Annotated in this window: 51 protein-coding genes and 1 other annotated feature (2 of these 52 cut by a window edge); of the genes, 35 read left to right on the forward strand and 16 right to left on the reverse strand. The window is 38.9% G+C overall.

What is annotated here, in order from left to right; all coding sequences use genetic code 11:
- The 3 genes in view from ABS917_RS04575 to ABS917_RS04585 are tightly spaced (at most 25 nt apart) and all read right to left on the reverse strand, a layout consistent with a single transcriptional unit that may run on beyond the window.
- Positions 1-983, reverse strand: the 5' portion of a protein-coding gene (locus ABS917_RS04575) for an acetoin utilization protein AcuC (protein ID WP_350477888.1). The gene continues 181 nt to the left of window position 1, outside the view; 983 of the gene's 1,164 nt are visible here — the first part of the coding sequence; its start codon is at positions 981-983; its stop codon lies beyond the left edge, outside the window.
- Positions 980-1,627 carry an acetoin utilization AcuB family protein gene (locus ABS917_RS04580; RefSeq protein WP_350477889.1) on the reverse strand — a complete coding sequence of 216 codons (648 nt, stop codon included), beginning with the start codon at positions 1,625-1,627 and terminating at the stop codon, positions 980-982. The genes ABS917_RS04575 and ABS917_RS04580 overlap by 4 nt, the downstream gene beginning before the upstream one ends.
- 25 nt (positions 1,628-1,652) lie before the next feature.
- On the reverse strand, positions 1,653-2,285 hold the full coding sequence (locus ABS917_RS04585) for a GNAT family N-acetyltransferase (RefSeq protein ID WP_350477890.1): 633 nt from the start codon (positions 2,283-2,285) through the stop codon (positions 1,653-1,655).
- Between the two features lie 164 nt (positions 2,286-2,449).
- On the opposite strand from ABS917_RS04585, the gene acsA reads away from it, so the two are divergent.
- The 5 genes from acsA (at position 2,450) to ABS917_RS04610 (ending at position 8,541) form a co-directional block, all read left to right on the forward strand.
- Positions 2,450-4,177 (forward strand): acetate--CoA ligase, encoded by a 1,728-nt coding sequence (gene acsA, locus ABS917_RS04590; RefSeq protein WP_483316047.1) that lies wholly within the window; start codon positions 2,450-2,452, stop codon positions 4,175-4,177.
- Positions 4,178-4,376: 199 nt separating this feature from the next.
- On the forward strand, positions 4,377-5,411 hold the full coding sequence (argC, locus tag ABS917_RS04595; RefSeq protein WP_350477891.1) for an N-acetyl-gamma-glutamyl-phosphate reductase: 1,035 nt from the start codon (positions 4,377-4,379) through the stop codon (positions 5,409-5,411).
- Positions 5,412-5,430: 19 nt separating this feature from the next.
- The gene (argJ, locus tag ABS917_RS04600; protein ID WP_350477892.1) at positions 5,431-6,654 is read left to right on the forward strand and encodes a bifunctional ornithine acetyltransferase/N-acetylglutamate synthase; all 1,224 of its coding nucleotides are present in this window, start codon (positions 5,431-5,433) and stop codon (positions 6,652-6,654) included.
- The gene (gene argB / locus ABS917_RS04605) at positions 6,617-7,393 is read left to right on the forward strand and encodes an acetylglutamate kinase (RefSeq protein WP_350477893.1); all 777 of its coding nucleotides are present in this window, start codon (positions 6,617-6,619) and stop codon (positions 7,391-7,393) included. Before argJ ends, argB begins: the two co-directional genes overlap by 38 nt.
- Entirely contained in the window at positions 7,390-8,541 is a 1,152-nt protein-coding gene (locus tag ABS917_RS04610; protein WP_350477894.1) for an acetylornithine transaminase, read from the forward strand. Before argB ends, ABS917_RS04610 begins: the two co-directional genes overlap by 4 nt.
- Before the next feature lie 55 nt (positions 8,542-8,596).
- On the opposite strand, the gene ABS917_RS04615 is transcribed toward ABS917_RS04610, so the two are convergent.
- The gene (locus ABS917_RS04615) at positions 8,597-11,476 is read right to left on the reverse strand and encodes a transglycosylase domain-containing protein (RefSeq protein ID WP_350477895.1); all 2,880 of its coding nucleotides are present in this window, start codon (positions 11,474-11,476) and stop codon (positions 8,597-8,599) included.
- 102 nt (positions 11,477-11,578) lie between these two features.
- Positions 11,579-11,786 (forward strand) — a binding site (T-box leader).
- Between the two features lie 73 nt (positions 11,787-11,859).
- Here ABS917_RS04615 and tyrS point away from each other — a divergent pair.
- The 3 genes from tyrS to ABS917_RS04630 all read left to right on the forward strand — a co-directional run bounded on the left by tyrS (position 11,860) and on the right by ABS917_RS04630 (position 15,108).
- The gene (tyrS, locus tag ABS917_RS04620) at positions 11,860-13,131 is read left to right on the forward strand and encodes a tyrosine--tRNA ligase (protein ID WP_350477896.1); all 1,272 of its coding nucleotides are present in this window, start codon (positions 11,860-11,862) and stop codon (positions 13,129-13,131) included.
- Positions 13,132-13,226: 95 nt separating this feature from the next.
- Positions 13,227-14,399: a PstS family phosphate ABC transporter substrate-binding protein gene (locus tag ABS917_RS04625; RefSeq protein ID WP_350477897.1), complete on the forward strand. Its 1,173-nt coding sequence runs from the start codon at positions 13,227-13,229 to the stop codon at positions 14,397-14,399.
- A 97-nt stretch (positions 14,400-14,496) separates the two neighbouring features.
- Complete coding sequence (locus ABS917_RS04630; protein ID WP_350477898.1) at positions 14,497-15,108, forward strand: YIP1 family protein; 612 nt, start codon at positions 14,497-14,499, stop codon at positions 15,106-15,108.
- 249 nt (positions 15,109-15,357) lie between these two features.
- Here the strand turns inward: ABS917_RS04630 and ABS917_RS04635 are convergent, their stop codons facing one another.
- Both ABS917_RS04635 and rpsD read right to left on the reverse strand, forming a co-directional pair.
- Positions 15,358-15,519, reverse strand: coding sequence for a YjcZ family sporulation protein (locus ABS917_RS04635; protein WP_350477899.1), 162 nt, complete (start codon positions 15,517-15,519; stop codon positions 15,358-15,360).
- A gap of 164 nt (positions 15,520-15,683) precedes the next feature.
- Complete coding sequence (gene rpsD / locus ABS917_RS04640) at positions 15,684-16,286, reverse strand: 30S ribosomal protein S4 (RefSeq protein WP_008407801.1); 603 nt, start codon at positions 16,284-16,286, stop codon at positions 15,684-15,686.
- A 484-nt stretch (positions 16,287-16,770) separates the two neighbouring features.
- Here rpsD and ABS917_RS04645 point away from each other — a divergent pair, with 484 nt between their 5' ends.
- The gene (locus tag ABS917_RS04645; protein ID WP_350477900.1) at positions 16,771-18,633 is read left to right on the forward strand and encodes a sensor domain-containing diguanylate cyclase; all 1,863 of its coding nucleotides are present in this window, start codon (positions 16,771-16,773) and stop codon (positions 18,631-18,633) included.
- A gap of 44 nt (positions 18,634-18,677) precedes the next feature.
- Here ABS917_RS04645 and ABS917_RS04650 read toward each other — a convergent pair whose 3' ends face one another.
- Both ABS917_RS04650 and hisJ read right to left on the reverse strand, forming a co-directional pair.
- The gene (locus tag ABS917_RS04650; protein ID WP_350477901.1) at positions 18,678-19,157 is read right to left on the reverse strand and encodes a GAF domain-containing protein; all 480 of its coding nucleotides are present in this window, start codon (positions 19,155-19,157) and stop codon (positions 18,678-18,680) included.
- Between the two features lie 12 nt (positions 19,158-19,169).
- A complete protein-coding gene (gene hisJ / locus ABS917_RS04655) occupies positions 19,170-19,973 on the reverse strand; it encodes a histidinol-phosphatase HisJ (RefSeq protein ID WP_350477902.1) in 804 nt (267 codons plus the stop codon).
- 141 nt (positions 19,974-20,114) lie between these two features.
- Between hisJ and ezrA the strand changes: the two genes are divergently transcribed.
- The 9 genes from ezrA to ABS917_RS04700 all read left to right on the forward strand — a co-directional run bounded on the left by ezrA (position 20,115) and on the right by ABS917_RS04700 (position 29,954).
- Positions 20,115-21,818 carry a septation ring formation regulator EzrA gene (gene ezrA, locus ABS917_RS04660; RefSeq protein WP_350477903.1) on the forward strand — a complete coding sequence of 568 codons (1,704 nt, stop codon included), beginning with the start codon at positions 20,115-20,117 and terminating at the stop codon, positions 21,816-21,818.
- A 187-nt stretch (positions 21,819-22,005) separates the two neighbouring features.
- Complete coding sequence (locus ABS917_RS04665; RefSeq protein ID WP_350477904.1) at positions 22,006-23,154, forward strand: cysteine desulfurase family protein; 1,149 nt, start codon at positions 22,006-22,008, stop codon at positions 23,152-23,154.
- Entirely contained in the window at positions 23,151-24,362 is a 1,212-nt protein-coding gene (gene thiI, locus ABS917_RS04670; RefSeq protein ID WP_079528470.1) for a tRNA uracil 4-sulfurtransferase ThiI, read from the forward strand. Before ABS917_RS04665 ends, thiI begins: the two co-directional genes overlap by 4 nt.
- A 110-nt stretch (positions 24,363-24,472) precedes the next feature.
- Complete coding sequence (locus tag ABS917_RS04675; protein ID WP_008407794.1) at positions 24,473-24,679, forward strand: alpha/beta-type small acid-soluble spore protein; 207 nt, start codon at positions 24,473-24,475, stop codon at positions 24,677-24,679.
- Between the two features lie 169 nt (positions 24,680-24,848).
- A complete protein-coding gene (gene mbcS / locus ABS917_RS04680; RefSeq protein WP_350477905.1) occupies positions 24,849-26,411 on the forward strand; it encodes an acyl-CoA synthetase MbcS in 1,563 nt (520 codons plus the stop codon).
- Between the two features lie 255 nt (positions 26,412-26,666).
- Entirely contained in the window at positions 26,667-27,677 is a 1,011-nt protein-coding gene (gene sppA / locus ABS917_RS04685; RefSeq protein WP_350477906.1) for a signal peptide peptidase SppA, read from the forward strand.
- Positions 27,678-27,691: 14 nt separating this feature from the next.
- Positions 27,692-28,183: an RDD family protein gene (locus tag ABS917_RS04690; RefSeq protein WP_350477907.1), complete on the forward strand. Its 492-nt coding sequence runs from the start codon at positions 27,692-27,694 to the stop codon at positions 28,181-28,183.
- A 189-nt stretch (positions 28,184-28,372) separates the two neighbouring features.
- Positions 28,373-28,879: a thiol peroxidase gene (tpx, locus tag ABS917_RS04695; RefSeq protein ID WP_350477908.1), complete on the forward strand. Its 507-nt coding sequence runs from the start codon at positions 28,373-28,375 to the stop codon at positions 28,877-28,879.
- Positions 28,880-29,021: 142 nt separating this feature from the next.
- Positions 29,022-29,954 (forward strand): class I SAM-dependent methyltransferase, encoded by a 933-nt coding sequence (locus ABS917_RS04700; protein ID WP_350477909.1) that lies wholly within the window; start codon positions 29,022-29,024, stop codon positions 29,952-29,954.
- A 144-nt stretch (positions 29,955-30,098) separates the two neighbouring features.
- On the opposite strand, the gene ABS917_RS04705 is transcribed toward ABS917_RS04700, so the two are convergent.
- Positions 30,099-30,545, reverse strand: coding sequence for a universal stress protein (locus tag ABS917_RS04705; RefSeq protein ID WP_350477910.1), 447 nt, complete (start codon positions 30,543-30,545; stop codon positions 30,099-30,101).
- 333 nt (positions 30,546-30,878) lie between these two features.
- Here ABS917_RS04705 and ald point away from each other — a divergent pair, with 333 nt between their 5' ends.
- Positions 30,879-32,012 (forward strand): alanine dehydrogenase, encoded by a 1,134-nt coding sequence (gene ald, locus ABS917_RS04710; RefSeq protein ID WP_350477911.1) that lies wholly within the window; start codon positions 30,879-30,881, stop codon positions 32,010-32,012.
- Between the two features lie 71 nt (positions 32,013-32,083).
- Here ald and ABS917_RS04715 read toward each other — a convergent pair whose 3' ends face one another.
- Together ABS917_RS04715 and ABS917_RS04720 are read right to left on the reverse strand one after the other, a co-directional pair.
- Positions 32,084-32,719, reverse strand: coding sequence for a 5,10-methylene tetrahydromethanopterin reductase (locus ABS917_RS04715; protein WP_350477912.1), 636 nt, complete (start codon positions 32,717-32,719; stop codon positions 32,084-32,086).
- Between the two features lie 200 nt (positions 32,720-32,919).
- Positions 32,920-34,008 carry a M24 family metallopeptidase gene (locus ABS917_RS04720; RefSeq protein ID WP_350477913.1) on the reverse strand — a complete coding sequence of 363 codons (1,089 nt, stop codon included), beginning with the start codon at positions 34,006-34,008 and terminating at the stop codon, positions 32,920-32,922.
- Between the two features lie 117 nt (positions 34,009-34,125).
- Between ABS917_RS04720 and ABS917_RS04725 the strand changes: the two genes are divergently transcribed.
- Both ABS917_RS04725 and ABS917_RS04730 read left to right on the forward strand, forming a co-directional pair.
- Positions 34,126-34,806, forward strand: coding sequence for a metal-dependent hydrolase (locus ABS917_RS04725; RefSeq protein ID WP_350477914.1), 681 nt, complete (start codon positions 34,126-34,128; stop codon positions 34,804-34,806).
- A gap of 217 nt (positions 34,807-35,023) precedes the next feature.
- A complete protein-coding gene (locus tag ABS917_RS04730) occupies positions 35,024-36,331 on the forward strand; it encodes a DRTGG domain-containing protein (protein WP_350477915.1) in 1,308 nt (435 codons plus the stop codon).
- Between the two features lie 48 nt (positions 36,332-36,379).
- Here ABS917_RS04730 and ABS917_RS04735 read toward each other — a convergent pair whose 3' ends face one another.
- A complete protein-coding gene (locus ABS917_RS04735) occupies positions 36,380-36,691 on the reverse strand; it encodes a YtpI family protein (RefSeq protein WP_350477916.1) in 312 nt (103 codons plus the stop codon).
- 92 nt (positions 36,692-36,783) lie between these two features.
- Here ABS917_RS04735 and ABS917_RS04740 point away from each other — a divergent pair, with 92 nt between their 5' ends.
- The 8 genes from ABS917_RS04740 to ABS917_RS04775 all read left to right on the forward strand — a co-directional run bounded on the left by ABS917_RS04740 (position 36,784) and on the right by ABS917_RS04775 (position 46,982).
- The gene (locus ABS917_RS04740; RefSeq protein ID WP_350477917.1) at positions 36,784-37,728 is read left to right on the forward strand and encodes a DHH family phosphoesterase; all 945 of its coding nucleotides are present in this window, start codon (positions 36,784-36,786) and stop codon (positions 37,726-37,728) included.
- 19 nt (positions 37,729-37,747) lie between these two features.
- Positions 37,748-40,822 carry a DNA polymerase III subunit alpha gene (gene dnaE / locus ABS917_RS04745; protein ID WP_350477918.1) on the forward strand — a complete coding sequence of 1,025 codons (3,075 nt, stop codon included), beginning with the start codon at positions 37,748-37,750 and terminating at the stop codon, positions 40,820-40,822.
- Between the two features lie 239 nt (positions 40,823-41,061).
- Positions 41,062-41,697, forward strand: coding sequence for a FadR/GntR family transcriptional regulator (locus ABS917_RS04750; RefSeq protein ID WP_350477919.1), 636 nt, complete (start codon positions 41,062-41,064; stop codon positions 41,695-41,697).
- 26 nt (positions 41,698-41,723) lie between these two features.
- Positions 41,724-42,596: an acetyl-CoA carboxylase, carboxyltransferase subunit beta gene (gene accD / locus ABS917_RS04755; protein ID WP_350477920.1), complete on the forward strand. Its 873-nt coding sequence runs from the start codon at positions 41,724-41,726 to the stop codon at positions 42,594-42,596.
- Positions 42,589-43,545, forward strand: a complete 957-nt coding sequence (gene accA, locus ABS917_RS04760) for an acetyl-CoA carboxylase carboxyl transferase subunit alpha (protein WP_350477921.1) — start codon at positions 42,589-42,591, stop codon at positions 43,543-43,545. The genes accD and accA overlap by 8 nt, the downstream gene beginning before the upstream one ends.
- Positions 43,546-43,700: 155 nt before the next feature.
- The gene (gene pfkA / locus ABS917_RS04765; RefSeq protein WP_350477922.1) at positions 43,701-44,660 is read left to right on the forward strand and encodes a 6-phosphofructokinase; all 960 of its coding nucleotides are present in this window, start codon (positions 43,701-43,703) and stop codon (positions 44,658-44,660) included.
- A gap of 28 nt (positions 44,661-44,688) precedes the next feature.
- Positions 44,689-46,449, forward strand: coding sequence for a pyruvate kinase (pyk, locus tag ABS917_RS04770; protein ID WP_350477923.1), 1,761 nt, complete (start codon positions 44,689-44,691; stop codon positions 46,447-46,449).
- 143 nt (positions 46,450-46,592) lie between these two features.
- Entirely contained in the window at positions 46,593-46,982 is a 390-nt protein-coding gene (locus ABS917_RS04775) for an FxsA family protein (protein ID WP_350477924.1), read from the forward strand.
- Here ABS917_RS04775 and ABS917_RS04780 read toward each other — a convergent pair.
- A complete protein-coding gene (locus ABS917_RS04780) occupies positions 46,966-47,934 on the reverse strand; it encodes an AI-2E family transporter (RefSeq protein WP_350477925.1) in 969 nt (322 codons plus the stop codon). The two genes, ABS917_RS04775 and ABS917_RS04780, sit on opposite strands and share 17 nt — an antisense overlap.
- Positions 47,935-48,196: 262 nt before the next feature.
- Here ABS917_RS04780 and citZ point away from each other — a divergent pair, with 262 nt between their 5' ends.
- The 3 genes from citZ (at position 48,197) to mdh (ending at position 51,811) form a co-directional block, all read left to right on the forward strand.
- Positions 48,197-49,312: a citrate synthase gene (citZ, locus tag ABS917_RS04785; RefSeq protein WP_079528414.1), complete on the forward strand. Its 1,116-nt coding sequence runs from the start codon at positions 48,197-48,199 to the stop codon at positions 49,310-49,312.
- Positions 49,313-49,391: 79 nt separating this feature from the next.
- Positions 49,392-50,654 (forward strand): NADP-dependent isocitrate dehydrogenase, encoded by a 1,263-nt coding sequence (icd, locus tag ABS917_RS04790; protein WP_340802006.1) that lies wholly within the window; start codon positions 49,392-49,394, stop codon positions 50,652-50,654.
- Between the two features lie 218 nt (positions 50,655-50,872).
- Positions 50,873-51,811, forward strand: coding sequence for a malate dehydrogenase (mdh, locus tag ABS917_RS04795; protein ID WP_350477926.1), 939 nt, complete (start codon positions 50,873-50,875; stop codon positions 51,809-51,811).
- A 42-nt stretch (positions 51,812-51,853) separates the two neighbouring features.
- On the opposite strand, the gene ABS917_RS04800 is transcribed toward mdh, so the two are convergent.
- The 3 genes from ABS917_RS04800 to ABS917_RS04810 are packed head-to-tail and all read right to left on the reverse strand — an operon-like array spanning position 51,854 to position 54,359.
- Positions 51,854-52,621 carry an ABC transporter permease subunit gene (locus ABS917_RS04800; RefSeq protein WP_350477927.1) on the reverse strand — a complete coding sequence of 256 codons (768 nt, stop codon included), beginning with the start codon at positions 52,619-52,621 and terminating at the stop codon, positions 51,854-51,856.
- Between the two features lie 12 nt (positions 52,622-52,633).
- The gene (locus tag ABS917_RS04805; RefSeq protein ID WP_350477928.1) at positions 52,634-53,572 is read right to left on the reverse strand and encodes a sulfonate ABC transporter substrate-binding protein; all 939 of its coding nucleotides are present in this window, start codon (positions 53,570-53,572) and stop codon (positions 52,634-52,636) included.
- Positions 53,573-53,585: 13 nt separating this feature from the next.
- On the reverse strand, positions 53,586-54,359 hold the full coding sequence (locus ABS917_RS04810; protein ID WP_350477929.1) for an ATP-binding cassette domain-containing protein: 774 nt from the start codon (positions 54,357-54,359) through the stop codon (positions 53,586-53,588).
- A 364-nt stretch (positions 54,360-54,723) separates the two neighbouring features.
- Here ABS917_RS04810 and ABS917_RS04815 point away from each other — a divergent pair, with 364 nt between their 5' ends.
- The 3 genes from ABS917_RS04815 to hflK form a co-directional block, all read left to right on the forward strand.
- The gene (locus ABS917_RS04815) at positions 54,724-55,434 is read left to right on the forward strand and encodes a response regulator transcription factor (protein ID WP_350477930.1); all 711 of its coding nucleotides are present in this window, start codon (positions 54,724-54,726) and stop codon (positions 55,432-55,434) included.
- Positions 55,434-56,972, forward strand: a complete 1,539-nt coding sequence (pnpS, locus tag ABS917_RS04820; protein WP_350477931.1) for a two-component system histidine kinase PnpS — start codon at positions 55,434-55,436, stop codon at positions 56,970-56,972. Before ABS917_RS04815 ends, pnpS begins: the two co-directional genes overlap by 1 nt.
- Positions 56,973-57,237: 265 nt before the next feature.
- Positions 57,238-57,671 carry the 5' end (the start) of an FtsH protease activity modulator HflK gene (gene hflK / locus ABS917_RS04825; RefSeq protein ID WP_350477932.1) on the forward strand. Its footprint extends 538 nt past the window's final position, so the window shows 434 of its 972 coding nt (coding positions 1-434); its start codon is at positions 57,238-57,240; its stop codon lies beyond the right edge, outside the window.

Consider the following 57,671-nt stretch of genomic DNA (forward strand, 5'->3'; position numbering starts at 1 on the left):
GGTCCAGTCGGAGCAGGCTGATCGGTCATCTCCGTCCAAATATGTGACCAAGCCCGCGGGACGACCCGCCAAATATCATAACCTCCGCCACCAACTGCAATCCAGCGGCCTTCACAATATTCATGTGCCAATTTATGTGCAAGCTTAGGTATTTCTTTATATATGTTCATCGTCCCGTATAAATGTGTGAGCGGATCAAAATAATGTGCGTCGGCACCATTTTGTGTCAATACAACATCCGGTTTGAAGAATTCAAAAACTTCCCGCATTGACTGTTCATATATTTCCAAGAAGCTCTCATCTTCCGTAAAGGCATCAATCGGGAAGTTAAAAGAAGTCCCGTATCCTTCACCATTCCCGCGTTCTGTTATATTGCCTGTACCCGGAAATAAATAGCGTCCTGTCTCATGAATCGATAATGTACAAACATTCGGATCGTCATAAAAGGACCATTGAACGCCATCGCCATGATGTGCATCAGTATCTACATATAAAACACGCAGCCCGTACTTTTTCTGAATATATTTAATGGCTACACTGCTATCATTATAAATGCAAAAACCAGATGCTCTTCCACGGAAACCGTGATGAAGTCCACCGCCCAAGTTTAATGCGTGCTGAGATTTTCCTTGCAGTACTTGGTCGACCGCCTGTAAAGTCCCGCCGACTAACAGTGCGCTTGCTTCGTGCATATTTTTGAAAATCGGTGTATCCTCTGTTCCGATACCATATGGTTCCCCTTGCTGAGCGGTTAACTCGCCATGACCTGCTTTTTTTACGATCTCAATATACTGCAAGTCGTGGGCCAGGGCAATTTCTTCATCTGTTGCAATACGGGCAGGGACGATATCCTCATCTTGGAGGGCGCCGATACTTTTCAGTAAATCAATCGTTAAGTGTAATCGCTTATGGTTAAACGGGTGGGTGTCCGAAAATTTGTAAGTGAGTTGTTCTGGTGAGTAAATAAATACAGCTTTTTTCATAATGTAACGCCAGGCAAGTTTGGCCACAATACATCGTATCCTTGCTTTCGCAACTCTTCAATAATATGCAGCGGATTGATTACTTGCAGACGGACACTTACAATTCGAGACTTCATATTTTCACCATCGGGATATACGAGAACACTTAATACATTTGCTTTATTATCATGGAATACTTTCGTTATTTCAAACAACATGCCGGGTTTGTCATTTACCCGAATGTCAATTTTAGAACCGGGCTTATGTGCGCCTGTTAATTCGATGTAAGTATATAGTAAATCAGTCGTCGTTACGATGCCGACAAGCTTTCCGGCAGTAACAATAGGTAAACAGCTGATTTTAGCGTCATAAAAAGTCATGGCAACTTCTTCAACGAAGTCTAGCGGATGGCCGACTATCGGATTTTTGACCATGATTTTCTCGATTGGGGCATCATAAATAGTAGAGTCTGGTTCTTCACGCAAACGAGAAGGCAAAGCATTTTTCAAGTCATGGTCTGTAATGATTCCTACAACCAGTTTCTCTTTGTTAACAATTGGCACATGACGGATATTTTTATCTCGCATAAGACGCACAGCATCACGTACTGTATTTTCGGGCAGGAGTGTATGTATCTCTCTTTGCATAATTTCTTCGACAATCATTGTTCATTCCCCTTTGTGATAAGAATTAATACATGAAACGATTTCTAAAGCGAAGTCTGTCAAATCTCTCCAATGTCTCATTTCCAACACGTGCCCCTACACGCGCCATTAGACAGTTGGCAGGATGGGAAGTAATTTCAGGATCATCTGTTGCATAATATTCGAAATTGACAGATGTCATCATTCTCTCCATCATATTCCTATATTCCCAAACAGATAAACCTGTTCCTTTTAAATCCCAATGCCAGTAATATTCAGTTGTAATCACTAAATAATCTTCCATTGCATCATCCATAAATGATACTTCCAATAATTTTTTGCCTGCGCCGGATCCTCTAAAAGCAGGAATGACTTCAATGGCGCCAAGCTCAATCATATTTGGAATCCGATCTTCAGACCAGCGTTCCAACGGATCTGGATAGAGATACGTAACATAGCCGACGATAATATTATCCTGTCGAATGACAATAATGCGTCCTTCTTCCAGCTTAGCAATCCCGACAAGGGCTTCATGCTGCTGATGGGAAGGTCTAAAAGCTTTTAAATCTTCATGTAATGTGTAGGTAGCTAGTTTTTCGGAAGAAACAGGTCCTTCTACTAAAACATTACCATTCTTCGTTTTGAATTCAAGACGATAATAATTTTTCACATGAATCATAATCACACCACCTGCTTTTAATACATCTATTATACTCTATTTTATGCGAAAATACGCTTAAATTCGCGAGATGTAACTAAATTGATTGAAAGTTTTAAATATTTTGCCTATTATAGTATTTTTATTGTAAAATGATTGTAGTTTTTAATGAAAGGGGATTTTTCATGGGGATGAAAACAATGGAAAGGCTTGCAGTTATTCCGGGGGAACATAATTTAAAAAATTATGAGGAAACAGCTGCGAATCATGATTGGCAACATAGTGAAACAGCATTTTCTTGGTTTGAAACGGGGAAGGTCAATATTGCATATGAAGCAATAGACCGGCAAGCAGCATCACACCGCAAAAACAAAGTCGCTCTTTATTATAATGATGGGAACCGAAAAGAAGCATATACTTTTTATGATATGAAACGACATACGAATAAAGCAGCGAATGTGTTGAAGGAAAAGGCAGATTTAAAAAAAGGGGAACGCATTTTTATTTTTATGCCACGCACGCCGGAGCTTTATTTCAGCTTAATTGGTGCATTGAAAATCGGCGCGATTGCTGGTCCATTATTTGAAGCATTTATGGAAGGAGCCGTATATGACCGTTTAATGGACAGTGAGGCGACAGCCATTATTACAACGCCTGCACTGTTGAGCAGAGTACCGCTTGAAAAGCTGCCTCATTTAAAGACGGTTTTTGTAGTCGGGGAAAATATTGAAGAAACTGATAAGATTTTAGATTTTAATAAATACTTTGCAGAGGCATCTCAGGATTTTGACATTGAATGGGTCGATAAGGAAGATGGCTCCCTTTTGCATTATACATCCGGCTCAACAGGTGCTCCAAAAGGGGTATTGCAGGTCCATTATGCAATGGTTCAGCAATATCAGACAGCACAGTGGGTACTGGATTTAAAAGAAGATGATATTTACTGGTGCACAGCCGATCCTGGTTGGGTGACTGGGACAGCTTACGGGATTTTCGGTCCATGGTTAAATGGTGTGACGAATGTAGTTATCGGGGGTCGCTTCAGTCCGCAAGCTTGGTATGGAGCAATTGAGGAATATGGTGTCACAGTATGGTATAGCGCGCCAACTGCATTTCGAATGTTGATGGGTGCAGGTCCGAATATTATCGGAAAATATAATCTTTCTACACTTCGTCACGTTTTATCGGTTGGTGAACCATTAAACCCTGAAGTTGTAAAGTGGGGTATGGAGATTTTAAATCATCGCATTCACGATACATGGTGGATGACAGAAACGGGAGGCCATATGATCTGCAACTACCCATCGATGGATATCAAGCCGGGTTCAATGGGGAAACCTGTGCCGGGAATTTATGCAACGATTGTGGATGACCAAGGCAATGAAGTACCGCCTTATACGATGGGGAATTTGGCTGTCAAAAAAGGGTGGCCGGCGATGATGCGGCAAATTTGGGGGAATCCTGAACGCTATGAATCTTATTTCTTAAAAGGAGAATGGTATGTTTCAGGAGATTCTGCATTTAAGGATGAGGAAGGTTACTTCTGGTTCCAAGGTCGAGTAGACGACGTTATTATGACGGCTGGAGAACGAGTTGGACCATTTGAAGTGGAAAGCAAATTGCTTGAACATCCCGATGTAGTGGAGGCAGGTGTAATTGGTAAACCAGATCCGGTACGCGGTGAAATTATTAAGGCATTTATTTCATTGCGTGAAGGGGTAGAGCCTAGTGATGCGCTTGAAGCGAATATTCGGGACTTTGTAAAAACAGGGTTATCTGCCCATTCAGCACCACGAGAAATTGAGTTCAGAGATAAGTTGCCTAAAACCCGAAGCGGTAAAATTATGCGCCGAGTGTTAAAGGCGTGGGAACTCGATTTACCTGCAGGCGACTTATCTACAATGGAAGATTAACTTTATATGCCAGCATTTTTTAAATCGGGGCGCTTACATATGTAGGCGCCTTTTGCATTATTATTTAACGACAATTTAGAATAATCTACAATTATATAAAAATACAGTTGACTAAATAAATATACATACTTATACTTATTTTTATCATTTAGAATTCGCAAAAAATTTTTCGGCTACATAAAAATGACGAGGTGACAACATGAAAGCAGGTATTATTGGTGCAACAGGGTACGGCGGACTAGAACTATTACGGTTTTTGCATAATCATAAAGAAGTAGAAGAAATTGGATTATTTACATCCTCTGATGAAGGAACTCAATTTTCGGATAAATTCCCGCATTTAACAGATATATATAATCAGCCATTACTTAAATTGGACGATGATGTATTGGCTGAATACGATGTTGTATTTGCAAGTACGCCGTCTGGGGTATCAAGTACGATTTTCCCGTCTTTAGTTGAACGTGGACCAAAATTAATTGATTTATCCGGGGATTTCCGGCTGAAAAATTTAGCCAGCTATGAAACTTGGTATAAAAAAAATCCGGCTCCACAGGAAGTAGTGGACCGAAGTGTATACGGATTAACGGAGTGGAATGAGCCAGCTATTGAAAAAGCCGATCTAATTGCCAATCCAGGTTGTTATCCAACGGCTGTTTTATTATCCATCTTGCCTCTTATAAAACATCGGTTAATTGATCCGAGCTTCTTGGTCATCGATGCGAAGAGCGGAATTTCAGGAGCAGGTAACAAACCATCACAAGCAACGCATTTCAGCGAAGCAAATGAAAGCTTCTCGATTTATAAAATTAATGAACACCAGCACATTCCTGAAATCGAACAAGCGATTTCAATGTTTACCGAGATCGAAACAACAATAACATTTAATACTCATCTAGTCCCGATGACAAGAGGCATTTTAGCAACTTCCTATGCGCAAGTAACGGAAGGTGTATCACAAAAACAATTAGAAGACTGTTTAACAGAAACGTATAAAGATCTTCCATTTGTCCGTGTCATTCAACAGGCTTCCGCAATAGGAACAAACCGCGTGAAAGGTTCAAACTATTGCGACATATATGTGAAGCTCGATGAAAGGACAAATCGGGCAACGATTATCGGTGTGATCGATAATTTAGTTAAAGGGGCGGCGGGCCAGGCAATTCAGAATATGAACGTTCAATTCGGGCTCCCGCAGCAAACAGGATTACAACTCGTTCCGTATTTTATTTAATTTAAGGGAGGGTCATTAGATGACTTCAACAATAGAAATGAAAAAATTATCAAGCAAAAATATCGTATCACCAAAAGGGTTTACTGCAGCAGGTGTTCATTGCGGACTTAAACATAAGAAAAAAGATTTAGCGATTTTGGTTAGTGAAGTACCAGCTAGCGTTGCCGGTGTATTTACGACAAATGCAGTCCAGGCAGCACCGTTAAAAGTAACAAAAGAAGTTGTATATGAAACGAAAAAAATGCAGGCAATCATCGTAAATTCAGGAAATGCAAATGCATGTACAGGCAAACAAGGGCTGTTGGATGCATATGAAATGCAACTGCTTGCAGCACAAAAGCTTGGTATTGCATCTAATTTGATAGGGGTAGCCTCTACGGGTGTCATCGGGGAAATTATGAAGATGGAGCCAGTAAAAAAAGGTGTAGAGCTATTAGATCCGGATTCAAAGCTAGAAAGTGGAATTGATTTCTCGCAAGCTATTTTAACGACAGATACAGTAATGAAAAACACAACTTATGCAACGATCATTGACGGCAAGGAAGTAATTGTTTCAGGAACAGCTAAAGGCTCTGGCATGATTGAACCGAATATGGCGACAATGCTTGGGTTTATTACAACAGATGCCAATATTGAATCAGAAGAGCTGCAAAAAGCGTTATCGAGTGTAACGGATTGCACATTCAACTCGATAACAGTAGATGGGGATACATCAACGAACGATACGGTTGTTGTAATGGCAAACGGCTTAGCAGGTAATGAACTGCTATCTCCTGCACATCCGGACTGGGAAAACTTTTACACAGCTCTACGTCTCGTATCGGAAGATTTAGCAAAGTCAATTGCACGTGACGGGGAAGGTGCGACAAAGCTGATTGAAGTAGAAGTGGATGGAGCCGTATCAGATGAAGAGGCACGTAAAATTGCGAAAACAGTTGTAGGTTCACCACTAGTAAAAACAGCAGTGTTTGGCTGTGATGCAAACTGGGGTCGTATTATTGCAGCGGTTGGCTATTCCGGAGCTGTCATCGATCCTGATAAAATCACAATCAAAATCGGTGGAGCAACAATGGTGGAAAATGGCGAACCGATTAAGTTTTCCGAAGAAGAACTCATCGAAATTTTAAAACAGCATGAAGTAAAAATATATGTGTCACTGGAAGTCGGTAAAGGGCACGGATTTGCATGGGGGTGTGACCTGACATATGACTACGTTCAAATCAACGCATCATACCGCTCGTAAAATGGTCATCAAGCTTGGGGGCAGCACATTAGAAGGTCTTAACGAGGCCTTCTTTCGCAATTTTAAAGCACTGCAGGAACAAGGTATCCAACTCATCATTACACATGGCGGAGGACCTGCGATCAACCGAGAATTAGCCACTGCCGGAATGGAGTCACACACAGTAAACGGACTGCGTGTAACGAGTGAAGAAATGATCGGTATTGTACAGTCAACTTTAATCGGAAAAGTAAATCCTTCACTCGTCCATGAGCTCCATTCTGCAAATATTTCTGCTATTGGACTGAACGGGTTTGATGGCGGGTTGCTAGAGAGTGAATTTTTAGATTATGAAACTTACGAATATGTAGGAGAAGTGAAGCATGTTAATATTAATATGTTAAACTCTTTGACAGAAGCTGGAATTGTACCTGTCATTGCCTGTATCGGTGCAACGAAGGACGGGCAGGCGCTGAACATTAATGGCGATACAGTGGCAAGTGAAATTGCATTGGCTGTCGAGGCAGATTGTCTCATGCTTGTGACGGATGTCGCCGGTATTCGTATACAGAATGAATACCAGACGGAAGTGACACCAAGCTTAATCGAACAATGGATTGACGAAGGGCATATTTATGGCGGGATGATTCCGAAAGTGCAAGGAGCCCTTAATTGTTTAAAGGCAGGCATTCCTTCTGTACAAATTGTTAATGAAACTTTAACCGGTACGACTATTTTAAGTGAGGAGCTAGTGAAATGAGTGCATTATTCCAAAATTACGCAAGAAGACCTTTTGCTATTGTCGAAGGAAAAGGAACAGAAGTATTTGATACGGCAGGGAAAAGATATTTAGATTTTACGAGCGGCATTGCCGTTTGTAGTTTAGGGCATGCACATCCATCAATCGTTGAAGCGATTCAAAAACAAAGTCAAAAGCTGTGGCATATTAGTAACTTATTTGAAAGTCCAGGACAGGAAAAACTTGCTGCGTCATTAGTGAAAGATTTGCATTTATCGTATGCATTTTTCTGTAATAGTGGTGCAGAGGCGAACGAAGCGGCTATTAAATTAGCACGTAAGCATACAGGTAAACATAAAATCATTGTGTTTGAACAGAGTTTTCACGGACGTACATTTGGTGCGATGAGCGCAACTGGACAAGATAAAGTACGTAAAGGCTTCGGTCCTTTAGTAAGTGAGTTTATAACATTGCCGTTTAATGATGTCGAAGCATTAAAAGCTGCAGTTGATGCAGATACTGCTGCGATTATGCTTGAAATGATTCAAGGTGAAGGCGGAGTAAATCCTGCAACGGATGAATTCGCGAAAGCCATTCATGAAATTCAGCGTTCATCGGATATTTTAGTTATTGTTGATGAAGTACAAACAGGTATCGGACGTACAGGAACTCGATTTGCATTTGAACAGACAGCTATCAAACCGGATATTGTTTCAATGGCAAAAGGTCTCGGTGGCGGTTTCCCGATTGGGGGGATCCTCGGAACAGAAAAGCTGTTTAACACATTTAATGCCGGTACACACGGTACGACATTCGGCGGAAATCCATTAGGTGTTGCCGTGGCACAAACAGTTATCGATCAAATATTCAATGATGCCTTTTTGGATAATGTTAAACAAAAATCGGCGTACTTTATAAAAAAACTGGAAGAAGCTTTTCCGGAAGATAATTATTCGGTTCAAGGAAAGGGATTAATGCTTGGTCTAAGCCTTGGTGGCGAAGATGTGGCACCCTATGTTGCAGCATTGGATGAAGCAGGTCTATTAACGGTTGCAGCCGGTCCTAAAGTGATTCGATTATTACCACCTTTAACAGTTAGCGAACAAGAAATTGATGAAGCAGTCAATTTACTAAAAGATGTAGTAAAAGCGGAACAAGTTTCAATTTAATCCCAATAAAAAATCTCACCAACTTTATTATGAGTTGGTGAGATTTTTTTTGCTTTTATTCTCCTGATGGTTCTGATTCGACCGGATCAACGTCAACTTCAATCTCGTCCAGGTCTTCAATTACTTCCCCAGGTACAACATTTTCCTCTTCTTCCGTTTCTGGTGGAGCGGGTGGAGCAGGTGGAGGAGTTTCAACCACTTCTCCGACTTCATTCGAATAGCCTGATTCCAATCCTGTAATATCGACTGCTACAACGATGTAGCGAACGCCTGGTGAAACAGACACCCGGTATCCTTCATAAGATTTTAATGAACGTACAAGCGATCTACCTTGATCGGTAACGCTATATACACGATAGCCAACAACATCATTTGATGGAGAGGCTGTCCATGAAAGTGAACCGTTTGCCAATGTAGCAAAAACAGGTTGCGGCGGTGCACTGTCTGCCGAGAATGGTGCCCCGGTTACAACGCCCTTACCCGAACTGAACGACAGTAATTTTGAAGCGTCTCCACCCAGTTTGCCTAACATGCGGTTAACAAAGGCCTGATTTAATCCGAAACCGCTCATTTGGACAAACTCAGTAGGAGTTTTCGGTAATGCGGCATATGTGTTGCCGTTAATCACAACCGATGTGGAAGATACAAAGCTATCATCCGGCTGTGTCGGTAAAAATACATTTTTATTAAATAAATCGGAAGTGACTAAACCGGCATTGGCACATGAAGTAGATGGTGCCAGGCCTGAAATACCACAAAATGATCTGGTCACAACGCCTTCAGGTTTTTTGAATGTTTCTTTCGTACCGACTAATTTCGGATCGATATCATAAAGCGTATTCAAGTAATTTGCCCATAAACGGTTTACACGCTGACTTGGATGCTGGTAACGGTTATTAAATGCATAAAGTGTACGCAGCTTTTCGTAACCCATCCAGACACCTACCGATATATTCGGGTTATAACCGACAAACCAAACATCGTTATGGTCCTGTGTTGTACCAGTTTTGGCAGCAAAGTCAGACGAGAATTTCAACTGGCTTTTTGCCAATGTACCAGTTCCACCCTGCTTCAAAACATCACGCAGCATATCGGTCATGATATACGCTGTTTCAGGTGCAAAAACTTTCACAGGCTCTACTTTATGTTCATAAATAATATTGCCGTCAAGATCTTCAATGCGATCAATCATGTAGGCATCGATAAATTGACCATTATTGGCAAATGTTGCGTATGCATTGGTGTTTTCTTCAACTGATGCACCAATAGTTAAACTGCCCAGAACTGTCGAGCTATTTTCGTAATCATTCGGCACTAACTTAGAGAAGCCCATCTTTTCCAAATACGTTGCAGGGCGACGGTCTAAAATGGAATCATATAAACGTGCTACTGCCAAGTTCTGCGAAGATGCAACCGCCTGGCGTGCTGGAATAATTCCTAATTCCTGGTTCGGGTTATAGTTCACAGGATCCCAACCAGTAACCGGGTGTACAAATTTCACATCGACAACTGGGCTTCCTGCTCCAATGACACCATAATCGATTGCCGGAGCATAGGCAAGTAACGGCTTCATTGTTGAACCGTTTGAACGGAATGCATTCGTTGCGTGATTTACTTGTGTAATATTATGGTCGCGTCCACCAACGAAACTTAAAATGCGGCCTGTACTATTTTCGATAACAATACTTCCTGTTTGTACAGGAATGTCCACTTCGATTTCTTCGCCTGTTTCAGGATCTTTTTCTTTTTTCTTATATGTTTGTCCGTATAAAGTGAAGTCTTCCGTCACTTTTTTCATTGCATCATACATATCTTTATTGATCGTTGAGTATATACGGTAACCACCGGAACGTATTGTACGGTCGGCCATTATCGTATACTTTTCGTTTAAGTTCTTTTCTTCTTTTAAACGATCCGGGTCAATACCGTCTTTTTCCGCGAGAATTTTCGCGAAAATCTCTTTTGAACGAAGCTCAAGCTCAGCTGTTAACCAAGGATATTTTTCTTCCGGACGGATTTCATACCCTTTGAAGTCTTTCGTAATATCGTATGCAATTGCTTCATTATATTCTTTTTCGGTAATATAACCCGCCTCTTGCATGCGATAAAGAACCGTTTTCATACGGTCGATACCTGGCTGTATTCCTTCCGCACTTTTTTGCTCACCTTTATTTGTAAAAGGTGTGTATGTGAAAGGTGCCTGAGGGATACCGGCAATATAGGCAGCCTGAGGTAAATTTAATTTAGATGCGGACACACCGAAAATTCCTTGTGCAGCCGTCTCGATACCGGCAATATTACGACCTGAAGAATTTCGGCCGTACGGGATAATATTTAAATACGCTTCGAGAATTTCTTCTTTTGTCATAAAATGTTCCAAACGATATGCAAGTAAAATTTCCTTTGCCTTTCGTTCATATGAAACTTCATTGGTTAATATTTGGTTTTTTATTAATTGCTGTGTAAGGGTAGAGCCACCTGTCTGTGTAGACGAGTTGGATACGTCTTGCAGTAATCCCCGTAATACCGCTTTTGGAACAATGCCGGTATGCTCCCGGAAATATTCATCCTCTGTAGCAAGTACAGCATTAATTAAGGATGGGGATATATTAGCTAGCGATGTTTCACGTCGGTCTAAATCAGTTCGGATCTTTCCTATGTAAATATCGTTCGCAAAATATAGTTCACTTGTTTCTTCATAGCTGAAAATTTGTTCGCGCATTTCTTCTTTCGATCGCAAAGGTTCATCCTTTGTTAATGATGCGAAGTAACCTGCGCCTACACCTCCGACAAACAACAGTGTCGCAGCTATAAAAATAATCGCCAGCAATGTTAAATTCCAGAATACACCGCCTCCAATTCGGACGTAGCGCATTCGTTCTGAAGAAGCAAGGATATCGATTTTTTCATTTAATTTTTCGAGCCATTTTCTCACATCATCGACCTCCTAAAATCTTGTTTATTATAGCATATTTGATATATAAACGAATATAAATATTGACATCAACTAATTTCTAGGTAGAATAGAAAATATAAATTTTAGGCAACGAAGAGTTTGCAGTAATAAATGTGTTCCCTGCATAGAGAGCTAGCGGTTGGTGAAAGCTAGACATAGCGCATTTATGAATTACGTACTTGGAGCCTGAACGGATCGTCACGTTATAGACGCTTAAAGTGGAAGAAAGAGATGTAATTTTCTTCAAGCCGGGTGGTACCGCGTTAAATAAAAATTTGACGTCCCTGCATGCATTTGCGTGTAGGGACTTTTTTTATTTCCTTACAAGTAAATGACGCATCATGTAAAAGGAGAGAAAACAAATGACAAACGAATTACTGCAAGATTTGGAATGGCGCGGATTGTTATACCAACAAACTGACGCGGAAGGTATGGAAAAGCTATTAAACGAGGAAAAGGTTTCCCTATACGTAGGTGTTGACCCTACAGCGGACTCGATGCATATCGGACATATCGTGCCATTGCTTACATTACGCCGTTTCCAAAAAGCAGGTCATACACCGATTTTATTAGTTGGTGGAGCGACAGGTACTGTAGGGGATCCATCCGGCCGTTCAGAAGAGCGCCAATTACAGACGATGGATCAAATCGATAAAAATGTGCAAGGTCTTAAAAAGCAAATGGAGCGTTTATTCGACTTTTCATCGGATGCGGCAAACAGTGCTGTTCTTGTAAACAATAATGACTGGGTAGGTCCAATGACATTAATCGATTTCCTTCGTGATTACGGGAAACTGATTAATGTAAACTACATCTTAAATAAAGATACCGTTGCATCACGATTGGATTCAGGTATTTCGTTCACTGAATTTGCATACACATTAATCCAAGGTATCGACTTCAACCACTTGTATGATCATCACAATGTTCGAATTCAAGTAGGTGGTTCGGATCAGTGGGGCAATATTACAACAGGCTTGGAAATGATACGTAAAACACATGATGAAAATGCGAAAGCGTTCGGTATTACAATTCCGCTTGTTACAAAAGCGGACGGTACAAAATTCGGTAAAACAGCGGGTGGCGCTGTATGGCTGGATGCTGCCAAAACATCTCCATACGAGTTCTACCAGTTCTGGATCAATACAGCGGATGCCGATGTAGTGAAATACTTGAAAATCTTCACATTCCTGTCACGTGAAGATATTGAAGGCCTGGCAGTAAGTGTTGAAGAAGAGCCGCATTTACGTAAAGCTCAAAAAGCGTTGGCTGAAGAAATGACACGACTGATCCATGGTGGAGAAGGTCTAGAAGCAGCAGAGCGTATTACAAAAGCATTATTTTCTGGTGATTTAAAAGCATTATCAGTAGAAGAAATGAAAGTTGCCTTCTCTGGTGTACCTTCTGTAGAAGTGGCAAAAGAGGATAAAAATATCGTGGAATTAATTGTAGAAGCAGGGATTTCTTCATCAAAGCGTCAAGCGCGTGAAGATGTTACGAACGGTGCAATTAGTGTGAACGGTGAAAAAATTACGGATCTTGAATATGTAGTAGATTCGAAAGACCGTTTGGAGGATGCTTTTGCAATTATCCGCCGCGGTAAGAAAAAATACCATATGGTGAAATTTGCTTAATTAATTAAAACGTCTTGGGAAGCAGTTTTCCAGGACGTTTTTTTAAAAGGAATATTTCGTTTCATAAAGAACTATAGGAGGAGAGGGGTGGGAGTATGGAAAATAAATCTTATTTAGGGAAAATTGTCATTTCGATTTTTGTCTTACTGACGGTTTGCTTTTTCACTTTCATATTGTTATTTTTTGTAGCATTTAGCGGCAAGATTCATTATATACCGTTAGTAATTTCTGCTGCGGTCATTTTATATATTGGTTTTGTCCTTGTGATTTTTGATGTATTTTATAAAAACAGTAAGCGTATAAAAATCTTTTGGTCAATTGCCGGAATTGTTTTGGTCGTCACCTCGATACAACCAATTTATAAATGGTTCGATGGCACGGTACCGACTGTTGACGCGGAAGTAAATATTTATCAATATGAGCCTTTTACAGATCAGAATAAATTAGTGCAATTGGATAAGAAACCGAGTTTAAAAATAGAGGAACCTTTGCCGAAGATGGATGGTGCAACGGCTTTGTATCCATTGTATGCCGCCATCACAGAGCATATATATCCGGAAAAAGAATACAATCCATACAAGAGCGAAGTGGTGGTCAACCAGACACATGAAGCCTATACAAATCTGATTTTCGGAAATACGGACATGATTTTTGCAGCGGGCCCTTCCGATGCACAAATTAATCAAGCCGAACAACAGGGTATAACACTTCATTTGACGCCAATCGGAAAAGAAGCGTTTGTTTTTTTCGTAAACAGTAAAAATAATGTCAATCGTTTATCACTCGATCAAATTAAGGGGATCTATGCTGGGGAAATTACAAACTGGTCGGAAGTGGGCGGAAAAGATGATACAATCCGGGCGTTCCAAAGACCTCAGGACAGCGGATCGCAAACAGCACTGCAACGGCTAATGGGGGATACCCAGTTAATGGAAGCGCCAACGGAAGATATAGCAACAGGTATGGGCGGAATTATCAATGAAGTGTCCCAATATAAAAATTATAAAAATGCAATCGGTTATACTTTCCGATACTACTCAAATGAGATGGTTAAAAATAAAGAAATCAAACTTTTGGAAATCGATGGAGTTGCACCGACAAGAGAAACGATCCGTAACAATACGTACCCGATTGCTTCCGAATTTTATATTGTGACAGCAGGCGAGCCAACAGGAAATGTTAAGAAACTGGTTGATTGGGTGCTCTCGGAAGAAGGGCAGGCATTAGTGGAAAAGGCTGGCTATGTATCTCTTAAAACTGCCGAATAGTTAAAGATTGGTATGCTACTAAAGGAGCAATAACTTTGTATCACCTTAAAAATATCAGTATAATAGATTGTATACATATTTTTAGGGGGATGTTATTTTGAGTGAGCAATTAACTGGTACAGTCGATGATCGACATGCCATATTAAGCATTGCTGTTAAACCCCGAGATACTATTCGTTATGTGTTAACAACAAAAAAGTTATCTTATTTCATTTTCGTTGGTATTATCGGAGTGTTTGCTAGCAATTTAGTCAGCTTTATCGGTAGTGAATTTACAGGGCAATATACACTGGGGGATATTGTTTATTCAACATTTCTATTAAGTTTAATACTGTATTTTCTTTCAACGGCTGTGTCAGCAGGCGTATTGACACTATCAGCAAAAGCGTTCGGTGGTACAGGGAAGTTTAAAGAAATGTTCCGCATGATCAGTGTGACAATGATTCCTTATATTTGGATATTGCCGGTCCTGCTTTTCTGGATGCAATTCGCGCCACAGTCATTTTTCACAATTTCCTATATGGAGACGTCACTAGGTGATTTGATTCTGCAATTTGTTTGCGGAACACTAATTATTATTAGCAGTATTTGGACATATGCCATCACAGTTATTGGGATATCAGAAGTTCACCACATTTCTAAGTGGAAAGCATTTTTTGCTTCGTTTATAGTAATTGCTGTACTAGGAGCAACTTACTTTGTGTTTTAAAAGACATTATTAAAAATGTGATATATCCAACTTATTCCTTTAAATTAAAAGATGCTGCCGCTATATAAGCGTACAGCATCTTTTTGCATACTGAATTGTCTGATTGTGCAGGAAAAAAACTAAATACATTATCACTGAACTAAAAATTAAAAGGGTCACTGGGGGAAGTGACCCTAATGGCGTGAAAAGCAGTAATAAGTAGTTGGAATTATTCCTGGTAGCTAAAATTATTTTTGTGAATCGATGCTATTAGTAAGCAAAAGTAGCGCCGACAATAATTAAAAGAATGAATAGAACAACGATCAGAACGAAAGTTGAACTATTACCGCCGCTGTTACCACCGCCACCACACCCGTAACCGCCGTAGTTGTTATAGTTTTGATTTTGATAACCTTCATATCCGTAACCCATTAAATTCACCCCCTTTCCTCGTTATCCTATTCACCGAAGAAAGGTTGATCGGGGCGTTTGAACAATTTTAAAAAAGTTTTTTATGGAATTAATCAAAAAAACCACCAAGCACCTGATGAACAGGGCTTGGTGGTTTATTTCGAATATATCTGAAGTTTGAAAGATTAACGAGAGTAGAACTCTACGATGAATTGTTCGTTGATTTCAGAAGATAATTCAGAGCGCTCTGGTAAACGTACGAAAGTACCTACTTTAGAGTCTGCATCGAAAGATAAATATTCTGGTACGAAGCTGTTTACTTCGATTGATTCAGCAACAACTGAAAGGTTAGCTGATTTCTCACGTAAAGAGATCGTTTGACCTGGTTTTACTGAGTAAGATGGGATGTCAACGCGGTTACCATCAACTAAGATGTGACCGTGGTTAACTAATTGACGAGCTGCACGACGAGTGCGAGCTAAACCTAAACGGTAAACTAAGTTGTCAAGGCGAGTTTCAAGTAAGATCATGAAGTTTTCACCGTGTACACCTTGTAATTTACCAGCACGTAGGTAAGTGTTTTTGAATTGACGTTCAGTCATACCATACATATGACGTAATTTTTGCTTTTCAGTTAATTGTAGACCGTACTCTGATTTTTTACCACGAGAGTTCGGGCCGTGTTGACCTGGTGCGTAAGGGCGTTTTGCGATTTCTTTACCTGTGCCGCTTAATGAAATACCAAGACGACGAGATAGTTTCCAAGATGGACCTGTATAACGAGACATAATTGTGTCTCCTCCTTAAAATTGGTTTTTGTTGTAAAAGAAAAAACCAGTTGTACCCGACATTAAACGGTATTCTATTTTCATGTATCTTCGCCCATGCAGCCGAAAGGGTTACACAATACACCATTCTGTCTACACAGAAGGAATAAAATACTACATTTAAGTTATACAACTACTGCATTCATTTTACACAAAGGCTATTGTATCTTTTTTTTATCTATCCGTCAACAAAGGTGTGTTACTTTTTGAATATAATATGTAGGAAAGTGAAATAAAAATAATTATCACTTTTATGGGTATTTAATCATAAAAATGGGTAGTAGATATGAACGGGGAAATACTTGAATCTTCAAAAAACAATACAAATTGGGGTGTTTATTAGAAAAATATAACAAAAATAAATAGTCAATAAGACATAAAATGTGTATACTTGAGGTTAAGTGAAAAGAACCGACATCGCAATAGTAAAAGAAAAGGTGATTTAATGGTGGAAAATCAACAAAAGATTGATCAATTTAAATCGGATATCTTAAGCCTTTGTATGAATACAAAATTACAACTAAGTAAATTTTATGATTACTTTTTCCTATTAAAAGAAAACCTACTTAAACACTTTTATATGGAGCATTGTTTTTTATTTCATGTAAGCGAAAATAAATTGAAACCGATCGACAACTTAGAATTACTGAATGTTGATGTAACATTAGATTTAATACAAACCTATTTTAATGGTAATAAAGTTGTGAAGTTACCCGGGTTTTTTAAAGAACAGCCATATTTTGAAAATCATACGGATGTTATGCCACTTATAATAAATGAAAAAATAGAAGCTATTATTATATTTAAATATAATCCTGAGAACGCACCTATACAAGCAGTGCTGACAGAAGAAATTGTAGGGGCGATATCCGCTTCCTATTCATTTTTAACAAAAAGATATGAAGTTTATTCGAATGAGCAAAAGTACCGTAAATTATACGGGATGACAGACCTTTTCCATTCGACGATGGATATAGATGTAATTTTGGAAAATGTACTTATTACAATTGAAGAAAATTTTCCGGGTCTGGAAGTTGAACTGATTTTGTCAAATGACCAAGATCGTCAAACGAGAGTGAAAATAAAGCCTTTCGACTATTTGTCGGAACGCCCTGCAACAATCGAGTCTTTCGTATCGGGAGAGTTGAAAGAGGATATAGCCTTTGAACAAAACCGTCGGTTATTAAATGTGCCAATAAAAGGGAGACAAGCCATCTACGGAATTTTACAGGTGAAAGCACCCGTCAATTACTCATTTACAAGTCCGGAAAAAGAATTTATCCGGATGCTTGCCCAAGCTTCGGGAAATGCTTTGGAAAACGCCAAGCTCTATCATCAATCGCATCGTCTCATCACGGATTTACAGTTGATCAATGAAACTTCCCATCGTTTAAATATGAAATTGACGATCAGTGAAATGCTTTTATTTTTACAAAAGCAAATGCTGAAATCTTTTCAGCCTATGGAAATTGGCTTCCTGTTTAAAGAAGATGAAAAGTATATCATGACAGAAGCGTGTACAGAGCTTTTCCAGCATATAGCATGTAACGTATATATTCAGCATGTGGAGAAGCATTTTCAGTCTACCCAAGACCCGTTGTTTATTGCTGATTTCAGCCGTCTTATTTCAGGAGACATTGAGTATAAGTCGATAATGGCCATTCCAATGATTGTAGAAGAAGATATTATCGGGTTTAGCATTGTACTGCATAAAGAGCCGTATTTTTTCTCCTTTGACAGCTTCAAATTAATGCAATCTCTTATTCACCATTCGTCATTAGCCATTTCCAATTCGGTGTTACGAGAACAGCTTCAGGAGATGGTGGATCGAGACCATTTAACAAAGCTTTACGCAAGAAGTTACTCCGATTCATACGTGGAAAAAGCTATTCAAAAGGACGATTCAGGAATGTTCCTGTTAATTGATATTGATAACTTCAAAAAGGTTAATGACACATACGGACATCAAGTCGGGGATGATGTCATTGTACAAATTGCTAGGCGACTGCAAAATGAAATAGGGAAAAAAGGCATTTGCTCACGCTGGGGCGGTGAAGAACTTGCCATCTATATTCCGAATATTTCAGACAGAGAAGCAATTGAAGTTTCAGATGCAATTGTACAAATGGTACCAAATGTAACAAATCCTTCAGTTACGGTTTCTGCGGGGATGATTACGTGGCATAAGAGCAGCCGTCCGGATTTTAAAAATATGTTTTTGCAAGCGGATATTGCACTTTACCATGCAAAGCGGAACGGAAAAAACCGTCTATGTGTATATGAAAAACCTATGGAACTACAATATTAAAGGGAGTACCCGGAATAATTTTTCGGGCACTCCCTTTTTAGCTATTAAATATGTTTTGACAGTACATCCACAAATTTTTCCAAACCATCTTTATCTTCAGAAGTAAAACGTGCTTCAATTGGGCTATCGATATCTAAAACACCTAAAACGACACCATTTTTAATTAAAGGAATAACGATTTCCGATTTTGATGCAGCGTCACAAGCGATATGACCAGGGAAAGCGTGAACATCGTCTACAACCATTGTTTGTTCTTTAGCAACCGTTGTGCCGCAAACACCGCGCCCGACAGGAATTCGTACACAAGCGGGCAAGCCTTGGAATGGGCCAAGCACCAATTCGCCTTCATGCATTAAATAAAATCCAACCCAGTTAATTTCTTTTAAAAAAGTATTTAATAAAGCTGAAGCGTTACTTAAGTTAGCGATTAAGTTATTTTCTCCTTCAAGCAATGCATCCAGCTGTTTTGATAACTGATTGTACTGTTCTGTTAATGTCCCGTTATAAGTAATATTTCCAAACATAGAAGCCTCCGATTAAATAGTTATTTTTTTCTGTAATAAATCATAATGCTGATGCAAATCCGCTGCCGTATGGGCATCCGACCCGAAAACAATTGGAATCTGTAAATCAATTGCCTGTTTCACAAACGAATAAGGCGGGTATGACTCCTTACAATACGGTTTACTTAGACCAGCACTATTAAAATCAAGCTCATACTGACCGGTCTGCATCATCTTCAATAATTCATTGATGTCAGCTGTATCATCAATCTGCTCGTTGTGGGCAAGCTGAAATTTATGAATTAATGTTGGATGTCCTATACGCTTAGGTTTGTATAAGCCTAGATCCGCTATAATCGACTTTTTCACAGTTTCGTAGTATAGCTTATACATAGGAAGAATACCGCCTACCTTATTGGCAAATTGTAAATATACTTCTTGTGAAAAGTCAATACATACATACTCATCTTGGAAATTCAAAAAATGTACAGATAATATCGTATCATCCATTAATGGTCCGACTTCATTCAGAAATTGTTTTGTTTCCTTTTCAAAGCCGACAATATAGTCGACTTCTAAGCCGATATTAATTTTAATTTGCGATTGGTACTGTTCTTTTGCGCACTGCAGTTGTTTAAAGTAATCTATCAAATAAACAGGGTTCATTCCGCTATCCTTGTCGGGTGTTGGATCGACAAAGTTTTCAGGTAAAGGCGCATGCTCCGTAAAGGTAATTTCTTTAAATCCGCTTGCTATCGACTTTTCGACATATTCTTCTATCGAATCTGTAGAACCATGGGGACAAAAAGGTGTATGTATATGACCATCTCGTTTCAATTGAATGACCTTCCTTCAAAAATATGGTATTTAAAAGTAAAAAAAGCTGGAAATAGTTAAACAAATATAAAAAAACATGTTATTATAAATAATACGTATATAGCTAAAATATTGATTTTATTTGGGATTAGGGGGCTTACAATGATAAAGTATATCATCATTGTTGTCGTCGTACTATTAGCATTATTAATGGCAGGCTTAGTAGTAAGACGCAAGCATAATGCAGAAATAGGACGATTAGATAAGGAAAAACTACAAATACAACATTACCCGATTTTTGAGGAGCTAGCAAAAGTAAAAGCCCTTAATATGAACGGTCAAACAGAAGAACTGTTTGAAAACTGGCGTAATCGTTGGTTGGATGTTGTCGATAAGCAAATTCCGAAAATTGACGAATTGTTGTTTGATGCGGAAGAATTTGTCGACCGATTTAAATTTAACAAAGCAACACATACAGAACGCGATATCGAACAGGAGCTTGCAAAATGTGAGCAAGTACGTGTGCAGATCATAACAGAGCTGGATGAACTGATTGGCAGTGAAGAGAAAAACCGTATTGAAATCGAACAGCTGAAAGAATATTACCGTTCTGCACGCAAGACGATTTTGGCACACCAGCATTCATTTGGTCCAGCTTTGGAAGCATTGGAAAAGAAGCTGGAGCAATTTACGCCGAAATTTGAAGAGTTCGATGAGTTAACGAAAGACGGCAACTATTTGCAGGCACGTGAAATTGTCCTACAGCTGAACAGTGAAGCACAGGAAATTTTTAGTTTATTAAATGACGTGCCGACATTGCTGACGGAAATTCAAACTAAAATCCCAACTGCAATTCATGAACTTCGTAATGGACAGCGTGAAATGGAAGAACAAAAATATTATTTACGCCATTTAGAACTGACTGAATATTTGAATGGACTTGAGAGTGAACTGGAAATGTTAAAAGCAGCAGTCGCTGAACTTAACTTGCCAGCTGTTTCACCACGAATTCAAACAATAAATGATGAAATCGACCATTTTTATAATTTACTTGAAAAAGAAGTTATGGCAAGAAAGTATGTTGAACGAAACTGTTCAGGCATGTATAGCGTGATCAATGATGTTATGCGTCTTACAAAGGACATTAATGATGAAGTCGCTTATGTGCAGCATAGCTACCGTTTACAGGACAAAGAAGCGGAAATTCCAAAAGTAGGCTTAAAGCATTTGGAAGTATTACAAAGACGCTATGAATTGTTATCAACACGTGTACAAGAAGAAAAATCTGCATACTCAAGCTTACAGGAAGAGCTAAAAGAAATTACTGATGAGATTGAGCAAATTGCTGAGGAACAGGAAAATTTCTCGAACAAACTTAAGAATCTCCGTATTGATGAAAATAAAGCAAGAGCTGAATTGGAAGCTTTGAAGCGTTTATTACAAGATACAGAGCGCCTGCTTGGACGTGCCAATATTCCTGGAATTCCGGAAGAAATGGATGCGAGACTGGAAGAAGCCGCAGAACAGATTTTTGTAGTTGTTCAAAGTTTACAGGAAGTACCGTTAAATATTATCCAAGTGAACCAGCATTTAGTAAATGCAAAGCAATCGATTGAAGAAACACATGAAAAAGCACAGGAAATGATTGAGAATGTATTAATTATTGAGCGTCTTATTCAGTTTGGAAACCGCTACCGTGCAACAAATCGACAAGTACATGAAAATCTACTTGAAGCTGAAGACGCATTCAAGAAATTCCGCTACATAAAAGCACTGGAAGATGCAGCAAAAGCGGTTGAAATTATCGATCCTAATGCAATTAAACGTATTGAGGAGCTCGTTCAGGAGCAGCTGCTTACAAAATAATAAGCATTAACGGTTACATGTTGATCCATTTAGCGTTATAATAAATAAGCACATTTATGAGGTTGTGTTAGTAGTCAGTCTGACTATTAACACAACCTCTCTCTTTGGTAAGTGATGATAAAAAGCAGGACACTGTAATCACAATATGATTACGGGAAATCAGTTTTAAAAAGAAGGTTGAGTATAGATGATATATTTAGATAATAGTGCGACAACAAAACCGCACAAAGATGTCTTGGCTACATTTATGTTAGTGAATGAACAATATTATGCCAACCCTGCATCGATTCACCGTGCAGGTGTCGAGTCAAATACCTTATTAACAAAAGCTCGTGAGCAATTGGCAAATATTCTTCATACAGAAGAAAAAAATATTTTATTTACTTCCGGAGGTACGGAATCGAATAATGCAGCGCTTTTTGGTCTCGCAAAATCTAGCAATTTTAGAGGCAAGCATATTATTACGACAGAAATAGAACATCCTTCGATTTTGGAATCAGTCAAGCGTTTGGAAGAAGAAGGTTATGAAATTGACTACCTAAAAGTAAATAAATATGGGGTCATTTCTTTAGAGGAATTACAGCAAAAACTTCGCAAAGATACAATTATTGTGAGCATTATGCATGTAAACAACGAAATCGGAGCAGTGCAGCCAATTCAGGAAGCGGCTAAAATTATTCATCATACATGCCAGGCGATGTTCCATGTTGATGCGATTCAAAGTTTCGGAAAGTTGCCGGTCATTTTTGACGGAGACAATGGTCCTGATGTCATTTCCATTTCAGGACATAAAATTCAAGGTTTAAAAGGGAGTGGCTTGTTAGCATTCCGTAAAAAACCGCAACTGAAGGCATTTATCGTTGGTGGTGGACAAGAGTTCGGATTAAGAAGTGGTACGGTTGCAGTGCCGCAAGCTGTTTCATTGGCAAAAGCGGCCCGTTTAGCTGTTGAGGGCATGAAGGGAAATGTAGAAAATTTTAAAAAATGGTCTGCAGATCTCCATCATTTCTTTGAGCAATTTGGTCAGGAAGTATATATCCTGTCGCCGAAAGATGGTGCACCTCATATTTTATCGTTCAGTGTTAGAGGACTAAAAGGTGAAATTTTAATAAACGCGTTACAAAAACGAGATATTATCGTTTCAACATCAAGTGCCTGCTCGTCAAAACAGACGAAAACAAGCCATGTTGTGGAAGCATTAAATATCGATAGCCGCTATAAAAACGGTGTACTCCGTTTAAGCTTAGGCGCAATCAACACAGACGAAGATATTGCTTCATTCAAAAAGCAATTCTCAATCGTAATGAAAGAATTAAAAGGAGATATTACGCAATGATTTTTAAAGAAATTTTAGTTCGCTATGGTGAATTATCAACAAAAGGTCGAAACAAAAAAGATTTTATCAGCCGTTTACGCGATAATGTACGTTATTCATTTAACGATATTGCACCACTGAAAATACGTGCAGAGCGTGACCGGATGTTTATTGAAGTTGAAAACAAAGAAAAATTTGATGTTCTAATGGATCGTTTACCCCATGTTTTCGGTATTCAATCAATCAGCCCTGTTGCATCTTGTGAAAAAGATTTAGATGTGATGAAAGCTTTAGCCTTTGAAATTTTAGAAGACTATCGTGACAAAGGGGATTTAACGTTTAAAGTTGAAGTACATCGTACCGATAAAACTTTCCCTTTGAACACGCATGAATTACAGCGTGAAATGGGAGCTACAATTTTACCGAATTTCCCAAACTTTAAAGTACAGGTGAAAAATCCGGATTTCGCACTTCGAATTGAAGTTCGTGAAGATGCGATCTATATGATGGCACAAGTAATCCAAGGTGCTGGAGGAATGCCGATTGGTTCAAACGGACGTTCGCTGCTAATGCTTTCAGGCGGTATTGATAGCCCTGTTGCCGGCTACTTAATGATGAAACGTGGCGTTCGGCTGGATGCAATCCATTTCTTCAGCCCTCCGTATACGAGCGATAATGCATTACAAAAAGTTAAAGAACTTGCAAATGAATTAACAAAATTCGGTGCAAATATCCGCCTGCATGTCATTCCGTTCACAGAACTGCAAGTAGCAGTAAAAGACGCGGTGCCAGACAATATGTCAATGACGTCAACACGTCGTATGATGATGAAAGTTGCCGATAAAGTGCGTGAAGACATTGGTGCATTAGGTATAGTAACAGGTGAAAGCTTAGGGCAAGTCGCTTCACAAACATTGGAAAGCTTAACGGCAATAAATGATGTGACAAATACACCAATATTACGTCCCTTAATATCTGCAGACAAAAATGATATCATCAAAATTGCAAAAGATATTGGCACATACGAAACATCAATTCAGCCATTTGAGGATTGCTGTACAATATTTACACCATCTAGTCCGAAAACAAAACCGAAATTAGAAAAAGTTCAGCGCTTTGAAAGCTTTACGGAATTCGATGATTTAATTGATCGTGCCGTTAAAAACCGCGAAGTATATCAGTTCCCTCAGAAGGAAGTAAAAGAAGATAAATTCGCAGATCTACTATAATTTTTAGGAAATGATAATGATTTCCTAATCGAGCTATAATTTACCTGTGTTTTTTATGTATTAATCTTTCCTCCCGGTGCATTCTAATGTCACAAGGAGGTGAGAGACAGATGGCAAACAACAACAGCTCAAACAAATTACGTGTACCTGGTGCACAACAAGCTTTAGATCAAATGAAATATGAAATCGCACAAGAATTTGGCGTACAATTAGGTCCAGACGCTTCATCTCGTGCAAACGGTTCTGTAGGTGGCGAAATTACGAAACGCCTAGTACAGATGGCTGAGCAGCAATTACGCGGCAACCAAAACCAATAATACGTTTATAAAAAGAGCGCTACTTTAAAAGTAGCGTTTCTTTTTATTTTGTTAATAAATAATTTTTGTTATGCAACAAAAAGTGGCGGAATATTTTGATATTAATTAAAAGGATTATTATACTGAATATGTAAGGCTCATTTTTTTCAAACAAAGGGGAGTATCAAAAATGAATGAAAATCAATTAGTTGCACCGGAAATTTATAATATTGTAAATGAATTTGAAAAGCATGAAAATAAAAGTTCAAAAACAGCATTAGTATTTCAGGAAGAAAACGGACATCAAGAGCGTTATACATACGAAGAGTTACTACAAAGAGCAAACCAGGCTGCAAATGCCTTTTATGCACAAGGGTTAAAAAAAGGTGATGTAATTTTAATTATGCTGCCTCGCTGTTTAGAAGCATATATTTCTTATATTGGAGCATTAAAAGCAGGATTGGTCATTATTCCGAGTTCTGAGCTGCTGCGAGCTAAAGATATTGACTATCGTCTAAACCATTCAGAGGCTAAGGCAATTATCGTGATGGAGCAATTCGTAAATGAATTCGAACATGTAGAAAATTTAGCGAATGTAGAATGCTTTATCGTTGGGAATGAAAAAGAAGGATGGACTTCATTGATGGCGCTTGCAGAGCAGCAGTCAATCGAGTTCAATTCTGTTGAGACAACAGCAAATGATTTGGCGTTTTTGGCCTATACGTCAGGTACGACAGGAAATCCAAAAGCCGTAATGCACTCACATGGCTGGGGATATGCGCATTTACGTACAACGGCAGCTGAGTGGCTTGGAGTACGTGATGGCGATACAGTATGGGCGACTGCAGCTCCAGGATGGCAAAAATGGATATGGAGTCCGTTTCTTGCTGTATTAGGCAGTGGTGCAACAGGTTTTGTGTATAAAGGGAAGTTTGATCCAACACAGTTTTTACATTTAATCGAACAGCAAAAAATCAATGTGCTTTGCTGTACACCGACAGAATATCGTATGATGGCGAAGTTAGATCAGTTAAATTCATTTAATTTATCTTCATTGCGCAGCGCTGTTTCGGCTGGTGAGCCTTTAAACCGGGAAGTGATCGAAACATTTGAACGTGAGCATCAATTAACTGTCCGTGATGGCTATGGTCAAACAGAAAATACATTGTTGATCGGGACATTATTAAATATGGAATTGCGCCCTGGCTCGATGGGGAAACCGACACCGGGAAATATCATTGATTTAATCAATGAAGATGGTGACCTTGTACCGGCCGGTGAAGTCGGTGATATTGCAGTACACAAATCGACTCCTGCATTATTTAAAGGATATTATAAAGATCCTGAGCGTACAGCGATTCAATATCGCGGAGATTGGTATGTAACAGGCGACCGCGCAATGAAGGATGAAGACGGCTATTTCTGGTTTGAAGGCCGTAATGATGACATTATTATTTCATCAGGTTATACAATCGGTCCATTTGAAGTAGAAGATGCGTTAACGAAGCATCCTGCTGTACAGGAATGTGCTGTTGTTGCAAGTCCTGACGAAATTCGAGGTAATGTTGTAAAAGCATTTGTCGTTCTAAAAGATATAACATTAAAAGATAGCCCAACAATTGTAGAAGACCTGCAAAATCATGTGAAACAACTGACTGCACCATACAAATATCCACGAATTATCGAGTTTTTAGACGAATTACCTAAAACGATTTCAGGGAAAATCCGTCGTGTTGAATTGCGTGTAAAGTAAGGAAAATAACATTGCTCGACAATTATTGCCCGGGTAATTAAAAAAGGTGGCGAAATTTGCCGCCTTTTTTCACTTTATTCCGCAAGTATTCATGTTTAAACAAGCTGAATTTATAGAAATTAGGCTCCACTATTCGTAAACAGCAAAAGTATGGTTGATTGTTAAAATGGTAATATGTCAAAATCACTGCAGGAAATGGTTTTTGATGAAACTTTTTGTAAAATAGTTTCGTACATATATTGAGGAGGCGTGAAAATGAATACAAAACGAGTTGTGGCACTCATTATTGCTGCCGTATTATTATTTTTCTCTATTGGGATCAATACAATTATTTCGATTTTTAAGACCGATTTCTTTACTAGTTTCGATAATTTGATGGGTACGGATTCGCTCACATACGAAAACGTCGTGGAAACAGGAGACTTAACGAGTAGAATTGCGCATTTAACGGTAGATGGTGTAATCCAGGATGTAGGGGAACCGAGTATTTGGGAAACGGTCGATTACAACCACCAGCTGTTTATAGAGCAATTGGATGCTGTACTGGAAGACGATACAGTTAAAGGCGTTGTATTATCTGTAAACACTCCGGGTGGCGGTGTCATTGAATCAGAAGAAATTTACCAAAAATTATTGAAAATTAAAGAAGAAAAGCAAATTCCGATTTATGTCTCAATGGGATCAATGGCTGCTTCCGGGGGTTATTATATTTCAGCACCGGCAGATAAGATTTTTGCCCAACGCGAGACAATTACCGGTTCAATCGGTGTTATTATGCAATCGATCAATTATGGGAAATTAGCCGAAAATTTCGGGGTCGAGTTTGAAACAATCAAATCAGGCGAACATAAAGACATGTTTGGCGGTGTACGACCTTCTACAAAAGAGGAGCTTGCGATGCTGCAGGAAATGATTGATGAATCATATGAGCATTTCGTTGATATTATCGAAGCTGGGCGTAATATGTCTGAAGCGCAAGTGAAAAAAGTAGCAGATGGCCGTGTATTAGGCGGTACTCAGGCATTGCGTGCAGGGCTAGTTGATGAAATTGGAAATGAAGAAGCGACGATTAATGCATTACGCGCGGATTTTGGATTGGAAGATGCAGAGTTGTTTGAATATACAATGGATACATCAAGCTGGGGTTCATTATTAGGTGTAAAACTGGGCTCTATGCTTCGACCATCTGCTGAGGCTGAAGTATTGTCCAAAATTATTTCAACGACAAATTCGCCTCGTATGATGTATTTATATGGTGACTACTAATAGGAGGGATTACGATGACTGACATAATCGAAGTAGTGGATGAAGCATCTGTCGTAAAGCCGCCTTCTATTAAACAAAAAACAGCCGGCTTCTGGATGCGTTTCTGGGCATTCCTGTTGGATTCAATTGTCATAAGTGCTATTATCGGCGTCTCGATTAAGCCGGTATTTGCATTGATGAATTGGAGTATTGCCAGCGATGTTTGGTATGCGCCGATGACAATTCTTTCGGGAATTATTTTCTACGCTTATTTTGTGCTCATGACAAAATTTTTCAAGCAAACATTAGGGAAAATGACGTTTGGGATAAAGGTTGAAAAAGATGACGGGGAAGCACTGGATTGGATGACTGTATTATTTCGTGAAGGGGTAGGCCGATTTATCAACGGTACATTATTATACTTACCGTATTTAATTGTCGCCTTTTCACCAAACAATAAAAGCATTGCCGATTATTTTGCCGATACGGTCGTTGTTCATGAAAATATTTATACAAAAGATGTTTAAAAAAGAATAGAAGGGGAAATAATTTACTATCGACACCTTCTAAGCAAGAGAAGAGCTGTTTTGTAAGATACGTCTTATAAAACAGCTCTTTTCTTTTTGTTTTCTTTATTTGGATGAATATAAGCTCAGTTAGTTGCAATTGCTAAATCTTTTTTAGTAATATTAGGGAATATAAAGGAGGCGTTTAATATGGCACAAGTAACATTTAAAAACAGTCCAGTAACACTAATCGGTAATGAGGTAAAAGTTGGTGATCAAGCACCGGATTTTACAGTGGTTGCAAATGATTTATCAGAAGTAACTTTAAAAGATTCTGAAGGTAAAATTCGCTTATTCTCGGTAGTTCCTTCATTGGAAACGGGTGTTTGTGATAAGCAGACTCGTACATTTAACGAAGCGGCTGCTAACTTAGATGACAATGTTGTAATTTACACAGTGTCAATGGATTTACCATTTGCTCAAAAACGTTGGTGTGGAGCTGCGGGTATCGATAATGTTGTAACAGTATCAGACCACCGCGATGCATCATTCGGTGAAGCATATGGCGTACATATGAAAGAATTACGCCTTTTAGCACGTTCAATTTTCGTTGTTGATGAATCAGGCAAAGTTGCTTATGTGGAGTATGTTCCAGAAGGTACAGACCACCCGAATTATGAAGCGGCAATCGAAGCAGTAAAAGCTCTTGCAAAATAATTTCGTTTTGAACGATTTTGTTGTAAAGTAATTACATGTATAATTAACACCCACTCAATGATTATTGAGTGGGTTGTTCATTTAGTGGATATGTCGCAATCAGGCGAGAAATCCAAATGAATGGAATGAGGGAGCTAGTTTAATGGAAAAGTTTGAACAAATTTTTAAATATATTAATGACAACGCAGAGAATGTTGCAGCGCAGCAGGAGCAGGATTATTTGGAAGCGTTACTGCAAACACTGGAAGATACACTGGACGGGAAATTTGAGTGGCAAGTCGAAGGTGCAACCAAGGAAGATATGCGTAAAGCGATCCAAATTGCGATTTTAAAAGGAATGCGTAAAAGTGCCCAGCCGAATCACCAAATGACACCCGATACACTGGGGCTTATTGTAAGCCATTTTGTAGAGCAATGCTTTGAGCAGGAGTTAAAGGAACGGACTATTTCTATTGTTGACCCGGCACTCGGTACAGGGAATTTACTGTTTACAGTCATGAATGCGCTGGAAGGGAAAGTAGTTGCTTCAGGAGTGGAAGTCGATGATTTATTAATTCGGTTGGCAGCAGCAACAGGAGATCTTATCGAACAACCTGTTACACTTTTCCGTCAAGATGCCCTGGAAAAACTGTTAGTCGATCCGGTTGATGCGGTAGTTTGCGACTTGCCTGTAGGATATTATCCGAATGAAGAAGTAGCACTTGACTACGAATTATGCGCGGCAGAGGGAATGAGCTACGCACACCATTTGTTTATCGAGCAATCTTTAAATTATACAAAAGAAGGTGGATTTGGATTTTTCCTGATTCCGGCAAATTTATTCGAATCGGATCAGGCGAAACAGCTTCACCAGTATATTAAAGGACATGCATGGATTCAGGCGGTCATCCAATTGCCGGAAAACCTGTTCTCATCAAAAGCGCATGAGAAAAGTATTTTAATTTTACAAAAGCAAAGTGAGCAGCTAAAAGCACCGCGTGAGGTTTTATTGGCAAAAGTACCGAATATGTCAAACCGTGATGCTCTGGCGATGTTCTTTGAAAAAGTACGCATGTGGAAAGAAAGCAATGATTAGAAACGATAAAGTTTAGAGGCGGGAGTCTTGCCTCTGCCGCTATACGTTCAAGCAGATAAATTACTACCCGTTAATGCGTGATAAATGATAAATGCCATCGACTCAATTTGAGAAGATGGCATTTTATATTTATATTTATTTAAATCACTCTGGTGTACGGATTACCAATACATCACATGTAGCTGAACGTACGATTGCTTCTGATACAGAACCGATCAGGAAACGTTCAACAGCATTTAAACCAGTTGCACCACAAATTATTAAATCTGCTTCTACAACATTTGAAAGTTCTTTTGTAATAATATTTTTAGGAGAGCCATATTCAATAATCAGGTTAACGTTTTCAACGCCTTCTGCTTCAGCTTGCTTTTTATAGCCGTTTAACAATTCCTCAGAATGCTGTTGAGCACGCTCAGCAATTGAACGGTCATAAGCTTCTATAGCTGCGAAAGAACGTGTATCGATAACGTTTACTAGGTTGATTGTTGCACCTTCATTGCGTTTTGCTACATCGATTGATTTACGGAATGCATATTCTGCTTCTTTCGAGCCGTCTACTGCTACTACAATGCTTTTATAATGGTTTGCCATTTTCCATACCTCCTAATTATCTATAACTATATTATACCAAATAATTTGCCAAAGAACATAATTCCTGCACTGAAATATAGGCGAAAAACAATAACTTCCATGAAATAGTCACAAATTTGTATGTATTGAAAATAATAGTTTTTACTATTATAAAATATTTTTCTCAGCAAAATAATAGCAGTTTCTCTACAGTTGCAAGGTATGATTGGCGATTCACTTTTCAGAATATAATTTACATTCAAAATCCTCTACTAATTTGCTGGTAAAATTGGTAAAATGGATTTGATTTATGTTAAGCATATTTCTAAGTAATTGTTAAAGGGAGGAATTACGTTGAAAATAGGGGTACCGAAAGAAATAAAGAACAACGAAAATCGAGTTGCGATGACACCGGCAGGGGTATTGTCTTTAATCGCAAATGGTCATGAAGTATATATTGAAACTGGTGCAGGATTAGGCTCTGCATTTACGGATCAGGACTATATTGAAGCTGGTGCCCGTATTGTTCAAACAGCAGCTGAAGCATGGGCTGGAGAAATGGTTTTAAAAGTAAAAGAACCCGTGCAAAGTGAATACAAGTATTTCCGTGAGGGATTAATATTATTTACGTATTTACATTTAGCTCCGGAGCCAGAATTGACTAAGGCTTTACTAGAAAATCGAGTAATCGGTATCGCTTATGAAACAGTGCAATTACCAAACGGTTCTTTACCATTATTAACACCGATGAGTGAAGTTGCGGGTAAAATGGCAACACAAATCGGCGCACATTATTTAGAAAAACTGCCGGGCGGTAAAGGGATCTTGCTTGGTGGAGTATCAGGTGTTCCTCGCAGTAAAGTAACGGTTATCGGCGGTGGTATTGCGGGAACAAATGCAGCTAAAGTAGCAGTTGGAATGGGAGCGGATGTTACGATTATCGATTTGAATCCTGAACGATTACGTCAGCTTGATGATTTATTCGGACGTGATGTACAAACATTAATTTCAAATCCATATAATATTGCAGATGCTGTTCGTTCTGCTGATTTAGTAGTTGGTTCTGTGCTTATTCCGGGAGCGAAGGCACCGAAATTAGTTACAGAAGAAATGATTCAATCGATGTCACCTGGCTCTGTTGTTGTTGATATTGCGATTGACCAAGGCGGCTGTTTTGCAACATCTGAAAAAGTAACAACACATGATAATCCTACATTTGTTAAACATGGTGTTGTACACTATACGGTGGCAAATATGCCAGGTGCGGTTCCACGTACATCGACTATCGCATTAACAAACAATACGGTTCCGTATGCATTACAAATTGCGAATAAAGGCTTTTTACGTGCATGCCTGGACAATCTTGCATTAAAGCGAGGCGTTAATACATTGGACGGTAAAGTTGTATACCGTGCAGTAGCAGACGCACAAGGGCTTGAATTTGCAGAAGTAGAAGATGTGTTAGGTGCACTGACAGGATTAAATTAATCAATATTTTACCGCAAAAATCCGCTGCAATTGTCAAAACCAATCGCAGCGGATTTTTTTAATGGGTCATTTTATTTAACCGAGATTAATTCAGTTGTAATATTACCTTCAAAATCAGTAATACGGATAATACCGTGATCTTTAGCTAGATAGATTTTAGAGCCGTTTGGATATTTTAAAACTACTACATTACGGAAGGTTCCTGCTTTTGTTTTAACTGTTTCACTTGTACTTTCAACATAAACTGGTGTTGTTTCCATAGTATCGTCATATAAGTAATCCGTATCGGTAATTGTTGTCTTTTCTTTCATCGGATAGCTTAATGAGAAGAAAAAAATATCTGAATAGGCAACACCTAATGCAAGCTGCTGCTGATCTTCAATATACGTATAGCCGATATAGTCTTCTTCCAACAATTCTACCGAGTTTTCGATCGATTTATTTTTAGAAGCGATATATGTTTTTGGGCCAGCATCTTCGAATGATGGTTTATAAGTATAACTGCGATTTACTTTTGGCATAAAGCCTGTATTTGAAACAGATGCTTTTTCCTTTACCGCTTTGTTCGGTGATACACTATTTGAAATGACTTCGTTATCTACCTTGCTCGTTTGACTTGCTTCGGCTTCCGTATTCCATTCAATTTGACTTATTGGCAATAGTGTAAGCACAATTATAAGTAGCGTTGTAAATGACCATCTTTTCATAATGCACCACTTCCTTTCGGTTATTTTCAAGTAATTAATAGTCTATTCCTCAATTTTGCTTTTAGAAAACAAGTTAAAAATTGTAAAGTGGATATTTTGAGAAAAGTCTCTTAAAAATAAAAAGCGAGCTATCCTCTAAAAAGGACTGCTCGCTTTAGTATATGCAAATTTCATAGTTTCTATACAATTAAATTAATATATTATAAAATTACAAGTTCTTTTGTGAATGATGTAAGTACTTCCACACCATCTTTTGTAACGACTACATCGTCCTCAATACGAACGCCAGCAGCATCCGTTTTATAAATGCCAGGCTCGATTGTAAATACTGTTCCTTCATTTAGGACAAAATCGTTGGCGCCGTTGATCGAAGGGAATTCGTGAACAGAAATACCAAGACCGTGACCTAAACGGTGTGTGAAGTATTGGCCATAGCCTGCATCTGTAATAACATCACGGGCAATTTTATCCAAGTCCATTGCGCGGACACCTGGTTTAACTGCATCGATCGCTGATTCGTTTGCGCGGCGAACAGCATTATAAATTTTAATTTGCTCGTCATTTGGCTGGCCGAATGCTACCGTTCGCGTGATATCTGAACAATACCCTTCGTAAATAACACCTAGGTCAAATAAGATTAGGTCACCTTTTTTAATTTTGCGGTTTCCAGGTGTTCCATGAGGAGAAGCCGCTTTTTCTCCAGCCAATACCATCGTATCGAAGCTCATCGCATAGCCTTTTGCCTTAATAGCGGATTCAATTATGTTTAAAACTTCCATTTCTGTTACGCCTTCTGCAATTGCATCACAGCCAACCTGAATTGCGTAGTCCGCTAATTCGGCAGCTTTACGTAATTTTTCAAGTTCCGCTTCATCTTTTGAAATACGAAGCGCGTTAATTTTTTCATCAATACCTGCAAACTTTAATTGCTCATAGCGTTCTTGGATCGCTTCTAAACGCTCAACTGTTAAATGAGATTTCTCAATAGCCAATGTATCGAATGTAACGTTGCGAGCCTCGACATTTTTTGCAACAACATCCCAGGCATTTTCAGTATCTTCATGTCCGACAACGTCGAAAGCCCACCCTGCAGCTACTGCATCAGGTATTTCCATTTTCGGGCAAATTAAAAACGGCGCTGCATCCTTAAATACCATAACTCCAAGTAAGCGCTCATGCGGCTCACTTCTAAAACCGGAAAAGTAAAAGACATTGTCAGGTGTTGTAATAAAAGCAGCATCCCAGCCATTTTCAATTAAATGATTTTGTAATTGTTTCAATTTCGACATTGTATAAACTCCTTTGTTGTTCCATTAATGAATTCACGGTATAAGCATATCAAAAAAAGGAGAATTATGCATAAATATCGAATGATACAGGGAAGGTTATTTTAGGAGGTATGATATATGCAGATTTCATTTCACGGACATTCCGTCGTAAAAATTGTGACAAATGGGACCACGATTTTAATTGATCCTTTCATTAACGGAAATGGACAAACAGATTTAAAGGTTGAAAATGAAAAACCGGATGTCATTTTACTGACGCATGGACATAATGATCATGTTGGAGATACGGTGGAATTAGCAAAAACACACGATGCACTCGTTGTCGCGCCAAATGAGCTTGCAGACTATTTAGGCTGGCAAGGTTGCAAAGTCCACAATATGCATATTGGTGGTGCACGCCAATTTGAATTCGGAAAAGTGAAATTTACACAGGCGTTCCACGGCTCTTCATATGTAACGGAAAACAACGAAATTATCTATATGGGAATGCCGGCCGGAATTTTATTTACGGCAGAAGGTAAAACAATTTACCATGCTGGTGATACGGCATTATTTGGGGATATGGAGTTAATCGGAAAACGTCATCCAATTGACATTGCCTTTTTACCGATTGGCGACAACTTTACAATGGGACCTGAAGATGCAGCTTATGCGGTTTCTTTATTGAAGCCGAAAATTGTTGTGCCAGTCCACTACAACACATTCCCGCCAATTAAACAAGATCCGGCTGACTTTGCGAAACTTGTTGAAGGTTCAGAAGTACAAGTATTGCAGCCAGGGGAATTTGTTGAATTCTAATTTACTATTGAATGTATATCCATTTGATATAATTTATTCTTAAACTTAAACTGCCCAACAATCTATTTTGTTGGGCAGTTTGTCTTATTTATTTCTTGAGCTTTTTCTTACATTTATAAGCAATTATACGGGTATATGTATTGAAAATAGTATAATTGCGCCGTTTAAATATGGTACACTAAAGACATAAATGAATGATGAGAAATAGGTGATGTAATTGTCAACGAAACATGAGAAGATTTTACAATACATTGAATCACTACCGGTTGGCGATAAAATTTCGGTTCGTCAAATTGCAAAGGAAATGCAAGTGAGTGAAGGGACAGCTTACCGAGCAATTAAAGAAGCTGAAAACCGACGTCTTGTAAGCTCAATCGAACGTGTAGGTACGATTCGAATTGAAAAGAAGAAGAAAGAAAATATTGAACGCTTAACATTTGCTGAAATTGTAAATATTATAGATGGTCAAGTTTTAGGTGGAAAAACAGGTCTCCATAAAACATTGACGAAATTTGTAATTGGTGCGATGAAGCTTGATGATATGATGCGCTATACGGATGCAGGGAGCCTGCTCATTGTCGGTAACCGTACACAGGCACATGAATACGCATTGAAAACAGGGGCTGCTGTATTAATTACAGGCGGATTTGATACAACTGAATCCACTAAAGAGCTGGCAGACGAACTGGATTTGCCAATTATCTCAACAACGTATGATACGTTTACAGTGGCGACGATGATCAACCGCGCCATCTATGACCAGCTGATTAAAAAAGATATATTACTGATTGAAGATGTATACGTCCCGATGGAAGATACGGCTGTATTAAAAAATAATGATACGATCGCAGATTTTCATAGACAGAACCGTCGTACGACGCATGGAGCCTTTCCTGTTGTAACAGGTCAAAACAGGCTTGTCGGTATGATAACGAGTAAGGACGTAATCGGGAAAGAAGAGTCAGAGCCGATTGATAAAGTAATGACAAAGAACCCGATTGCTGCTTCAATGAAAACAAGTGTCGCTTCAGCTGGACACCGAATGATCTGGGAAGGAATCGACTTGCTTCCTGTCATTGATGAAGAAGGGTTATTAAAAGGGGTTATCAGTCGTCAAGACGTATTAAAGGCGATTCAATTAGCACAGCGTCAGCCCCAGCATGGCGAGACGATCGATGATTTAGTGAAAAATGAAATGCGTGTCATGGGCGAAGAGGATATTGAAGTGGAATTTACTGTTACACCGCAAATGACAAACCAGTTTGGAGCGATTTCATATGGTGCTTTTACAATCCTATTATCCGAAGTAGGTGCTTTTGCATTGAAGCGTCGTAAACGCGGAGAAGCGGTTGTTGAAAATATGAATATTTATTTTATCAAACCAGTTCAGATGGAAAGTGTATTAACTGTCCGTCCTAGAATTTTGGACATGTCACGTAAATTCGTGAAAATGGATTTTGAAGTATACAGCGCGACAAATCTTGTTGGAAAAGCCATGATGACATTCCAGCTATTAGAACGATAAAAAAAGGGTCATGCTGAAAGTAAATTGCTTTCAACTGACCCCGTTCTTTTACCTGTTTAATTCGTATTCTTCTTTTATGTATCGGCCTTCATGCTGCATGCGTTTATAATTATTAACACCCAAACCTGCACCAATGATGAAGAAAACAGCTGCAACGGCAAACCCGAGAATATCCGGATACAGAATCGTTGCATTCAGACCAAAGAAGATGAGAAATGCGGCAAGCGCAACCCCGGCTTTCGCAGTATACCATTTACGACGAATAGGCAGTGTCGAACGGAACTGCTTAGTTTTGAAATATAAATAAAATACTAGTGACGCTATAATACAGGCAACAAACAGAAAATTTAAATAGACCATATTGAACCCCCTAATAGCCAAACTACTAAATATTGTAACGATATTTACTGGAAAATGAAATAGGTATTCATTATGGATGAGGAGGAAATGTATTGAAACGTCAAATTATTGACAAAATTAAACAATATGAAACAATTGTACTGCATCGCCATGTACGACCGGACCCAGATGCGTACGGTTCACAAATAGGACTGGCTGAGTTAATTCGGGCAAATTATCCCGAGAAAGCGGTATACACGGTCGGTGAACATGACGACTCATTATCTTTCATGGCAACCCCTCAGCAAATCGAAGATGCACAGTTTGAAAATGCACTGGTCATTGTGACTGACACTGCGAATACCGAACGTATTGATGATCAGCGCTATGTAAACGGCGAGTTACTTATTAAAATCGATCACCATCCGAATGATGATGCTTATGGTGATTTGTTATGGGTGGATACGAATGCTAGTTCATGCAGTGAAATGATTTATGAGCTTTATGAAGAAGGTAAAACGTATGCAGATTGGGATATGTCCGATGAAGCGGCACGCCTGTTGTTTGCGGGAATTGTCGGCGATACTGGTCGTTTCCTATATCCAAGTGCTAGCCCGAAAACATTTGAAACAGCAGGACAACTTGTACAATATAATTTCGACCGAAATGAAGTATTCGATGGTATGTACGAAATGGAACGCAAACTACTAAACCTTCAAGGTTATATATACCAGCATTTCGAAATGGACGGAAACGGTGCGGCGTCGATTAAATTGCCTGCAGCTATTTTACAGGAATTTGATGCTACACCATCCGAAACATCCCTATTAGTTAGTTCATTGGGCAATGTAAAGAATATCCGTGCATGGGTGATGTTCATTGAAGACAATGATACGATTCGCGTTCGTATACGTTCGAAAGGTCCGGTTATCAACGGCCTGGCGAAAAAGTATAATGGTGGCGGACATCCATTGGCATCTGGTGCTACAGCATATTCTTGGGAAGAGGCAGATCAGGTAATTGAAGATTTGAAAGTGATTTGCAGTGAATATAAATAATATGATGGAGGGATGACGGGTGACTGTATATCCGCAAGTACGGACAAGTGCCGATTTATTGAAAAGTACAATTCGTATCGAAGAGCTCATCCCTTTTTTACATCAGCAAAAGGCAAAAAGCTGTGCAATTGTTAATACGAAATTGTACGGACTTTTGCCTTTTTGGTTTGAAATGAAAAGGGCCGGTATACATCCGGTAGTAGGCTTGACGATTCAGCTCGAATTGTCGGAAGATCAATCATTGCCGCTTGTTTTATATGCAAAAACAAACGAAGGATATCGCAATTTGTTGAAAATCTCCAGTAGTATTTCCATTCGGCCAGAGCAGACAATCCCATTAAGATGGCTGCTCGCATATGGAAAAGGAATTGCTTTTATGATTCCTGTTATCGAACAGCAGGCAATATGGTTGCAACAGGAAGCGGAGCCACTATTGAAAGAAATTATTAAGGCCTATCCGGATGAAGTGTATATTGGGATTTCCCGTTTATCCGATACAGCAGGTTGGGAAAGTTCAGCAGTTCAGCTCGCTGAAAAAAATGCTCTTCCAATTGTTGCAACACATGAAAGTCTGTTTTTTAATGACAAGGACTTTTTTGCCTATGAAGTGGCACAGGCCATCCATACTGGTGTAAAACTGAGTGAAGCTGCAGAAAGCAATAAACAGGGAAATCATTTACTGACAGCAGAACAGTGGCAGCAGAAGTTTAATGATCAGCAACAATGGCTCGTACAAATGGAAAATTTATTACTAAGCTGTCAAATTGAAATAAACACTAATAATGTTTATATGCCGAAGTTTCCGGTTGGCGAAGGAGAGACGGCGGAAAACTTGCTGCAGCGGCAAGTAGTGACTGGTATACAGCGGCGTTTAAATACATCCGCAGTGCCGGATCAGTATGTTGAACGGATGAACTATGAGCTTCATGTTATTCAGTCGATGGGCTATTCAGATTACTTTCTGATTGTCGCCGACTTTATGCAGTTTGCACGTGAAGCACAAATATTAACAGGTCCGGGCCGTGGTTCTTCCGCGTCTTCTCTTGTCGCATTTGCACTCGAAATTACGCAGGTGGACCCTTTGCAATACGATTTGCTGTTTGAACGTTTTTTAAATCCGGAACGTATTACACTACCGGATATCGATATCGACTTTTTAGATACGAGACGGCATGAAGTTATCCAGTATGTTGCGAAAAAATACGGCAAACAATATGTCGCACAAATTATTACGTTCGGTACACTATCTGCCAAGGCAGTTGCCCGTGATGTTGCCCGTATGTTTAATTTCGAAAGTGAAGCATTGGAAATGATTTCTAAGCTAATACCGAATAAGCACGGCATTACACTGAAGGAAGCATATGCAATGTCGGAAAACTTAAGAGCATGGGTTACGGCAGAGCCTATCCGCCAAAAATGGTTTGAAACATCTCTTCGATTGGAAGGACTTCCAAGGAATGCGTCAACACACGCAGCAGGAGTCGTATTGAGTCCTGTTCCATTAGTCGACGTCGTACCAATTGAAGAAGGACATGACGGAATATTTTTAACACAGTGGCCGATGCAGGAAGTGGAGCAAAACGGATTATTGAAAATTGACTTTTTAGGACTCCGTAATTTAACGATTTTAGAGCAAATCCGGAAGTCGATTCAGTTTACTCATAATACACAAATCAATTTTAATCAAATTCCGCTCAATGATGAAAAGACATTTGAGCTATTACAAAATGGCGACACGAATGGTATTTTCCAGCTAGAGTCGGATGGCATGAAAAATGCACTCCGTGAAATAAAACCGACCCACTTTTTAGATATTGTAGCAGTCAATGCATTGTATCGACCGGGCCCGATGGAATTCATTCCGATGTATGCAAGAAGAAAGCATAAAAAAGAGCAGGTAATCATGCCGCATCCGCATTTAACACCGATTCTGGAAGAGACATACGGCGTTATTATTTATCAGGAGCAAATTATGCGCATTGCGAATGTGATGGCGGGCTTTTCTTTTGGACAGGCTGATTTGCTCCGTCGTGCTGTGAGTAAAAAGAAGCGGGATGTACTGGAGCAGCAGCGGGCCTCTTTCGTAAAAGGTGCCTTAACAAAAGGTTATACACAGCAGGCAGCCGAAGAAGTGTATGCATTAATTGTCCGGTTTGCCGATTATGGCTTCCCGAAAAGCCATGCCGTTGCGTATAGTGTTATTTCCTATCAGATGGCGTACTTGAAAGCCAATTATCCGGTCAATTTTTATGCTGCTCTCCTGACAAATGCAACGGGTAATCCAGAGAAGCTTGCCCAAATTATAATGGAGGCAAAAGCAAGGGGAATTGAAATTTTGCCGCCGTCGATTAATCGAAGTATGCGTCACTTTAAAGTGGAAAGCGGGAAAATCCGATTTAGTCTTTCCACGATTAAAGGTGTACCGCAGCCATTTTTGCAAAAACTGTTAATTGCGCGTCAAGAAAGGCAAAAGCCGTTTGACTCTATATTTGATTTGGCTGTGACGTTGACGACAGCGAATTTCAACAGAAAAATTATCGAACCGCTCATTAAAGCAGGTGCACTTGATGAATTCGGCAAAGATCGTGCAACATTACTCGCCACTATCGAAGGTGCCCAAAAACAGGCTGATTTTGTACGACCGGGCGGGGATGACTTGTTTGAAGGGGCATTGCTCGCATTCGGTAAACCGAAATATAGTGAAACATCCCCAATTCCGGAAAAAATCAAACTGCAGTACGAAAAGGATGTGCTCGGTTTTTATTTATCAGATCATCCAATCGTAAAATTACGAAGCCATTTTCCGGAAGTTACGGCAACTGTTCAAACTTTGTCGTATCTTAAAGACAACACGTTCGTAAAAATGATCGGTCAAGTTCGCGAAATGCGACAGCTCCGCACAAAACGCGGTGAACTGATGGCATTTGTTCAGATGGAAGATGAGTTTGGATCAGTCTCTTTAACATTGTTCCCTAAGGAATACGAGCAAGTTGTCGGGAAAATCCGGGAAGAGGGCCTGCTTTATATAGAGGGCTTTTACGAGCAACGATTTAATAAACAACAAATAAAAGTTAAACAGATTATTATAAAATAAATAGTATTAAAGAGCGCCTTCTAATAGCTTTAGAGGCGCTCTTTTTATATGGGTTCTTCTAAATTTATCGAAAAAACGTAAATCTAGTTATATATTCGCAAATTTTATTATATATAAAATATAAGTTTTATATTTTCCCTTTACAATGTGAAAAACATTTTGTATCCTTACTTTAGTAACTGGTCTGACCACTTTTGTTGATAATAATGGAAAGCGTTAGTCACGGTGAGGTGAAGAATGTGGAAGATAAGCCCGCAAAAAAGATGTTTATTCAAATTGTTAAGCAATTACACGATTTAATTGCAGAGCAAAATATTCAGGAAGGGCAAAAGCTTCCTTCAGAAAGAATGTTAAGCGAGCAGCTGCAAGTGGGAAGGTCTTCGGTTCGGGAGGCTCTGCGCAGTCTGGAGTTGCTGGGGTTAATTGAAACAAGGCATGGCGGTGGTACATATTTGGCGAGTATGCAGCACCATCAGTTTGTTGAAATTGTCGGATCATTTATTTTGCAGGATGAAAAATCGATTGCGGATGTGCATGCAACGAGAGAAATGCACGAAAAAGAAGCGATTCGAATTATTTGCCAGTCTGACAATTTGAGGGCACTACCAATTTGGCAGAGCTTTTTTGTAATGGTAGAGCTGGGGCAGGAGTTAAAAAGAGAAGACATACTTCGTGAGTGTATAATCGTTTCAGGTAACCGGCTTGCATTAAAAATTTGGCTCCAGCTTCTTTCTTTCAGCAATAATCTATCGGCAAATGAAATTACAGAAGAAGAGAAAATGGAATTAAAAATACTGCTTGCTTCACTGCAAATGGGTTATTTACATGAAGCAATTGATTCATATGAAAAATGGATGGTCATTATTAAAGAATGATTACGTGAATATAAAGGGGGATTACGATGGCAATTCGTGATTTATTTACAATTAGTCGTAAAAAAAATACTGATAATATTACTAGAAAAGAAGATGAAAAATCCTTTCCGGAAGGCATCGTGACCAAGTGTCCTAAATGTAAAACGATTCATGTCACAAAAGAACTCGAAAAAAACTTAAAAGTATGCGCTAAATGTCAGCATCATTTTAGTTTAAATGCCAATGAAAGAATTGCCTGTTTTTTAGATGAGGGTTCATTTGTTTCAATGGACGATCATCTTCAAACTATCAATCCGCTAAACTTCCCTGCATATGTTGAAAAAGTGGAAGCGGATATTAAGAAGACAGGGTTAAACGAAGCTGTATTAACAGGTGTAGGTGCATTAAAAGGGATGCAGGTCGTTGTTGCGGTAATGGATTCGCACTTCCGTATGGGGTCGATGGGTTCGGTTGTTGGTGAAAAAATTACACGCGCTGTAGAAAAGGCGACAGAGCTGAAAGTGCCATTCATTATCTTCACGGCAAGTGGCGGTGCGCGGATGCAAGAAGGGGTATTGTCATTAATGCAAATGGCAAAAACGAGTGTTGCTTTAAAACGCCATAGCGAGGAAGGCTTACTGTATATTTCAATTTTGACACATCCTACTACAGGTGGTGTATCGGCAAGTTTTGCATCGATCGGCGATTATAATATTGCAGAGCCTCAAAGTCTGATTGGGTTTGCGGGACGTCGTGTAATAGAACAAACGGTACGTGAAAAGTTACCGGAAGATTTCCAGACAGCAGAATTTTTACTAGATCATGGACAGCTTGATGCAATTTTTAACCGAACAGAAATGCGAGACAAAATTGCAACAATTGTTAAGCTGCATGTACAGGGAGGCGTATCGCATGTCTAAATTAATGGCATTTGAAGAACCGGTTGTAAAACTTCGTGAAAAAATTGTAGAGTTAAAAACAATTGCCACGGAAGCAGATGTGGATATGAGTGGAGAAATTGAGAAGTTGGAAACACGCTTGCAGGAACTTGAAAAAAGCGTATACGCAAATATGGAGCCTTGGCACCGTGTGCAAGTAGCCCGCCATGCTGACCGTCCAACGACACTTGAATATATTGAACGTATTTTTGAAGATTTTATCGAAGTGCATGGAGATCGTACATTTAAAGATGATGCAGCAATTGTCGGCGGGATTGCATCATTCAATGGTCAGCCAATTACGATCATTGGTCACCAGCGCGGGAAAACGACAAAAGAAAATATTCGCCGCAATTTTGGCATGCCTCATCCGGAAGGCTACCGGAAGGCGTTACGTTTAATGAAACAGGCAGAGAAATTCAAACGCCCAATCATTTGCTTTATCGATACGAAAGGCGCGTATCCGGGTAAAGCAGCTGAGGAACGCGGTCAAAGTGAAGCAATTGCGCGTAATTTGTTTGAAATGGCAGGCATTCGGGTACCGATTATTAGTATTGTAATTGGTGAAGGTGGAAGTGGCGGTGCCCTTGCCCTTGGAGTTGCAAATAAAATTTTGATGCTTGAAAACTCAACTTATTCGGTAATTTCTCCTGAAGGAGCTGCATCGATTTTATGGAAAGATGCAAGCTATGCTAAAGAGGCGGCAGAAGCGATGAAAATAACAGCCCTTGATTTAAAGCAGCTTAAAGTTATTGATGGGATTATACCGGAAGTTGCCGGAGGTGCCCATAAAGATATTGAGCAGCAGGCAACCTTTATGAAAGAATATCTTACAAACGTTTTAAATGATTTAAATAAAGAGAGCGAAGATCAATTAGTTGAAAATCGTTATATGAAATTTAAAAATATTGGCCAATATATAGAACAATAAGGTTGTTTTATAACAGTGATATACATTGAAGAATGCGTGTGAGCGCATTCTTCATTTTTTTCAAAAGCTTTACAATTTGTTTTGTAGAATAGTTACATATGAGCGTGTTTTCTGTTAATGTGGTTAGTAGCAGCGTAATAGGAGGAAAAGGTCGTATGAAGAAGATTGCGGTTTTAACGAGTGGTGGAGACGCACCGGGAATGAATGCTGTTATTCGTGCAGTCGTTCGTAAAGCGCGTTTTCATAATGTTGATGTTGTCGGAGTATATCATGGGTATGAAGGTCTTTATAACGGGAAATTCGAACTTTTAGATATTGGTTCTGTTGGCGATATTATTCAACGAGGCGGAACGAAACTGTATTCAGCACGTTTCCCTGAATTTAAGCAGGATGATATTCAATATAGAGCAATTGAACGCATGAAAGAAGAGGGAATCGAAGGGTTAGTTGTCATAGGCGGAGATGGTACTTACCGTGGAGCCATGCAATTATCAGATAAAGGATTCCCGTGTGTCGGCATTCCCGGTACAATAGACAATGACGTACCTGGTACAGAATATACAATTGGCTTTGATACGGCATTAAATACAGTCGTTGAATCCATCGATAAAATCCGAGACACGGCAACAAGTCATGAAAATACGTTTGTTATTGAAGTAATGGGCCGCGATGCAGGAGACATTGCTCTTTGGGCAGGTTTGGCCGCTGGTGCGGAATCAATTTTAATACCTGAAGAGTCGTATGATCTGGATGATATTGTAACACGTCTTGAGCGTGGGGCAGCTCGTGGAAAGCGCCACAGTATTATAATTGTCGCTGAAGGTGTGATGAATGGTCATAAACTTGCGCAGCTTTTGGAAGAACGCACAGGAATTAAAATTCGAACATCTGTATTAGGCCATATACAGCGGGGAGGGTCTCCATCTGCTCGGGATCGCGTTTTAGCAGGTAGGTTTGGCGCAAGAGCGGTAGAGCTATTGTTGGAAAACAAAGGTGGAAGAGCAGTTGGCGTGAAAAATCACGCTATAATCGATTATGATTTAAGAAAAGCATTTGAAACTAAGCACCAAGCAGACTTAAGTTTGTATACATTATCAAAAGAGCTTTCAATTTAAAGTGCATAAAAACGGAGATGACAAAACTATGAGAAAAACTAAAATTGTTTGTACTATTGGACCAGCTAGTGAATCACCAGAAATGTTAGAAAAGTTAATTGATGCAGGGATGAATGTTGCCCGTTTAAACTTCTCACACGGAAATCATGAAGAACATGCAAACCGTATTGCCGCAATTCGTGATGCAGCAGAACGCATGAAAAAACCGGTTGGAATTTTATTGGACACAAAAGGACCTGAAATCAGAACACATTCAATGGAAAACGGTGAGTTACATTTAGTAACAGGACAAGTAATCGATATTTCGATGACAGAAGTTTTAGGAAATGAATCACGTTTCTCCATCACATACGATCAGCTGATTGAAGACGTAGACCAAAACGATATAATCTTATTGGATGACGGCTTAATCGAATTGCGTGTACTTGCGAAAGATACGGAGCAAGGGTTAATCCATACAATTGTTGAAAACGCCGGTATTTTAAAGAATAAAAAAGGTGTTAATGTACCTGGTGTTTCTGTGAAATTACCTGGCATTACAGATAAAGATGCAGCAGATATTTTATTCGGTATTGAGCAAGGTATCGATTTCATTGCAGCTTCATTTGTTCGTACTGCAAAGGATGTACTCGAAATTCGTGAGCTATTGGAGCAAAATAACGGCAGCCACATTCAAATTATCCCTAAAATCGAAAACCAGGAAGGCGTTGACAACATCGATGAAATTATCGAAGTTTCAGACGGTTTAATGGTGGCCCGCGGGGATTTAGGTGTAGAGATTCCTGCAGAAGAAGTTCCTTTAGTACAAAAATCATTAATCCGAAAATGTAACCAAGTCGGTAAGCCTGTTATTACAGCGACACAAATGCTGGACTCAATGCAGCGCAATCCACGTCCAACTCGCGCAGAAGCATCAGACGTTGCAAACGCAATTATGGATGGTACAGATGCAATCATGCTTTCTGGGGAAACAGCAGCAGGTCTTTATCCGGTAGAGTCTGTAGCGACAATGAACAAAATTGCGATTCGTACGGAAAATGCTTTGGATTACCGAGAAATTGTATCAAAACGAAGCCGTGAAAAAGAGGCAAATATGACAGAAGCTATTTCTCAGGCAGTTGCCTATACTTCGATTAACCTTGGTGTTAAAGCAGTATTAGCTCCAACTGAAAGCGGAAATACGGCAAGAATGATTGCAAAATATCGACCAGGTGTATCAATTATCGCAGTTACAAGTCAGCCAAATGTTGCTCAGAAATTGACATTGGTATGGGGCGTGAAACCGATTTTAACGCAGCGAGTTTCAACAACGGATGAAATTTTAGAGTTATCAGTTGATGAAGCGCTAAAACATGAGTTTGTCAGCCACGGTGATGTAGTTGTTATTACTGCTGGTCTTCCGGTTGGTGAAGCGGGTACAACGAACTTAATGAAAGTGCATGTAATTGGCGACTTATTGGCACGTGGACAAGGTATTGGTAAACTGTCAGTTGTTGGTAATGCAATTATCGCTAACAATGCAGCAGAAGCATTAGCTTACGACACAGAAGGAGCAATTATTGTAACAGTAGGCTCTGATCGTGAAATGATGCCGGCGATTGAAAAATGCGCAGGTATTATTACTGAAGAAGGCGGGTTAACATCACACGCTGCTGTAGTTGGCTTAAGCTTAGGTATTCCTGTAATTGTCGGTGTAAAAGAAGCAACTACTCTAATCCAGCACGGACAGGAAATTACAATGGATGCCGAAACAGGTGTTATTTATAAAGGACACGCGAGCGTTCTTTAAGATTAATACGGATAAAAAATAATTTAGTACAGCAAAACCACCATTTCATATAATGAAAATGGTGGTTTGTTTTTTGTTATAATCTCTTTTTGAAACTTTTTCTTCGCTGTTTCGTATAAAATAGAAGAAGAGGGGGTTCATATATGAAAAAGATTTTATTTGGATTACTCGCACTCGTATTTGCAGAAATTGCGGTATTTATCGTAATTGGAAACGCGATCGGTGTTTTCTATACATTGTTATTAATCATTTTCACATCCATTGCAGGATTGTTGATCGCCAAAAAACGCGGTACAAAATCTATACAGGATATTCAAAAAAGCATGCAGCAAGGTCAGCCACCCGCAGTACCAGTCATTGAAACATTTATGATTTTTGTTGGCGGCATACTTTTGGCATTACCAGGCTTCATTACGGATATTATTGGATTATTATTTGTATCAGGAATTACGCGAAATCTGTTTAAACCGGTCATCTTCTTCTTTTTACGTAAAAAAATGAAAAGAGGACAAGTCGTTATTTTGCAAAAATAGCGTGTTGTTTCACTTTAATGGCAATCATCAATAATATTGGGCTGAGAATGATTCCGTAAAAACCGAATAATAATACTGAGGCAGCGCTGATTAGAAATGTGTGGATCATACGTAAATGCAACGTGTGTGACCAGAGCATTGATTCAGTTAGCTGCCTTATCATTTGTACAATAAAGTACAGAACCAAAATGGCAATGCCCATTATCGGTTCGTCTACAATGAAATAATAAATAGAAACTGGAATCAGGAAAATTCCGATTCCTAAAAAAGGCAGGCAATCTGCAAAGGCAATTAAAAAGGCTTTAATAACAAATGCTTCAAACTTCAAAAAATAAAACCCTATACACAGCAGAATAAACGTCAGCGTAAACAATTGCATTTCCACTACGATAAAGCGGCCAATAAGCTCCATTCCTTTTTGGAAGTAGCGAGCCCATGCAGTGCGATAAGCTTTCGGAATATAAGCGAAAAACCATAATCGGTTTTTATAGCTTTCCATCAACGCGAAGTAGAATGTCACAATGAAAATGAAAAATTCAAATATGGATTGAAAACTGTTTTTTATAAAATTGATAGTATAGAACAGCAAGTCCCTAATTAAACTTTGAAGTTTTTCTACAATAAACGGAAGAAGCGGATGTTTCATATAGGTACTGTCCAAAGATAAGAGTGTTGACTGCAGCTGAGGAAGAATGGTGATAAAGCTGTGAATGATGAGCATGATAACAGATACGACAACCGAGAATAGAAATACGGAAAGTATTATGACTACGAGAAAGAATGGCAGTCTAAATTGCTGCTTGAAAAAGAGGAATACAGGAAATAGTAAGTAAGCGAAAAATAGACCGAAAATAATAGGGGGAATGAAATAAAAAAGGATAAAATAAAGTAAAAGAACGATAAAGTTCCTACTTTTTACTAGCCATTGGTTTGTTTTATTTGTATAATCCATTTATCTCACTCCTAATTAATACCTTGATTAACTCATTACAAATTATAAATTCTCTTTTTTGCATGAATTCTATCACGTATGTGATTTTTTCCTAAAATACTACTAATTCATTCACAAAGCCGTCAAAATTGATTATAATGAAATTTGTAAGCGATTTACTTATAGGTTCAATTGAGCAGAACGATATGAGTGTGCGACTTTTTTATAGAGTAAAAAGAAAGCACTTACAAAATTAATTTACTAAGTGAAGGAGCGATTTTTTATGTCAGCAACAAAAGGTTTAGAAGGTATCGTAGCAGCAGAATCGAAAATTTCTTCAATTATCGATGATACACTTACATATGTAGGGTATGGCATCGACGACCTAACTAACAATGCGACTTTTGAAGAAGTAGTATTCTTGTTATGGAACACGCGTTTACCAAACGCTGAAGAATTAGCTAACTTAAAAGAAGAACTAGCTAAAAATATGGAAATTCCAGCGGCAATCACAGATTTATTCAAATCTATGCCTTTAAACACAGTACACCCAATGGCAGCACTTCGTACAGCTGTATCTATGTTAGGTGCATTTGACGAAGAAGCTGATGTTATGGAAGCTGAAGCAAACTACCGTAAAGCAATCCGTTTACAAGCGAAAATTGGTACAGTAGTAACTACTTTTGCACGTGTACGTCAAGGTAAAGAACCAGTTGCTCCAAAACCAGAATTAGGTTATGCAGCAAACTTCTTATATATGCTTAAAGGTGAAGAACCAGCAGCAATCGAAATTGAAGCATTCGATAAAGCGTTAATTTTACACGCTGACCATGAATTAAACGCTTCTACATTTACTGCACGTGTATGTGTTGCAACATTATCAGATGTATACTCTGGTGTAACTTCTGCAATCGGCGCATTAAAAGGCCCATTACACGGTGGTGCTAACGAGCAAGTTATGAAAATGTTAACTGAAATCGGTTCAATCGATAACGTTGAAACTTGGGTTCAAAACAAATTAGATAACAAAGAAAAAATCATGGGCTTCGGTCACCGCGTATACCGCAAAGGCGACCCACGTGCACCTCACTTACGTGTAATGTCTGAAAAGCTTACTAAATTAACAGGCAAACCAGAATTATACGATATGTCAGTGAAAATCCATGACATGATCGTTGAGCAAAAGAAACTACCTGCAAACGTAGACTTCTTCTCAGCATCAGTATATGATTCTTTAGGTATCGAGCATGACTTATTCACACCAATCTTCGCAGTATCTCGTACTTCAGGTTGGGTAGCGCACATTTTAGAGCAGTATGCAAACAACCGTCTAATCCGTCCACGTGCGGAGTATGTTGGTCCAGATATGCAAAAATACGTTCCAATTAACGAGCGCTAATTAAAAAAGTATGTTAAAATATCTGGGACTGTGATTTGACACAGTCCTAGATTTATGATTATTAGGAGGCAAATTTCCAATGACTAACAAAATCGTAGTAGAGAATGGTAAATTAAACGTTCCAAACAATCCTGTTATTCCTTTCATCGAGGGTGACGGTATCGGTCCAGATATCTGGGCTGCAGCATCTCGCGTAATTGACGCAGCTGTAGAAAAAGCTTATAACGGTGAAAAGAAAATCGAATGGTTAGAAGTATTAGCAGGTGAAAAAGCATTCAACAAAACTGGCGAATGGTTACCAGCTGAAACTTTAGAAAAAATCAACGAATACTTAATCGCTATTAAAGGTCCTTTAACAACTCCAATCGGCGGCGGTATCCGCTCTCTAAACGTAGCATTACGTCAAGAGTTGGATTTATATGTTTGCTTACGTCCAGTACGTCACTTTGACGGTGTTCCTTCACCAGTTAAACGTCCAGAAGATGTTGACATGGTAATCTTCCGTGAAAACACTGAAGATATCTACGCTGGTATCGAGTACAAAGCTGGTTCTGACGAGCAAAAGAAATTATTAAACTTCTTACAAAACGAATTAGGCGTTAACAAAATTCGCTTCCCAGAAACTTCTGGTTTAGGTATTAAACCAGTATCTAAAGAAGGTACTGAACGTTTAGTACGCTCTGCAATTGAGTACGCTATTTCACACAACCGTCCATCAGTAACTTTAGTACACAAAGGTAACATCATGAAATTCACTGAAGGTGGATTCAAACAATGGGGTTACGATGTAGCTGAAGCTGAATTCGGCGATAAAGTATTCACTTGGAACCAATACGATGCAATCAAAGCTGAGCAAGGCGAAGCTGCTGCAAACGAAGCACAATCTAAAGCTGTTGCAGAAGGCAAAATCATCGTAAAAGATTCTATTGCTGATATCTTCTTACAACAAATCTTAACTCGTCCTAACGAGTTCGACGTAGTAGCAACTATGAACTTAAACGGTGACTACATCTCTGACGCATTAGCTGCTCAAGTTGGTGGTATCGGTATCGCTCCAGGTGCTAACATTAACTACTTAACTGGACACGCTATTTTCGAAGCTACTCACGGTACTGCACCTAAGTATGCTGGTCAAGATAAAGTAAACCCATCTTCAGTATTATTATCAGGCGTATTAATGCTTGAGCACTTAGGATGGCAAGAAGCTGCGGACTTAATTACAAATTCAGTAGAGAAAACAATCTCTTCTAAATATGTAACTTATGACTTCGCACGTTTAATGGACGGCGCAACAGAAGTTAAATGTTCTGAATTCGCTTCAAAATTAATCGAAAACTTCTAATTAAAAGTTTTACTCATTTGCCTGTATATGTGAAATTATGAACAAATTATTTAGCAATGAATAATATAGTTATATAATTTTACTATAAATGGAAATAGTTTACTTTTAACGCTAATCAAAAAATAATTTTTAAAAAGGGAGAGAACATTATGTTTTCTCCCTTTTTTTGTATATAATTTTCATGTGAAATTATAATTGCGATGAAGGAGTGGTTCTTGGTGACATTAAAACGTAAAAAGATTTCAGTTATAGGTAGTGGTTTTACAGGTGCAACCTCAGCATTTTTAGCAGCACAGAAAGAATTAGGCGACGTAGTAATTATTGATCTTCCAACAGCAGAAAATCCAACGAAAGGAAAAGCATTGGATATGTGGGAAGCAGCGCCAGTACAAGGCTTTGATTCTTATGTAAAAGGCTCTTCCGATTATGAGGATACAGCAAACTCGGATATCGTTTTAATAACTGCGGGTGTTGCCCGTAAGCCAGGAATGAGTCGTGATGATTTAGTGCAGATTAATCAGGGTGTCATGAAAGCCGTTGCAATGGAAATAGCCCGTACTTCACCTAATGCAACGATTATTGTACTTACAAATCCAGTTGATGCGATGACATATACAGTATTTAAAGAATCAGGCTTCCCGAAACAAAGGGTTATTGGTCAATCGGGTGTGTTGGATACTGCCCGTTTCCGCGCATTTATTGCCGAGGAGCTTAATGTATCTGTAAAAGATATATCTGCACTTGTATTAGGCGGTCATGGAGACACGATGGTGCCTTTAATACGGTATGCTTCGGTAGGTGGGGTTCCTTTACAAAGCTTAATACCTGCACAACGTTTAGAAGAAATTGTGCAGCGTACCCGTGTAGGTGGCGGTGAAATCGTAAATCTATTAGGTAATGGTTCTGCTTATTACGCACCTGCTGCAGCAATGGTGGAAATGGCAGAGGCAATTTTAAAAGATCAAAAGCGAGTATTGCCGGCAATTGCCTATTTAGAAGGCGAGTATGGATATGAAGGGATATACTTAGGTGTTCCGACATTATTAGGTGCTGGCGGTATCGAGAAAATATTCGAACTTGATCTGACAGAAGATGAAAAAACAGCGCTTGACCAATCCGCAGATGCTGTTAAAGATGTAATGAAAGCACTGAAATAAAAAAAGGGCATTTCGGTTGTTTACACCGAAGCCCTTTTTAGTTTACTGATACACGGGATTCCACTTTAATAATTTTTTCTCTAATAGTTTTGCAATGGAATCCGCAATTTTTCCTAAAATAGCATATAAAATAATGGCTAATACAACAATATCAAGTTGCATATACTCACGGGCATTCATCGACATATAGCCGATTCCCGAACTTGCCGCAACCGTTTCTGCAACAATTAAAGTAAGCCACATAATTCCTAATGAGTAGCGAACACCTACTAAAATGGATGGCATTGCGCCTAAAATAATCACTTTAAAAAACAATTTGAACTTCGAAAGATTATAAATTTTCCCCATTTCGATTAACCGTGGATCAACATTGCGGATGCCATGGTATGTATTGACGTAGATCGGGAAAAATACACTGATTGCCACTAGGAAAATCTTTCCCTCCTCACCAACCCCAAACCATATAATAACTAATGGAATGAGTGCCAGATTCGGAATATTACGCAGCATTTGAATAGTAGTATCCAAATAACGCTGTGCAAAAGGGACGATTCCATTTAAAATTCCGATTACAAAAGCGATACTTCCGCCAATAAGGAATCCGATTAGAGCACGCGTCGTACTAATTTGAAGATGATCAAACAGAACACCGGAAACTGCTTGTTCATAGCCTGCTTTTACTACATCGGAAGGGGCGGGCAAAATTGTATTGGAAAGGATACCTGTTTTATTCGATACTTCCCATATGACAATAATTAAAATAGGAATGATCCACGGCTCAATCAAATGAAACCATTTTTTCTTCTTCATTTTTCTCACCTCTTATGGTTTCCAAATATAGTTTTCGAGATTTTCTACCAGATTAGTCGTTAATCCAATGTCATAAAGATCTTCATTTAATCTTTGTAAATCCGCCTGTGCAGCTTCATCCAAATAAGTAGCAACAGATGAACGTCGGGCTAAGCTTGTTACCCAGACATCTGCGGCGATACCAGTATTTTCTTCAAGAATTTCTGCGGCATCGCTTGAATCGGCATCTATGGCTTCACCGACCTTTGATAGTTCTTCCACATAGGCAACGACTGCATCCTTATTGGATTCAATGAATTTTTCAGATGCATAGTAGAAGCTGCGGTGTTCCACAATGCCTTCTCCTGTAGCTAAAATCTGATTTCCTTTACTTTCTGATACCGTCATATACGGATCCCAAGTAACCCAGGCATCAACCTCGCCGTTTTGAAATGCTATAGTCGCATCTGCAGGACTTAAGATAACGGACTCTACATCATCCAGTGTCAGATTAACTGTTTCCAGAGCAGAAACTAATAAATATTCAGAGATGGAAGCTTTATTGTATGCAATCTTTTTTCCTTTCAATTGGTCAATTGATTGAATAGAGCCATCGTTTTTTACTAAAATCCCCTCGAATTGTGGAGAAGATTCTTCACCTGCGATGTATTTGAAATTCATACCTTTTGATAATGCCATCATTGATGGGGCATCACTTGCATTGGCAAAATCAATAGCTCCAGAGTTTAATGCTTCCAGAATTGAACTTCCTGTATTGAATTCAGACCATTCCACTGAATAACCTAATTCCTTTAATCGAGATTCAAGTTCGCCATTCGCTTTTAACAGCAATGTTGTGCCGTTTTTCTGGTAGCCGATTCGAACTTTTTTATTTTCGGCATTCGATGATGAGCACCCGACTAAAATAATTGATAAAGTTAAGAGCAAAAAGACAGATAATAGTTTTTTCATTTGTAATACCTCCTTAAATAATTGCTTGTAATTCTTTTGGTTTAATTGGTGTTTCAGTTTTTGTTTGTTGTCCTAATAAATGCTGAAGCAGAATTTCCTCAAGCTCCGCAAATTGCGGATTTGACCGTGTTCTTGGACGAGGGAGTTTTACCGGTAAATCTAAAGCAACATTTCCGTCTTCGATTAAAATAATTCGATCTGCCAACGCAATTGCTTCTGCCACATCATGTGTCACGAGTAACGACGTATATTTTTGTTTTAACCACAATTGTTCAATTAGATTTTGCATTTCCAGTCGTGTCAGGGCGTCCAATGCACCAAGCGGTTCATCCAATAACAAAAGTCTTGGCTGTGCACTAAGCGCACGAGCTAATGCAACCCGTTGTTTTTGGCCTCCTGACAGTACATGTGGCCACTCTTTTGCACGGTCTTTTAATCCTACGTGTTCAAGTGATTTTAATGCGAGTGGTTGCCAATCCTTTTTTAACTCTGTGCCAACCCCTACATTTTCTAAAACAGATAGCCATGGAAGTAAACGATCCTCCTGAAACATGACGCGAACGCCTGAAAAGTCTTCCTGTTGAATACCGTCCTTTAAAGATTCCCCTGCCGTTTTTTGTTCTAAATTTGCAATGATACGTAGAAGCGTACTTTTTCCGCAACCGCTTTTCCCAACGATCGCAACGAATTGTCCAGCGGGGATTGTTAAATTAATATCCTTTAATACTTGTTTTTCACCGAAATTTTTTGTTAAATTTACTAACTCAATATTGATTCCATTTGCCATGGAAGCACCTACTTTCCGTTAAAATACTTAACATATTGAATTACTAGGGATTGTAAACAAAAAAATTTATACATGCTTTTCTTGTGGCTGTATAAACAATTTTTCTAAATGTTACCATAATAATAAATATTCAGTCAATAGTAAAAAAAATTTTACCTATCGAAATAATAAGGATTAAAATTTTCTTCAAGTAATAAAGAGCATATAGTTAGCTGAACAGAGGAATAATTGTACTTTTCAAAAAAAGTTGTTACTATGAAGATAGTGCTTTAATCAGTACATATTTAACGAAATAGTTGATAGCCAACCACTGGAAGATTGATTTTGAGATGGGGGTTTCAAATCGATTTTGGAGGAACTTATAATGGTTAAAACGGTTTTAGTAGTAGAAGATGAAATGCCAATTGCAACATTATTGAAATATAACTTGGAACAAGCAGGTTTTGAAGTTCTATTGGCCCATGATGGTCAGGCGGGTCTTGATACAGCAGTAGAACAAACACCGGATCTGATTTTATTGGATTTAATGCTGCCAAAACTTGATGGAGTTGAAGTTTGTAAAGAATTACGACGTTTACGCATCAATATACCGATTATTATGCTGACTGCGAGAGACGATGAATTTGATAAAGTATTAGGTTTAGAGCTTGGTGCGGATGATTATATGACAAAGCCATTCAGCCCGCGTGAAGTAATCGCCCGAGTAAAGGCTGTGCTGCGACGTTTCTCTGGCCCGGTTGTGGAAGAAGCAGTTGAATCGAGTGAAGTAGTTTACTCATTCGGTAATTTAAAAGTTTTCCCGGAGCGATTTGAAGCATTTATCGATGAACAGTCTTTGGAATTCACGCCGAAAGAATTTGAATTGCTTGTTTATTTACTTGAAAATAAAAACCGCGTATTAACGCGTGATCAGCTGCTTAGTGCTGTATGGAACTATGATTTTGCCGGGGATACTCGTATCGTAGATGTTCATATTAGCCATCTGCGGGATAAAATTGAAGAAAATAGTCGTAAACCACTGTTTATTAAAACAATCCGTGGTTTAGGTTATAAATTTGAGGAGCCCAAAAAATAATGAACGCAATGAAAAATCGTTTATTTTATTCGTTTATTTTAGTAATTGGATCAAGTTTAGCTGTTCTAGGACTGTTCATAGGGCAGCTTTTTCCATTTTTCGCCGATGAGTTTGTCCATGAAGTGACAAAGGATTCCGAGCAGCAATTGGAGCAAGTGATCGAGCAGGAGCAGATTGAACTTACTGAAACACAGAAAGAAGCCATTTTAGATACTTATACAATTGATCGACATGCCGAGGGATTACAAAGTACGAAGCAGAAAATATATTTGATTATTGCTGCATTACTATTAGGCGGTTTAATTATTATGAGTTTTATGGCATACCGGGTTGTAAGCAATTTTATTACCCCGATTGTTAATATTACAAAAACTGCGAGAGAACTCTCAAAAGGTAATTATCGTGCGCGCGCTTTTGCGAATGGACCGAATACAATTGTTGAGTTAAGAAATTCCGTTAACATTTTGGCACGGAATTTGCAGGATATTACGAAAACAAGAGCAATTGAAGAAGAACGTTTAAAAACATTGATTGAAAATATGGGCAGTGCATTAATGATGATTGACCGGGAAGGCAATATTTCGATTGTTAACAGGAAATTCCAGACGTTGTTCGAGCTGCCTAAAGAGAAGCTCATTGGTAAGAATTTCATGATGCTCGGATTACCGAAAGAGCTTGAAAAGTTTATCGATCATGTTTTTTTAACGGAATTACCATATCGTCAGCAGCTTGAAATGGAAATCGCAAATGAAGAATATTATGAGCAAGTTTATGGGGCGCCTGTTGTTGGTGAACATGGGCGCTGGCTTGGTGTCGTAATAGTTATGCATGATGTGAGTGAACTTGTGCGATTGGAGCAGATTCGAAAAGATTTCGTAGCGAATGTTTCGCATGAGCTGCGAACACCGATTACTTCGATTAAAGGATTTTCCGAGACACTTCTAGACGGGGCATGTAAAGACGAGCAGATGCTGCTGTCCTTTTTGACGATCATTTATGATGAGAGCAACCGGATCCAGGTTCTCGTCAATGATTTGCTCGAGCTATCCAAAATTGAGCGGCATGGTTTTACACTCGATGTAGTGCCAACAAAGCTGCAGGATATTTTAGTTCGGGTTGTTGATTTGACAAGCGCGCAATTGGAAAATAAAAATATGCAGTTTGATGTAGAAATAGAACAGGATGCGGTTATTTTAGGTGATGTAAATCGTCTAATGCAAATTTTTACGAATTTAATTAACAATGCGATCGCCTACTCTAAAGAAGAAACTACGGTCACACTACGTATTAGTGCCAATGATCAATATGGGATATTTGAAGTGAAAGACGAAGGTATCGGCATTGAAAAAGCGGAGATTTCTCGTATTTTTGAGCGCTTTTACAGGGTAGACCGGGCAAGAAGCCGAAATTCTGGAGGGACAGGTCTTGGTTTGTCCATTGTAAAGCATTTGATTGAAGCACATAACGGAAAAATTATGGTTGAAAGTGAAGTCGGAAAAGGGACAAGTATTAAAGTGTTATTACCTTTGAAAGATTAAAATTTAACAGTAAATTTACAAAACATTTAATTGAACTTCATATTGCGGTGTTACAGTTCTTAATAGAAACCCCCGTTTCTAAATGAAGGTAACGCTTAGCAAGAAATTAAATATAATAATGAAGAAACTGCGTAAAAAGTTGGAAGCTTTTTATGCGGTTTTTTTGTTCATATTTTTTGATTACTCAATTTGAAAAAATATGAAACTTTTACAATTGATTACCCGTAGAATAAGAGGAAATTGAAAAGTAAGGAGGCTTTATACGATGAGTGTAAAAAGAACATTAATGTGGGTAGCGCTTATTCTAATGGGTGTCGTAGGAATTATTGTTGTAACGACATCCTGGTATACAGTAGATGAATCGGAACAGGCAGTAGTGATTACATTTGGTCAAGCGGATGAAACAATACAAGATTCAGGACTTCATTTTAAATTACCGTGGCCAATACAGTCAGTAGAGATTTTATCAAAAGAAACATACAGTTTACAGTTCGGCTATAAGCAAAACCCGGACGGTACGGTGGAAGCATTCGATAAAGAAACAAAAATGATTACAGGTGATGAAAATATTGTTCTAACAGACCTTGTTGTTCAATGGCGCATTGTTGAGCCAAAAAAATATTTATTTAGTTCACAGGAGCCGCGAACGATTTTACATAATGCGACATCCAGTGCGATTCGTTCAATCATTGGCAGCTC

The organism is Solibacillus sp., from assembly GCF_040273735.1.
In the GTDB taxonomy this organism is placed as follows: Bacteria; Bacillota; Bacilli; order Bacillales_A; family Planococcaceae; genus Solibacillus.

Excerpts from the sequence above, each read along its gene's own strand:
- ABS917_RS04810 (WP_350477929.1), bottom strand. The coding sequence starts at position 54,359 with ATGGCAAATGGAATCAATATTGAGTTAGTAAATTTAACAAAAAATTTC.
- ABS917_RS04580 (WP_350477889.1), bottom strand. The coding sequence starts at position 1,627 with ATGATTGTCGAAGAAATTATGCAAAGAGAGATACATACACTCCTGCCC.
- ABS917_RS04705 (WP_350477910.1), bottom strand. The coding sequence starts at position 30,545 with ATGGCAAACCATTATAAAAGCATTGTAGTAGCAGTAGACGGCTCGAAA.
- thiI (WP_079528470.1), top strand. The coding sequence starts at position 23,151 with ATGATTTTTAAAGAAATTTTAGTTCGCTATGGTGAATTATCAACAAAA.
- ABS917_RS04675 (WP_008407794.1), top strand. The coding sequence starts at position 24,473 with ATGGCAAACAACAACAGCTCAAACAAATTACGTGTACCTGGTGCACAA.
- pfkA (WP_350477922.1), top strand. The coding sequence starts at position 43,701 with ATGAAGAAGATTGCGGTTTTAACGAGTGGTGGAGACGCACCGGGAATG.
- ABS917_RS04690 (WP_350477907.1), top strand. The coding sequence starts at position 27,692 with ATGACTGACATAATCGAAGTAGTGGATGAAGCATCTGTCGTAAAGCCG.
- ABS917_RS04805 (WP_350477928.1), bottom strand. The coding sequence starts at position 53,572 with ATGAAAAAACTATTATCTGTCTTTTTGCTCTTAACTTTATCAATTATT.
- ABS917_RS04585 (WP_350477890.1), bottom strand. The coding sequence starts at position 2,285 with ATGATTCATGTGAAAAATTATTATCGTCTTGAATTCAAAACGAAGAAT.
- ABS917_RS04815 (WP_350477930.1), top strand. The coding sequence starts at position 54,724 with ATGGTTAAAACGGTTTTAGTAGTAGAAGATGAAATGCCAATTGCAACA.
- tpx (WP_350477908.1), top strand. The coding sequence starts at position 28,373 with ATGGCACAAGTAACATTTAAAAACAGTCCAGTAACACTAATCGGTAAT.
- tyrS (WP_350477896.1), top strand. The coding sequence starts at position 11,860 with ATGACAAACGAATTACTGCAAGATTTGGAATGGCGCGGATTGTTATAC.
- ABS917_RS04645 (WP_350477900.1), top strand. The coding sequence starts at position 16,771 with ATGGTGGAAAATCAACAAAAGATTGATCAATTTAAATCGGATATCTTA.
- ABS917_RS04700 (WP_350477909.1), top strand. The coding sequence starts at position 29,022 with ATGGAAAAGTTTGAACAAATTTTTAAATATATTAATGACAACGCAGAG.
- accA (WP_350477921.1), top strand. The coding sequence starts at position 42,589 with ATGTCTAAATTAATGGCATTTGAAGAACCGGTTGTAAAACTTCGTGAA.
- argB (WP_350477893.1), top strand. The coding sequence starts at position 6,617 with ATGACTACGTTCAAATCAACGCATCATACCGCTCGTAAAATGGTCATC.
- acsA (WP_483316047.1), top strand. The coding sequence starts at position 2,450 with ATGGGGATGAAAACAATGGAAAGGCTTGCAGTTATTCCGGGGGAACAT.
- pnpS (WP_350477931.1), top strand. The coding sequence starts at position 55,434 with ATGAACGCAATGAAAAATCGTTTATTTTATTCGTTTATTTTAGTAATT.
- ABS917_RS04800 (WP_350477927.1), bottom strand. The coding sequence starts at position 52,621 with ATGAAGAAGAAAAAATGGTTTCATTTGATTGAGCCGTGGATCATTCCT.
- ABS917_RS04735 (WP_350477916.1), bottom strand. The coding sequence starts at position 36,691 with ATGGTCTATTTAAATTTTCTGTTTGTTGCCTGTATTATAGCGTCACTA.
- pyk (WP_350477923.1), top strand. The coding sequence starts at position 44,689 with ATGAGAAAAACTAAAATTGTTTGTACTATTGGACCAGCTAGTGAATCA.
- ABS917_RS04625 (WP_350477897.1), top strand. The coding sequence starts at position 13,227 with ATGGAAAATAAATCTTATTTAGGGAAAATTGTCATTTCGATTTTTGTC.
- sppA (WP_350477906.1), top strand. The coding sequence starts at position 26,667 with ATGAATACAAAACGAGTTGTGGCACTCATTATTGCTGCCGTATTATTA.
- rpsD (WP_008407801.1), bottom strand. The coding sequence starts at position 16,286 with ATGTCTCGTTATACAGGTCCATCTTGGAAACTATCTCGTCGTCTTGGT.
- ABS917_RS04775 (WP_350477924.1), top strand. The coding sequence starts at position 46,593 with ATGAAAAAGATTTTATTTGGATTACTCGCACTCGTATTTGCAGAAATT.
- ABS917_RS04780 (WP_350477925.1), bottom strand. The coding sequence starts at position 47,934 with ATGGATTATACAAATAAAACAAACCAATGGCTAGTAAAAAGTAGGAAC.
- ABS917_RS04720 (WP_350477913.1), bottom strand. The coding sequence starts at position 34,008 with ATGTCGAAATTGAAACAATTACAAAATCATTTAATTGAAAATGGCTGG.
- mbcS (WP_350477905.1), top strand. The coding sequence starts at position 24,849 with ATGAATGAAAATCAATTAGTTGCACCGGAAATTTATAATATTGTAAAT.
- icd (WP_340802006.1), top strand. The coding sequence starts at position 49,392 with ATGACTAACAAAATCGTAGTAGAGAATGGTAAATTAAACGTTCCAAAC.
- ABS917_RS04650 (WP_350477901.1), bottom strand. The coding sequence starts at position 19,157 with ATGTTTGGAAATATTACTTATAACGGGACATTAACAGAACAGTACAAT.
- argJ (WP_350477892.1), top strand. The coding sequence starts at position 5,431 with ATGACTTCAACAATAGAAATGAAAAAATTATCAAGCAAAAATATCGTA.
- ABS917_RS04610 (WP_350477894.1), top strand. The coding sequence starts at position 7,390 with ATGAGTGCATTATTCCAAAATTACGCAAGAAGACCTTTTGCTATTGTC.
- ABS917_RS04715 (WP_350477912.1), bottom strand. The coding sequence starts at position 32,719 with ATGAAAAGATGGTCATTTACAACGCTACTTATAATTGTGCTTACACTA.
- citZ (WP_079528414.1), top strand. The coding sequence starts at position 48,197 with ATGTCAGCAACAAAAGGTTTAGAAGGTATCGTAGCAGCAGAATCGAAA.
- accD (WP_350477920.1), top strand. The coding sequence starts at position 41,724 with ATGGCAATTCGTGATTTATTTACAATTAGTCGTAAAAAAAATACTGAT.
- ABS917_RS04665 (WP_350477904.1), top strand. The coding sequence starts at position 22,006 with ATGATATATTTAGATAATAGTGCGACAACAAAACCGCACAAAGATGTC.
- argC (WP_350477891.1), top strand. The coding sequence starts at position 4,377 with ATGAAAGCAGGTATTATTGGTGCAACAGGGTACGGCGGACTAGAACTA.
- ABS917_RS04725 (WP_350477914.1), top strand. The coding sequence starts at position 34,126 with ATGCAGATTTCATTTCACGGACATTCCGTCGTAAAAATTGTGACAAAT.
- ABS917_RS04635 (WP_350477899.1), bottom strand. The coding sequence starts at position 15,519 with ATGGGTTACGGATATGAAGGTTATCAAAATCAAAACTATAACAACTAC.
- ezrA (WP_350477903.1), top strand. The coding sequence starts at position 20,115 with ATGATAAAGTATATCATCATTGTTGTCGTCGTACTATTAGCATTATTA.